The organism is Curtobacterium sp. AG1037, from assembly GCF_003349855.1.
In the GTDB taxonomy this organism is placed as follows: Bacteria; Actinomycetota; Actinomycetes; order Actinomycetales; family Microbacteriaceae; genus Curtobacterium; species Curtobacterium citreum.
Map to the genome: position 1 here is coordinate 111917 of NZ_QQAO01000007.1, position 55670 is coordinate 167586.

At 72.4% G+C, this 55670-nt stretch carries 55 protein-coding genes (1 of these 55 cut by a window edge); 33 read left to right on the top strand and 22 right to left on the bottom strand.

Translation table 11 applies throughout. From position 1 onward, the window contains the following. Window positions 1-57 precede the first annotated feature (57 nt). Window positions 58-456 carry a MarR family winged helix-turn-helix transcriptional regulator gene (locus tag DEU32_RS11730; RefSeq protein ID WP_114850695.1) on the bottom strand — a complete coding sequence of 133 codons (399 nt, stop codon included), beginning with the start codon at window positions 454-456 and terminating at the stop codon, window positions 58-60. A gap of 71 nt (window positions 457-527) precedes the next feature. Between DEU32_RS11730 and DEU32_RS11735 the strand changes: the two genes are divergently transcribed. The 5 genes from DEU32_RS11735 to DEU32_RS11755 all read left to right on the top strand — a co-directional run bounded on the left by DEU32_RS11735 (window position 528) and on the right by DEU32_RS11755 (window position 6430). Beyond that, entirely contained in the window at window positions 528-2663 is a 2136-nt protein-coding gene (locus DEU32_RS11735; protein ID WP_114850696.1) for an efflux RND transporter permease subunit, read from the top strand. A 12-nt stretch (window positions 2664-2675) separates the two neighbouring features. Beyond that, the gene (locus DEU32_RS11740) at window positions 2676-3326 is read left to right on the top strand and encodes a GntR family transcriptional regulator (protein WP_114850697.1); all 651 of its coding nucleotides are present in this window, start codon (window positions 2676-2678) and stop codon (window positions 3324-3326) included. Window positions 3327-3495: 169 nt separating this feature from the next. After that, a complete protein-coding gene (locus DEU32_RS11745) occupies window positions 3496-4986 on the top strand; it encodes an LCP family protein (protein WP_114850698.1) in 1491 nt (496 codons plus the stop codon). Window positions 4987-5044: 58 nt separating this feature from the next. Then, window positions 5045-5638, top strand: a complete 594-nt coding sequence (locus DEU32_RS11750) for a sigma-70 family RNA polymerase sigma factor (RefSeq protein ID WP_114850699.1) — start codon at window positions 5045-5047, stop codon at window positions 5636-5638. A 9-nt stretch (window positions 5639-5647) separates the two neighbouring features. Continuing rightward, the gene (locus DEU32_RS11755) at window positions 5648-6430 is read left to right on the top strand and encodes an endonuclease/exonuclease/phosphatase family protein (protein ID WP_114850700.1); all 783 of its coding nucleotides are present in this window, start codon (window positions 5648-5650) and stop codon (window positions 6428-6430) included. A 36-nt stretch (window positions 6431-6466) separates the two neighbouring features. On the opposite strand, the gene DEU32_RS11760 is transcribed toward DEU32_RS11755, so the two are convergent. Further along, complete coding sequence (locus DEU32_RS11760; protein WP_114850701.1) at window positions 6467-7264, bottom strand: hypothetical protein; 798 nt, start codon at window positions 7262-7264, stop codon at window positions 6467-6469. A 159-nt stretch (window positions 7265-7423) separates the two neighbouring features. Here DEU32_RS11760 and DEU32_RS11765 point away from each other — a divergent pair, with 159 nt between their 5' ends. Beyond that, window positions 7424-8350 (top strand): SDR family oxidoreductase, encoded by a 927-nt coding sequence (locus DEU32_RS11765; RefSeq protein WP_114850702.1) that lies wholly within the window; start codon window positions 7424-7426, stop codon window positions 8348-8350. 70 nt (window positions 8351-8420) lie between these two features. On the opposite strand, the gene DEU32_RS11770 is transcribed toward DEU32_RS11765, so the two are convergent. Beyond that, the gene (locus DEU32_RS11770; RefSeq protein WP_114850703.1) at window positions 8421-8738 is read right to left on the bottom strand and encodes a hypothetical protein; all 318 of its coding nucleotides are present in this window, start codon (window positions 8736-8738) and stop codon (window positions 8421-8423) included. Between the two features lie 160 nt (window positions 8739-8898). Between DEU32_RS11770 and DEU32_RS11775 the strand changes: the two genes are divergently transcribed. After that, window positions 8899-9579: a TetR/AcrR family transcriptional regulator gene (locus DEU32_RS11775; protein ID WP_058742617.1), complete on the top strand. Its 681-nt coding sequence runs from the start codon at window positions 8899-8901 to the stop codon at window positions 9577-9579. Between the two features lie 123 nt (window positions 9580-9702). Then, window positions 9703-9897, top strand: a complete 195-nt coding sequence (locus DEU32_RS11780; RefSeq protein WP_058742616.1) for a DUF2795 domain-containing protein — start codon at window positions 9703-9705, stop codon at window positions 9895-9897. A 114-nt stretch (window positions 9898-10011) separates the two neighbouring features. Here the strand turns inward: DEU32_RS11780 and DEU32_RS11785 are convergent, their stop codons facing one another. The 9 genes from DEU32_RS11785 to DEU32_RS11830 form a co-directional block, all read right to left on the bottom strand. After that, window positions 10012-11520, bottom strand: coding sequence for a threonine/serine exporter ThrE family protein (locus DEU32_RS11785; protein WP_114850704.1), 1509 nt, complete (start codon window positions 11518-11520; stop codon window positions 10012-10014). Between the two features lie 53 nt (window positions 11521-11573). After that, window positions 11574-11831: a hypothetical protein gene (locus DEU32_RS11790; RefSeq protein ID WP_114850705.1), complete on the bottom strand. Its 258-nt coding sequence runs from the start codon at window positions 11829-11831 to the stop codon at window positions 11574-11576. A 97-nt stretch (window positions 11832-11928) separates the two neighbouring features. Beyond that, the gene (locus DEU32_RS11795) at window positions 11929-12369 is read right to left on the bottom strand and encodes an OsmC family peroxiredoxin (RefSeq protein WP_058742613.1); all 441 of its coding nucleotides are present in this window, start codon (window positions 12367-12369) and stop codon (window positions 11929-11931) included. A 129-nt stretch (window positions 12370-12498) separates the two neighbouring features. After that, a complete protein-coding gene (locus DEU32_RS11800; RefSeq protein WP_229666918.1) occupies window positions 12499-13200 on the bottom strand; it encodes a GntR family transcriptional regulator in 702 nt (233 codons plus the stop codon). A gap of 391 nt (window positions 13201-13591) precedes the next feature. Then, window positions 13592-15256, bottom strand: coding sequence for an ABC transporter ATP-binding protein (locus tag DEU32_RS11810; protein WP_114850707.1), 1665 nt, complete (start codon window positions 15254-15256; stop codon window positions 13592-13594). Beyond that, window positions 15240-17159 carry a gamma-glutamyltransferase family protein gene (locus DEU32_RS11815; RefSeq protein ID WP_114850708.1) on the bottom strand — a complete coding sequence of 640 codons (1920 nt, stop codon included), beginning with the start codon at window positions 17157-17159 and terminating at the stop codon, window positions 15240-15242. The genes DEU32_RS11810 and DEU32_RS11815 overlap by 17 nt, the downstream gene beginning before the upstream one ends. A gap of 3 nt (window positions 17160-17162) precedes the next feature. Beyond that, the gene (locus DEU32_RS11820) at window positions 17163-18038 is read right to left on the bottom strand and encodes an ABC transporter permease (protein WP_114850709.1); all 876 of its coding nucleotides are present in this window, start codon (window positions 18036-18038) and stop codon (window positions 17163-17165) included. Next, the gene (locus tag DEU32_RS11825; RefSeq protein ID WP_114850710.1) at window positions 18035-18988 is read right to left on the bottom strand and encodes an ABC transporter permease; all 954 of its coding nucleotides are present in this window, start codon (window positions 18986-18988) and stop codon (window positions 18035-18037) included. The genes DEU32_RS11820 and DEU32_RS11825 overlap by 4 nt, the downstream gene beginning before the upstream one ends. After that, window positions 18985-20643 (bottom strand): ABC transporter substrate-binding protein, encoded by a 1659-nt coding sequence (locus DEU32_RS11830; protein WP_114850711.1) that lies wholly within the window; start codon window positions 20641-20643, stop codon window positions 18985-18987. The genes DEU32_RS11825 and DEU32_RS11830 overlap by 4 nt, the downstream gene beginning before the upstream one ends. 259 nt (window positions 20644-20902) lie before the next feature. Between DEU32_RS11830 and DEU32_RS11835 the strand changes: the two genes are divergently transcribed. From DEU32_RS11835 to DEU32_RS11845, 3 genes are all read left to right on the top strand, one after another. Then, on the top strand, window positions 20903-21997 hold the full coding sequence (locus tag DEU32_RS11835) for a type I restriction endonuclease (protein ID WP_114850712.1): 1095 nt from the start codon (window positions 20903-20905) through the stop codon (window positions 21995-21997). Window positions 21998-22160: 163 nt separating this feature from the next. After that, window positions 22161-22829 carry a hypothetical protein gene (locus DEU32_RS11840; RefSeq protein ID WP_147281457.1) on the top strand — a complete coding sequence of 223 codons (669 nt, stop codon included), beginning with the start codon at window positions 22161-22163 and terminating at the stop codon, window positions 22827-22829. Window positions 22830-22896: 67 nt separating this feature from the next. Continuing rightward, the gene (locus tag DEU32_RS11845) at window positions 22897-23520 is read left to right on the top strand and encodes a DNA alkylation repair protein (protein WP_174779116.1); all 624 of its coding nucleotides are present in this window, start codon (window positions 22897-22899) and stop codon (window positions 23518-23520) included. A 21-nt stretch (window positions 23521-23541) separates the two neighbouring features. Here the strand turns inward: DEU32_RS11845 and DEU32_RS11850 are convergent, their stop codons facing one another. Then, window positions 23542-24348, bottom strand: coding sequence for a polysaccharide deacetylase family protein (locus DEU32_RS11850; protein ID WP_114850715.1), 807 nt, complete (start codon window positions 24346-24348; stop codon window positions 23542-23544). Window positions 24349-24659: 311 nt separating this feature from the next. Between DEU32_RS11850 and DEU32_RS11855 the strand changes: the two genes are divergently transcribed. From DEU32_RS11855 to DEU32_RS11865, 3 genes are read left to right on the top strand one after another with little or no spacing between them, the layout of a single operon-like run. Next, window positions 24660-25856 (top strand): zinc-dependent alcohol dehydrogenase, encoded by a 1197-nt coding sequence (locus DEU32_RS11855; protein WP_114850716.1) that lies wholly within the window; start codon window positions 24660-24662, stop codon window positions 25854-25856. A gap of 16 nt (window positions 25857-25872) precedes the next feature. Beyond that, window positions 25873-26931, top strand: a complete 1059-nt coding sequence (locus tag DEU32_RS11860; protein ID WP_114850717.1) for an NAD-dependent epimerase/dehydratase family protein — start codon at window positions 25873-25875, stop codon at window positions 26929-26931. 20 nt (window positions 26932-26951) lie between these two features. Further along, window positions 26952-27359 carry a DUF6314 family protein gene (locus DEU32_RS11865; protein WP_114850718.1) on the top strand — a complete coding sequence of 136 codons (408 nt, stop codon included), beginning with the start codon at window positions 26952-26954 and terminating at the stop codon, window positions 27357-27359. 7 nt (window positions 27360-27366) lie between these two features. On the opposite strand, the gene DEU32_RS11870 is transcribed toward DEU32_RS11865, so the two are convergent. Next, window positions 27367-28215, bottom strand: coding sequence for a hypothetical protein (locus DEU32_RS11870; protein ID WP_141859910.1), 849 nt, complete (start codon window positions 28213-28215; stop codon window positions 27367-27369). 141 nt (window positions 28216-28356) lie between these two features. On the opposite strand from DEU32_RS11870, the gene DEU32_RS11875 reads away from it, so the two are divergent. After that, a complete protein-coding gene (locus tag DEU32_RS11875) occupies window positions 28357-29022 on the top strand; it encodes a pentapeptide repeat-containing protein (RefSeq protein WP_114850720.1) in 666 nt (221 codons plus the stop codon). Window positions 29023-29160: 138 nt separating this feature from the next. Here DEU32_RS11875 and DEU32_RS11880 read toward each other — a convergent pair whose 3' ends face one another. After that, window positions 29161-30162, bottom strand: a complete 1002-nt coding sequence (locus DEU32_RS11880; RefSeq protein WP_114850758.1) for an NAD(P)/FAD-dependent oxidoreductase — start codon at window positions 30160-30162, stop codon at window positions 29161-29163. Window positions 30163-30220: 58 nt separating this feature from the next. Between DEU32_RS11880 and DEU32_RS11885 the strand changes: the two genes are divergently transcribed. Next, window positions 30221-30847, top strand: a complete 627-nt coding sequence (locus DEU32_RS11885) for a helix-turn-helix domain-containing protein (RefSeq protein WP_395858327.1) — start codon at window positions 30221-30223, stop codon at window positions 30845-30847. Between the two features lie 59 nt (window positions 30848-30906). Here the strand turns inward: DEU32_RS11885 and DEU32_RS16935 are convergent, their stop codons facing one another. Next, a complete protein-coding gene (locus DEU32_RS16935) occupies window positions 30907-31590 on the bottom strand; it encodes a hypothetical protein (protein WP_147281458.1) in 684 nt (227 codons plus the stop codon). Between the two features lie 136 nt (window positions 31591-31726). Beyond that, window positions 31727-32713: a LacI family DNA-binding transcriptional regulator gene (locus tag DEU32_RS11900; protein WP_114850723.1), complete on the bottom strand. Its 987-nt coding sequence runs from the start codon at window positions 32711-32713 to the stop codon at window positions 31727-31729. 103 nt (window positions 32714-32816) lie between these two features. Here DEU32_RS11900 and DEU32_RS11905 point away from each other — a divergent pair, with 103 nt between their 5' ends. The 4 genes from DEU32_RS11905 to DEU32_RS11920 are packed head-to-tail and all read left to right on the top strand — an operon-like array spanning window position 32817 to window position 37988. Continuing rightward, complete coding sequence (locus DEU32_RS11905; protein ID WP_114850724.1) at window positions 32817-34073, top strand: extracellular solute-binding protein; 1257 nt, start codon at window positions 32817-32819, stop codon at window positions 34071-34073. A gap of 5 nt (window positions 34074-34078) precedes the next feature. After that, the gene (locus DEU32_RS11910) at window positions 34079-35119 is read left to right on the top strand and encodes a carbohydrate ABC transporter permease (protein ID WP_114850725.1); all 1041 of its coding nucleotides are present in this window, start codon (window positions 34079-34081) and stop codon (window positions 35117-35119) included. Further along, window positions 35116-36036 carry a carbohydrate ABC transporter permease gene (locus DEU32_RS11915; RefSeq protein ID WP_114850726.1) on the top strand — a complete coding sequence of 307 codons (921 nt, stop codon included), beginning with the start codon at window positions 35116-35118 and terminating at the stop codon, window positions 36034-36036. The genes DEU32_RS11910 and DEU32_RS11915 overlap by 4 nt, the downstream gene beginning before the upstream one ends. A gap of 2 nt (window positions 36037-36038) precedes the next feature. After that, complete coding sequence (locus tag DEU32_RS11920) at window positions 36039-37988, top strand: amylo-alpha-1,6-glucosidase (RefSeq protein ID WP_114850727.1); 1950 nt, start codon at window positions 36039-36041, stop codon at window positions 37986-37988. 13 nt (window positions 37989-38001) lie between these two features. On the opposite strand, the gene DEU32_RS11925 is transcribed toward DEU32_RS11920, so the two are convergent. Continuing rightward, entirely contained in the window at window positions 38002-38763 is a 762-nt protein-coding gene (locus DEU32_RS11925) for a glycosyltransferase family 2 protein (RefSeq protein ID WP_114850728.1), read from the bottom strand. A 165-nt stretch (window positions 38764-38928) separates the two neighbouring features. Here DEU32_RS11925 and DEU32_RS11930 point away from each other — a divergent pair, with 165 nt between their 5' ends. From DEU32_RS11930 to DEU32_RS11950, 5 genes are all read left to right on the top strand, one after another. Further along, window positions 38929-39570 carry an MBL fold metallo-hydrolase gene (locus DEU32_RS11930; protein ID WP_114850729.1) on the top strand — a complete coding sequence of 214 codons (642 nt, stop codon included), beginning with the start codon at window positions 38929-38931 and terminating at the stop codon, window positions 39568-39570. A gap of 65 nt (window positions 39571-39635) precedes the next feature. Beyond that, the gene (locus DEU32_RS11935; RefSeq protein WP_114850730.1) at window positions 39636-40316 is read left to right on the top strand and encodes an HAD family hydrolase; all 681 of its coding nucleotides are present in this window, start codon (window positions 39636-39638) and stop codon (window positions 40314-40316) included. Between the two features lie 67 nt (window positions 40317-40383). Next, window positions 40384-40866: a GNAT family N-acetyltransferase gene (locus DEU32_RS11940; protein WP_254631442.1), complete on the top strand. Its 483-nt coding sequence runs from the start codon at window positions 40384-40386 to the stop codon at window positions 40864-40866. 68 nt (window positions 40867-40934) lie between these two features. After that, window positions 40935-41558, top strand: coding sequence for a TetR/AcrR family transcriptional regulator (locus DEU32_RS11945; protein WP_220152780.1), 624 nt, complete (start codon window positions 40935-40937; stop codon window positions 41556-41558). After that, window positions 41555-43252, top strand: a complete 1698-nt coding sequence (locus DEU32_RS11950) for an MDR family MFS transporter (protein ID WP_114850731.1) — start codon at window positions 41555-41557, stop codon at window positions 43250-43252. Before DEU32_RS11945 ends, DEU32_RS11950 begins: the two co-directional genes overlap by 4 nt. 262 nt (window positions 43253-43514) lie before the next feature. Here DEU32_RS11950 and DEU32_RS11955 read toward each other — a convergent pair whose 3' ends face one another. Beyond that, window positions 43515-44522, bottom strand: a complete 1008-nt coding sequence (locus DEU32_RS11955; RefSeq protein WP_258554859.1) for a LacI family DNA-binding transcriptional regulator — start codon at window positions 44520-44522, stop codon at window positions 43515-43517. A gap of 177 nt (window positions 44523-44699) precedes the next feature. Between DEU32_RS11955 and DEU32_RS11960 the strand changes: the two genes are divergently transcribed. Genes DEU32_RS11960 through DEU32_RS11975 form a run of 4 tightly spaced genes read left to right on the top strand, consistent with a single transcriptional unit; the run spans window position 44700 to window position 48984 of the window. Beyond that, a complete protein-coding gene (locus tag DEU32_RS11960; RefSeq protein WP_114850732.1) occupies window positions 44700-45731 on the top strand; it encodes a nucleoside hydrolase in 1032 nt (343 codons plus the stop codon). Further along, entirely contained in the window at window positions 45728-47146 is a 1419-nt protein-coding gene (locus DEU32_RS11965) for an MFS transporter (protein WP_220152782.1), read from the top strand. Before DEU32_RS11960 ends, DEU32_RS11965 begins: the two co-directional genes overlap by 4 nt. Next, on the top strand, window positions 47143-48000 hold the full coding sequence (locus tag DEU32_RS11970; RefSeq protein ID WP_114850733.1) for a ribokinase: 858 nt from the start codon (window positions 47143-47145) through the stop codon (window positions 47998-48000). Before DEU32_RS11965 ends, DEU32_RS11970 begins: the two co-directional genes overlap by 4 nt. A 48-nt stretch (window positions 48001-48048) precedes the next feature. Next, window positions 48049-48984: a Ppx/GppA phosphatase family protein gene (locus DEU32_RS11975; protein ID WP_114850734.1), complete on the top strand. Its 936-nt coding sequence runs from the start codon at window positions 48049-48051 to the stop codon at window positions 48982-48984. A gap of 16 nt (window positions 48985-49000) precedes the next feature. On the opposite strand, the gene DEU32_RS11980 is transcribed toward DEU32_RS11975, so the two are convergent. Further along, entirely contained in the window at window positions 49001-49606 is a 606-nt protein-coding gene (locus DEU32_RS11980) for an antibiotic biosynthesis monooxygenase (RefSeq protein ID WP_114850735.1), read from the bottom strand. A gap of 57 nt (window positions 49607-49663) precedes the next feature. On the opposite strand from DEU32_RS11980, the gene DEU32_RS11985 reads away from it, so the two are divergent. Next, window positions 49664-50164 carry a DUF6328 family protein gene (locus tag DEU32_RS11985; RefSeq protein WP_114850736.1) on the top strand — a complete coding sequence of 167 codons (501 nt, stop codon included), beginning with the start codon at window positions 49664-49666 and terminating at the stop codon, window positions 50162-50164. On the opposite strand, the gene DEU32_RS11990 is transcribed toward DEU32_RS11985, so the two are convergent. Next, a complete protein-coding gene (locus tag DEU32_RS11990; RefSeq protein WP_114850737.1) occupies window positions 50161-51114 on the bottom strand; it encodes a Ku protein in 954 nt (317 codons plus the stop codon). The two genes, DEU32_RS11985 and DEU32_RS11990, sit on opposite strands and share 4 nt — an antisense overlap. 94 nt (window positions 51115-51208) lie before the next feature. Between DEU32_RS11990 and DEU32_RS11995 the strand changes: the two genes are divergently transcribed. The 3 genes from DEU32_RS11995 to DEU32_RS12005 all read left to right on the top strand — a co-directional run bounded on the left by DEU32_RS11995 (window position 51209) and on the right by DEU32_RS12005 (window position 55253). Next, window positions 51209-51763, top strand: a complete 555-nt coding sequence (locus DEU32_RS11995) for a hypothetical protein (RefSeq protein WP_114850738.1) — start codon at window positions 51209-51211, stop codon at window positions 51761-51763. Between the two features lie 104 nt (window positions 51764-51867). After that, window positions 51868-52758 carry an SDR family oxidoreductase gene (locus DEU32_RS12000; RefSeq protein WP_114850739.1) on the top strand — a complete coding sequence of 297 codons (891 nt, stop codon included), beginning with the start codon at window positions 51868-51870 and terminating at the stop codon, window positions 52756-52758. Further along, window positions 52755-55253 carry an ATP-dependent DNA ligase gene (locus tag DEU32_RS12005; protein WP_114850740.1) on the top strand — a complete coding sequence of 833 codons (2499 nt, stop codon included), beginning with the start codon at window positions 52755-52757 and terminating at the stop codon, window positions 55251-55253. The genes DEU32_RS12000 and DEU32_RS12005 overlap by 4 nt, the downstream gene beginning before the upstream one ends. A 317-nt stretch (window positions 55254-55570) precedes the next feature. Here the strand turns inward: DEU32_RS12005 and DEU32_RS12010 are convergent, their stop codons facing one another. Next, window positions 55571-55670 carry the 3' portion of a hypothetical protein gene (locus DEU32_RS12010; protein WP_114850741.1) on the bottom strand. Its footprint extends 80 nt past the window's final position, so the window shows 100 of its 180 coding nt (coding positions 81-180); its start codon lies beyond the right edge, outside the window; its stop codon occupies window positions 55571-55573.

Sequence of the window (55670 nt, forward strand, 5' to 3'; positions counted from 1 at the left end):
GGGTCGGGTCGACCCTGACGTCGACGACACCAGCATACCGCAGGTGATATGCGAATATCAGTCCGTGGACAGGATCCTCGTCAGTCGTTCCCGGAGTGCGTCGTCGTCGGGCAGCACCTCGCGCTCGATGTGCCGCGCTGTGTCCCACGCTGCGCGTCCGGCATCGGTGACCGAGACCACCCGGCGTCGACGGTCGTCGGGGTGCGGCGTCCGCTCGACGAGCCCGTCACGCTCGGCCCGCTCGAGCGTCAGGGACATCGTCTGCGGTCGGACGTGCGCCGTCCGTGCGAGGGTGTCGGCGCCGGTCGGCCCGGTGCGGATCAGGATGTCGATGGCGATGAGCGCTGCGTGGGTCAGCCCGATCGCCCGGAGCCGCTCGTCCCAGTCGCGCTCGACGGCCCGGGCTGCTGCGGAGAGCAGGCGGCCGAGGGGCCACTGCTCCGCCTGCTCGTGCATGACCGGAGTCTACGGCGCGCCCGGACGACCAAAGTGATCAGCATGCTGACGATCCGTGTACGCTCACCGTCGTGCCCCGCTTCCTCCGCATCGTGCTGCCCGCCGTCGTCATCGTGGTCTGGCTCGTCGTCGCCTCCGTCGGCGGTCCGGTCTTCGGCAAGATCTCCGACGTCGCGACCAACGACCAGACGTCCTTCCTGCCGGCCTCGGCCGACGCGACGAAGGTGCAGGAGCGCTCCTCGGCGTTCCGACAGGCGTCCGGGGCGCCCGCGATCGTCGTGCTCGACCGGGACGGCGGGCTCCGCGACGGCGACCGGACCGCGGCCGAGCAGCTCGCCGCGACGCTCGGCGACCGGAGCGACGTCCAGGGGGTGAGCCCGGTCATCCCGAGCGAGGACGGCGACGCGGTCGAGATCGTGGCGACGCTGACCCAGGACGCCGAGACCGGTGAGGCGGTGGCGTCGATCCGCGCCGACGTCGAGGACGCGCTGCCCGCCGGGCTCTCCGGGTACGTCACCGGTCCGGCGGGCTTCACGGCCGACCTGACCGAGGCGTTCGCGGGCATCGACGGCATCCTGCTCGGGGTCGCCCTCGCCGCGGTCTTCGTGATCCTCGTCGTCGTCTACCGTTCGCCGCTCCTGCCGGTGCTCGTGCTCGGTACCGCGACCTTCGCCCTCTGCGCCTCGATCCTCGTCGTGTACTGGCTCGCGGACGCCGGCATCGTCACCGTGAACGGCCAGGTGCAGGGCATCCTGTCGATCCTGGTGATCGGTGCCGCGACGGACTACGCGCTCCTGTACACCGCCCGGTACCGCGAGGCGCTGCGGGACCACCGGACCGGCTGGGGAGCGACGAAGGCGGCCCTGCGCGGCGCCGTCGAGCCGATCGTCGCCTCGGGCGGCACCGTCATCGTCGGCGTGCTGTGCCTGCTGTTCTCGGACCTCAACTCCAACAAGGCGCTCGGTCCGGTCGCGGCCATCGGCATCGCGTTCAGCCTGCTCGCCGCCCTCACCCTGCTGCCGGCGCTCCTGATGGCGTTCCGAAGGGCTGCGTTCTGGCCGCTGCGGCCGGCGTACGGCAGCGCGCACAAGGTGCTCACCGGGCCGGACGCCCGGGGGATCTGGGCGCGCGTCGGGCGGCTCGTGGCGCGTCGGACCCGCACGGTGTGGGTGGTCTGCACGGTGGCCCTGCTCGCGATGGGGGCCGGTATCGTCGGGCTCCGGGCGGACGGCGTCCCGCAGAGCGACCTCGTCATCGGGTCCTCGCAGGCCCGGGACGGCCAGGACGTCCTCGCCGACCACTTCCCCGGCGGCTCCGGGAGCCCCGCGCAGGTGATCGGCCCGGAGCGCGACCTCGACCGGCTCGTCACGGCGATCCGCTCGGTCGACGGGGTGGACGGCGTCGTCGCGGCGGCGAAGGACAGCCCGTCCGGGACCGCCCCCGTCGGCACCACGACGAAGGACGACACCGCTGCCCGGGGACCGGTCGCCGACCCGACGGTCTCGGACGGGGACGTCCTGCTCGAGGCCACGCTCACCGCACCCGCCGACTCGGAACGCGCCGAGCAGACCGTGCGGGACCTGCGGACCGCGGTGGAGCGGGTGTCGCCGGACGCGCTCGTCGGCGGGGTCACCGCCACCGCCCTCGACACGAACGACACCGGCATCCGCGACCGCACGGTGATCATCCCGATCGTGCTGGTGGTCATCCTGCTCATCCTGATGCTGCTGCTGCGGAGCGTCGTGGCGCCCCTGGTGCTCATCGGGAGCGTGATCGTGTCCTTCGTGGCCGCGCTCGGCGTCGGGGCGCTCGTCTTCGACCACGTCCTGCACCTGCCGGGCGCCGACCCCTCGGTCCCGCTGTTCTCGTTCGTGTTCCTCGTGGCGCTCGGGGTGGACTACAACATCTTCCTCATGACCCGGGTCCGCGAGGAGGCCCTGCGGCACGGACCGCGCGAGGGCGTGCTCCGCGGCCTCGGGGCGACGGGCGGCGTGATCACCTCGGCGGGCATCGTCCTCGCGGCGACGTTCGCGGCGCTCGGCGTCATCCCGATCCTGTTCCTCGTGCAGATCGCGTTCATCGTGGCGTTCGGCGTCCTGCTCGACACGATCGTGGTCCGCTCCCTGCTCGTGCCGGCGGTCGTGTACGACCTCGGACGCCGCGCGTGGTGGCCGTCGCGCCTCTCGCGCGCGACCCATCACATGTGACACGCTGGTCCCATGCCCGTACCCTCCACGCAGCCGGCCGCCGAGCGGAAGCTCCTCCGCGACACCGTGCAGGACAAGATCCGTGACGCGATCATGGACGGCACGCTCGAGCCCGGCGAACGTCTGAACGACGACGACCTCATCGCCTGGCTCGGCGTCTCCCGGACCCCCATCCGCGAGGCGCTGGCGGAGCTCGCCCGGGCCGGCCTCATCGAGATGGCGCCGAACCGCTACACACGGGTCGCCGCACCGTCGAAGGACGAGATGCTCGACGCACTCCGGACGCTCGGCGTGATCTACGGCGGAGTCGTCCGGCTCGCGGTGCCGCGGTTCACGGCGGCGGAGCGGAAGAAGATCGTCGCGATGCTCGACGACGTCGCGGCCCGGATGGACGCGCAGCACCAGGCCGAGGTCGTCCGCGAGGGCTCGGACCTGTACGGGATGTGGGCCGACGCCTGCGGGAACCCGTCGCTCGCGCAGCTCTGCCGCGCGACCACGGACGGCCTCGCGTTCAAGCTGCGCGTGCCGGAGTTCGCCGAGCTCGTCCCGAACGAGGTCGTCCGGCCCGAGCTCGACGACCTGAAGGCCGCCGTCCTCGCCGAGGACCCGATCGCCGCCGAGCTGGCGATGGAGGCCATCCACCTGCTCCCGACGCGCTCCTAGCGGAGCTGCCCCGCCACGCGGCTGCGGTCGCGGACGGGGTGCGGGACGGACGGGAGGCGCGTGGCGGCGCCGCCACGTGCCTCCCGTCCGGCCCGTCCCGGCCGTGCGCCGGGGGCGAGCATCCAGGACTCTCCCTGTCCGTTCCACGCTGTGCGGTTATGGTTTCCGGGTGAGCATCGAACCCGAGCAGACGACGCGCCGCGCCCGCCGCGGCCACGTGCCGCCACGCCACGGGCGCCAGAAGCGCGGGGGCGGGATCGTCCTGCCCGCCGTCGCGGGAGTGCTGGCGATGGGCCTGGTCCTCACCGGCGGGTACGCCGCGTTCGCGTACGCGAGCCTGTCCAACAACGTCACGAAGATCGACGCGATCGTCCCGAAGGCCAAGGGCGCGGACGACGTCGACGGCACCGCGCAGAACATCCTGCTCGTCGGTGACGACCACCGGCCGGACAACGCGACGCCGGAGGAGATGGCGGAGCTCAGCACCGAGTCCGACGGCGGCGCGACGAACACCGACACGATGATCGTGCTGCACATCAGTGCCGACGGGTCCCAGGCGACGATGATCTCGTTCCCGCGCGACTCGTACGTCGACATCCCGGGCGTCGGCAAGGGCAAGCTCAACAGCGCCTTCTACTACGGGACGCTCAACGGCGGTGGCGACACCGGCGGCGCGAAGCTCCTCATCCAGACGATCCAGGACCTCAGTGGCCTGACGATCGACCACTACGTGCGCGTCTCGCTGCTCGGCTTCTACCAGGTCGTCAAGGAACTCGGGCCGGTCGAGGTCTGCCTGAACCAGCCCGCCAAGGACCCGTACTCCGGGGTGGACCTGCCCGCGGGGACGTCGCAGCTCGACGCGAAGCAGGCGCTCTCCTTCGTGCGGCAGCGGCACGGACTGCCGAACGGCGACCTCGACCGCAACGTCCGCCAGCAGTACTTCCTGTCGCAGGAGGCCCGCAAGGTGCTCTCCGCCGGGACCCTGCTCAACCCCGTCAAGATGAACAACATCCTCAGCGCGGTGGGCGGCTCGGTGCAGACCGACACCGACCTCATCTCGCTCGCGACGCAGATGCGGAACCTGCGGCCGGGGAACATCCAGTCGGCGACGATCCCGACGCTCGGCACCCCCACGATCTACGTCGGCGGCTCCGCGCTGTCGATCGTCCAGGTCGACACCGTCGGGCTGCCCGCCTTCGTGCAGGGACTCGTCGGCGAGCCCGAGGAGTACACGAAGGCGACCGCGGCCGAACCCGCGGCGACGACCGTCACGGTGCTGAACGGCAGCGGGGTCACCGGTGCCGCGGCCGCCGCCGGCGAGACCCTCACCGCCCGGGGCTTCCAGGTCGGCACCCCGGGGTCCTCCGACGAGACGAAGACCACCCAGGTGCAGTACCCGGCGGGCCAGGAGGCGCAGGCGAAGGCCGTCGCCGCCGTCGTGCCCGGTGCCGTCGCGGTGCGCTCGACGAAGGTCACCGGCGTGACGCTCGTGCTCGGGTCCGACGGCAAGACCGTGTCCGCCCCGGCCGCCCCCGCGTCGCCGGACGCCGGCTCGTCCGAGCCCGCCGCCCCGGAGCCGTCGTCCTCGTCGTCGTCCGAGCCCTCGCCGTCGTCGACCGACGTGAAGACGTACGGCAAGGAAGGCGTCTGCATCAACTGAGCGCTGCCCGGCAGGGTCCTGTGACCCTGCCCGCCGATTGGCGTCAGCGTCGACCGGCATGTGGAATGTCACGGTGCGCGCGCAACTGCAGACGAACCAGGACGAAGAACGGGCGTGGCTGCTGGCCGCCGCTGCGGGAGACCGGCTCGCGTTCGGCCGGTTGTACGGCCGGCTCCGGCCGCTCGTCGAGCGGTGGGTGCGACTCGTGGTGGTCGACCCGTGGCAGTCCGAGGAGGTCGTGCAGGACGTCTTCCTCGAGGTGTGGCAGATCGCCGGACGGTACGACCCCCGGCACACTGCGGTCGCGTGGATCCGGACCATCGCCCAGCGGCGGGCGATCGACCGGGTGCGGTCGAGCCAGGCGGACCGGCAGCGTGACCTGCGCATCGGGGCGCGGCACCTCGAACTCGTCGACCACGCGTCGCTCGAGCGGGCCGAGGGGGTGCTCGACCGGGCGGCCCTCCGCGACGCCGTCCGGTCGCTGCCGGACCGGCAGCGCGAGGCCGTCGTGCTCCGCCACCTGGTCGAGCTGAGCGGGCCCGAGCTCGCCGACAGGCTCGGGGTCCCGCTCGGGACCGCGAAGAGCCGTGCGCGCGACGGCGTCTCGGCGCTCCGGCGTTCCCTGGCGCACCGGGCAGGACCCCCTCGGTAGGTTCGTGCCGTGACCTCCGCCGCGCGCCCGATCACCCTGATGACCTACAACGTGAAGAATCCGGACCCGGCCCACGACTGGCCGGCCCGACTGCCGCTCGTCCTCGAGGTCATCCGGCGCCACGACCCCGACGTGCTGTGCGTGCAGGAGGCGTTCGACCACCAGATGGACGACCTGCGAGCCGGGCTGCCGGACCACGGTGACGTCGGGCAGGGCCGCGAGGGCGGCACCGCGGGGGAGCACGCCGCCGTGTTCTTCCGCCGCGACCGACTCCGTCCGGTGGACGAGGGCACGTTCTGGCTGTCGGACACCCCCGACGAGCCGGTGTCGAACACGTGGGGCAGCCTGTACCCGCGTGTGGCGAACCACGCCCGGTTCCTCGACGTCGACGGGGCGTCCTTCACGCTCCTGACCTCGCACTTCGACCACGAGGAGAACGCGCACGGCGACGACGTCCGACGGCGGAGCGCCGCGCTGGTCGTGGAGCGGCTCCACGCCGTCGACGGACCGGTCGTGTTCGCGGGCGACTGCAACGAGCCGGCGGGCGGTGGCGCCGCATGGCAGGTCTTCGTCGACGCCGGGTACCGCGACGCCTGGCTCGACGCCGGGGACCCGGGCGACCGGACTGCGACGTACAACGACTGGCAGGCGCCGGTGGACTCGGGTGAGCGCATCGACTGGGTGTTCACACGCGGGGTGACCGGGGTGGACCGGGTCGTGATCGACCACGACGGGCCCGAGACCTGGACGGCGAGCGACCACTTCCCGGTGGTCGCGACGATCCGGGTCTGACCCGGGGCGATCAGCCCGGGGGCTGGCGCTCGGCGGTCAGCAGGAGCGCTGCGCGTGCACCGGCATCGGGGAGCCGAGCACGCTCACGACGGTGCCGTTCGTCAGGGCGGAGACCCCGTTCGAGCCCGCGTCGTCGGCATCACCGCTGGCCGCGGGGTCGTCGTCCGCTGCGGTCTCGTCGCCGGTGTCGGTGTCGGCGTCGTCGTCCGTCGTCGGTGCCCATCCGGGTTCGAGCAGGAGCTGCCAGGCACGGGAGTCGCCCGAGCCGAAGGACACCTTGTCGGAGCGCGGCGCAGCGCGGAGTTCGTCCCCGATGTCGTCACCGACCTGGACGCCGTCGGGGCCGGACAGGGCGACCGGGTCGCCGGACCGCGAGCGGACGGCGTCCTTGAGCACGCGGATCTCGACGGCGTTGCCCGCCTCGGCCGGGGTCGTCAAGGCCGCGACGCGCAGGGCGCCGCCCCACGTGTAGGTGGTCCCGGACGGGAAGCACGCGCCGCCCGAGCCGATCGCGGTCTGCGTCCGTGCGGGGGTGCCGAGCAGCCGGTTCAGCAGGTCCACCGTCGACCGCGAGTCGCGCATGGACACGTCGGCGACGGTCTTGTCCCCGCTGCGGAACACGAGGGACTCCGCATCGAGCTCGACGGCGTCGACGCGTCGGAGCTTGGCCGTGGAGACGTCGACGGACGGCGTCGTGGACGGTGCGCCGTCACCCGGGAGCTCCGCCGCGGCGGCGGTCGGCGCCCCGCCGAGCGCACTCGGGCCGACGCCCAGCGGACCCGCCGTGACGGCGAGCACGGCAGCGCCGAGCGCGAGCAGGGTCCGGAGAGTCACCAGTCGACCGTACGACGCCCGACCGGACAGAACGACAGGTGTTACCGAATCGCATCCTCGTCGTCATGCGTTCGTGACATTCGGGGATGTGTCACGGAACCGCCACGGGGGACACCCCGCTGGACGGACCGGGGTCCGGTCGTGCGTAGCGTCGGCCCCATGACGGAGCAGCAGGGCGGCCGGACGGGTCGCGACCAGTACACGATGCAGGACCCCACGAAGCTCTACGCCGACAAGAAGCCGGACGAGCAGTACCTCCCGGGCGCCGGGACCGACGAGGAGATGGCGCAGAACGTCCCCGCGGACCACGGCGAGGACACCTACCGCGGCTCCGGGCGGCTCGAGGGGCGCAAGGCGCTCGTCACCGGCGGCGACTCGGGGATCGGTGCGGCGGTCGCGATCGCCTTCGCCCGCGAGGGTGCGGACGTCGCGATCGTGTACCTGCCCGAGGAGCAGGAGGACGCCGACCGCATCGCCGGGCTCATCGAGGACGCCGGGCGCACGGCCGTGGCCATCCCGGGCGACATCACGGAACTGGCGTTCTGCGAGGAGCTCGTGCAGCGGGCCGTTGACGGCCTGGGCGGTCTCGACATCCTGGTGAACAACGCCGGCAAGCAGCAGAACGTCGACGACATCACGAAGATCTCGGACGAGGAGTTCGACGAGACCTTCAAGACGAACGCCTACGCCACGTTCCGCATCACCAAGGCCGCGGTGCCGCACCTGCAGCCCGGCTCCACGATCATCAACACGACGTCGATCCAGGCGTACGCCCCCTCGCCGCACCTCGTGCACTACGCCGCGACGAAGGCGACCGTGAACAACATGGCGAAGGGGCTCGCCGCACAGCTCGCGCCGAAGGGCATCCGTGTGAACGCGGTCGCTCCCGGGCCGATCTGGACCCCGCTGCAGCCCGCCGGTGGACAGCCGCCGGAGGCCCTGCCGTCCGCCGGTGAGCAGACGTACCTCGGCCGCTGGGGGCAGCCGGCCGAGCTCGCGCCGGCCTTCGTGTTCCTGGCGAGCGGCGAGTCGTCCTACGTCGTGGGCGAGACGCTGCACGTCGACGGTGGCATGCCCACGCCGTAGTCGCCGCCTGTGACGGAGTGGAGGCGCGGTGCCGGCCGGCACCGCGCCTCCACTCCGTCACAGGGTCGCGTCAGCAGGCGACGGAACGTGCCATCCGCTCGAGCAGCTCCCGCGCCGACATCGCCGCCGTGAGCTCGACCTCGACCGGGTTGATCCCGACCGCGCGCTCGAAGGCCCGTCGACGTGCCTGGTCGGCGATCGGGACCTCGGGGCGCTGCGGGAGCCGGGCGATGGCGTCGGCCGCCGCCGCGAACGCACCGGTCGGTGCACCGAGCTGCTGCCACATCGTCCGGACGTCGTGGGCCACCTGCTCGGCGTCGCTCCCGAACTCGAAGCCCGCCGACGCCATGGTCGCCAGTCCCTGTGCGACGGGGTCCTCCGGGGTCATCCCGGCATCGTCGCACGTCCCGTCCCCGAGCGCAGTGCACGTGGTGTAGGTCGATCCCTTGTCCCCCGACATGCCGACACCCGTTACGGGGATTCTGGTGGCCCCCGTGCAGGCGCTTGGATGGGGGTGCGGACAGGACGTCCGCGGCACGACGGAGGGCATGATGCTCGAACACACCAGTGCGGACACGCAGGCGGCTGCCGCTGCGGCCGCGACCCTGCACCTGCGGATCACGATCGTGGGTGCGACCGTCGACCTGCTCCGCGACGTCCCCTTCCACGAGGCGCACGTCGGGCTCGTCGCCGAGCGCCTCGACATCTCGGTCGCGGAGCTCCGACAGCACTTCCCGTCGTGGGACGGTCTCGTGCTCGCGGCGCTGGACCGCTGGAACGGCGCCCGGATGGACGAGGTCACGCGCGAGGTCGGGGACGGCTCGACCGTGGACCTGCTCCGCGCGATCGTCGCCTCGAACGCCGAGGACCCCGCGCTCATGCGACTCCTCGTCGCCCTGCTCTCCGTCGCGGGCAACCCCGCGCACCCGATGGCGACCTACCTGCGGTCCCGGTACCAGCTCTTCTACTCGCAGATCAAGCGGGGCCTGGAGCACGACGTCGCCGTGGGTCGGGCGCCGCACACGATGGACCCGCGCCGCGGAGCCGAGCAGCTGATCGCCCTGTACGAGGGACTGCAGCTCCAGGCGCTCCTCCGCGCCGAGCTCGACCTGGTCGCGGCGTTCGACCGGGCCGTCGCGCGGCTCGAGCGTGGCTGGATGGAGCGGTACGAGCCGGCGGCGGCTCAGCGCTTCTCGGCGTGGAGCGACGGCGGCAGCTGGGAGATCTGAGCCGCCGAGCGCGCCGCGGTGCGGGGCGTCGGTCCGCGCGCCTCGGCCGCTGGACGCACTGACCGGCAGGGCGCCGAGGGGCGGCCGGGTAGTCAGTGGGTCTCGCGAACGAAGGAGATCGACATGGCAGCACCGAACCCGATCCAGGTCCAGAAGTACCTCAGCGGCATCGACTACCCGGCCTCGAAGGACGACATCGTCTCGAAGGCCGAGCAGGAGGGTGCCGACGGCGACGTGCTCGAGGCGCTGCGGGGCATCCCGGACGGCGACTACGACGCCCCCACCGCGGTGTCGAAGGCCGTCTCGGACGCGGGCTGAGGCGCGCCGAGTCCCGGCGTGGGCGACGAGTCCCGCGGCCCCGTGCCCGGGACTCGTCGCCCAGCCCGAGGCTCGGGGCAGCGCAGCCGCCGGCAGCGACCGTCGCCGCGCGCATCAGCGCGGCCGCGACCCCCGCGGCACGCTCCCGTTGCCGGGGTCGTACCCGGTGTCCCGCAGGACCGGGATCGCCGTCGTGTCGTTGTGGACCGAGTGCACGGTCACCCGTCGGGCCCGCCGCAGTGCACGCCGTGCTCCCGGGGTCGCCACGAGTCCGCCGAGCACCAGGCCCGCGCCGATCCCGAGCGCGACCGACACCGCCGCCACGAAGTCGAGCGCGGCCCCGGACGAGCCGGACATGAAGTTGAGCAGCGCATTCGACACCGCGACACCGGGCAGCAGCGCCCCGCAGAACGCCGGCACGGCGATCGCCGCCACCGCTGTGCGCATCCTGGCCGCCGCGATCGTGGACAGGACGCCGAGCAGCACCGACGCGACGAACGTGGCGCCGAGGAGCGGCATCCCGAGGTGCCGGAGTTCCCACAGGAACGCCCCGGCGGCGACCGAGAACACCACCGCGACGGGGATCACCCGCGCGCTGGCCTGCTGCACGAAGCAGTTCGCCGCCGCGGACACCACCGTCAAGGACAGGGACGCCCAGAGCGGCAGCGGTCGGAGCACGATCCCGGACGGGTCGACCTCGATGCTCAGCCAGTGCAGCACCGCGATGCCGGCCGGCACCCCGACGACGATCGCGGCGATGACGAGCACGATGTAGAACGCCCGGGCGACGGCCATCGCCCGGAAGCCGGAGATGGCGTCCTGCGCCCAGGTGACGAGCGACACGTGCGGCAGGAGCAGCACGACGAGCGCGGCGACCATGGTGGCTGCCCCCGTCGGGGTGAGCACGTCGCCGAAGATCGCGAGGGTGCCGAGGGCCGAGGCGACGGCCGCCTGGGCACCGGAGACGAAGAACTGCGGGAAGCCCCGGCCGGTCAGCCAGCGACCGGACAGGATGATCCCGAGCATCAGGACGAAGGCGCCGAGGCCAGCTCGCCACCCACCGCCCGCCTGCATCGCGATCGAGGTCCCGAGGACCGACAGACCGACGTCCGCCAACCACGACGGCCACCGCGGCGCCAGGCGGAGCACCGCGACGAGGGCGCTCACCGCCGAGGTCATGTCCCGCTCGCCGTGCACGAGGTCGTCCACGATCTGGTTGGCGCGGGCCAGTCGGTCGAGGTCGGAGCCGTCCGACTGCACGGTCCGCACCTTCACCAGGGGCGGGTGTTCGGTCGGCGCGTACTGGATCGTCACCGAGCTGCCGGAGAAGTCGAGGTCGAGGGGTGCGAGGTTCCACTTCGTCGACACCGCGACGACGGCGGTCTCCACGCTGCGCGTGTCGGCCCCCGACGCGAGCATCACCTCGGCCAGGTCGAGGCAGAAGTCGACGATCTGGACCGGCGAGTACTGCTCGCGAGAGCGCGTGTCCGGCGTCACGTCCTCGTAGATGGTGCCGCGCAGCCGGGCGCGCGCGTCGCGGATGTCGTGCTGGGCGAGCTTGCGCACGCGGGGCCGCGGCGGACGCGGGGGCCGTGGGACACCGGGGAGGAACTGCTCGGCCATCCCGCCATGGTGCCAGCCGTCGGCCGCCGAGTCCGGACGTCGGCTGGACGCGGTCAGGGGCGGCGCTGTGCGCTCAGCCGGCCCACCACGAACGCGACGACCACCGCACCGACCGCGACGAGCGCCTGGCCGGCGCGTTCCTGCCACGGGTGCTGGTCCGGGACGAAGGTCGTGTCGGAGAGCGGCGCGTACGCGAACCAGCCGGCGGTCGGGTGCGGGGCCGTCGCGATCAGCAGGATCCCCACCAGGACGGCCGCCAGGCCGGCCCAGCCGGCGATGCGGGTGGGTGACGACACGAGACGACGGAGCACGCGACCCAGCGTATGCAGCAGACGGACGGGAGGCACGGTGCCAGCTGGCACCGTGCCTCCCGTCCGTCACTCGGTGACGTCCCGTGGGACGTGACCGCTACTGCTCGAAGGTCGCCTTGAGCTCGATGTCGACGCCGGTGAGCGCCTTGCTGACCGGGCAGGTCGCCTTGGCCTCGTCGGCGGCCTTGAGGAAGGCGGCCTCGTCGATGCCGGAGACCTCGCCGTTGACGGTCAGGACGATGCCGGTGAGCTTGAAGCCGCCGGCGCTGTCCGGGCCGAGCGAGACGTCGGCCTTGACGTCGAGGGCCTCGACGGTGCCGCCGGCCTCGCCGAGGATCGCGGAGAACTGCATCGCGTAGCAGGCGGAGTGCGCTGCGGCGATGAGCTCCTCGGGGCTGGTGGTGCCACCGGCCTCGTCCGCGGCGCGCTTCGGGAAGGAGACGTCGTAGGTGCCGACCTTGGAGCTGGAGAGCTCGACCTGACCGGAGCCGTCGTTCAGGCCGCCGTTCCAGGCGGTGCGTGCGGTGCGCGTGGGCATTCGCGTTCCTTTCGTGTGGGGGACGGACCCGACCGGGACCGCCGAAGCCGAGTCAATCGGAGAACGATCGTTCTCGCAACCGGCTCTCGGCAAGTGCGCAGGCGAACGCGCAGAACGGACCGGGGCCGTTCAGGCGACGGGCGGCACCGCACGCAGCGCGTCGGCCTGCGCCGGCGAGGTCCGCGCCGCGTACCCGATCCGGCTCTCGCGGACGTGCCACGCCATGCGCTCGGCGGCCTGGTCGACGTCTCCCGCGTCGATCGACGCCAGGATCCGGCGGTGGTCCGGCCACAGGCGCTTGCCACGGGACGAGGTGTCGAGCGCGTAGAGCCACTCGATCTTCCGGGACAGCTGGCGCAGGAGCGTCGCGAGCGTGCTGCTGCCGGACAGCTCGGCGACGAGCAGGTGGAAGCGCTCGTTCAGGTCGACGAGCAGGTCGAGCTCGTCGCGCGCCACGGCGGCGTCCCCGGCGTCGAGGACCTCGCCGAGCTCCCGGCGGACCCGCCACCAGTCCTCGGGCGGGGACGGTGCGTCGAACAGGGTGCGGGCGCGCGTGGCGGCGCGGCGGGCGGTGGCGGTCTCGAGGGACTCCCGGACGGCGAACAGGTCGTCGGCCTCGTCGAAGGGGATGTCGGCGATCCGGGAGCCCGCGTTCGGGCGGGACACCACGAAGCCCTCGCCCTCGAGGCCGCGCAGGGCCTCACGCACGGGCACCCGGGAGACGCCGTGGCGCTCCGCGAGGAACGCCTCGGTCACCCGGGTCCCGGGCTGCAGCGCACCGGACACGATGTCGTGGCGGATGGCGTCGATGACGCTCGTCCCGTTCAGCACGGGGCCGATCGTCTCACACGGCCGCCTCGGCGAGGCTCCGACGCCCGCGGACCGAGCATCGCGTCGAGCAGGTCCGTCACACGGCCGCTTCCGCGAGGCTCCGACGCCCGCGGACCGGGCATCGCGTCGAGCAGGTCCGTCACACGGCCGCCTCGGCGAGGCTCCGACGCCCGCGGACCGAGCATCGCGTCGAGCAGGTCCGTCACACGGCCGCCTCGGCGAGGCTCCGACGCCCGCGGACCGAGCATCGCGTCGAGCAGGTCCGTCACACGGCCGCCTCGGCGAGGCTCCGACGCCCGCGGACCGAGCATCGCGTCGAGCAGGTCCGTCACACGGCCGCCTCGGCGAGGCTCCGACGCCCGCGGACCGAGCATCGCGTCGAGCAGGTCCGTCACACGGCCGCCTCGGCGAGGCTCCGACCCGGGATCGCGTCGAGCAGGTCCCGCGTGTACTGCTCCTGCGGGTCGTCGAACACCGCGGCCACCGAGCCGCGTTCGACGACCTTCCCCCGTCGCATCACCACGACGTCGTCCGCGATCCGACGGACCACCCCGAGGTCGTGCGTGATGAACAGGTAGCTCAGCCCGAGCCGGTCCTGCAGGTCGTCGAGGAGCGTCAGGATCTGCTCCTGCACGAGCACGTCGAGCGCGGAGACCGCCTCGTCGAGGATGATCAGTTCCGGCTCGAGGGCCAGCGCCCGGGCGATCGCGACGCGCTGCCGCTGCCCGCCGGAGAGCTCGTTCGGTCGGAGCTGCGCGACCTCGCGGGGCAGGGCAACCTGGTCGAGGAGCGTCGCCACCCGCTCGGCCCGGGACGCCCGGTCCCCGACCCCGAACACGCGGAGGGGCTCGTCGATGATCCGCTCGATGGTCGACGTCGGGTCGAGCGACCCGTACGGGTCCTGGAACACCGGCTGCACGCGACGTCGGACTGCCCGACGCTCCCGCCCCCGGGCGGCGCCGATCGACAGGCCGTCGACGAGCGCCGTGCCGGACGTCGGGGTCTCGAGCCCGAGGACGATCCGCGCGACCGTGGTCTTGCCGGACCCGGACTCGCCGACCACCGCGGTGGTGGTGCCCCGGCGGACCGTGAACGACACCCCGTCGCTCGCCCGCAGGGTGCCGGCGCCACGGCCGCGCAGCCGGTACTCCTTCACCAGGTCGGACACGACGAGGATCGGTTCCCCCGGGGCGGTCGGCTCCGGCGCGACCCCCGACAGCGCCGGGGCGGCCGCGATGAGCCGCTTCGTGTACTCGTGCTGCGGGTCGCGGAGGATCGCCGCGGGGGCGCCCTGCTCGACGACCTCGCCGTCGAGCATCACCACGATGCGGTCGGTCCGGTCCGCCGCGACGCCGAGGTCGTGCGTCACGAACAGCAGCGTGGTGCCGTGCTGGTCCACCAGGGTCTGGAGGTGGTCGAGGATCTGCCGCTGCACCGTCACGTCGAGGGCGCTCGTCGGTTCGTCGGCGATGAGGAGCTCCGGCTGTCGGGCGAGCGCGACCGCGATGAGGATGCGCTGCCGCATGCCGCCGGAGAACTCGTGCGGGAACTGGTCCGCGCGGCGGGCGGCCTCGGGGATGCCGGCCTCGGTCATGAGCTCGACCACGCGGCGACGGACCGCGGCCCGTCCGCGCAGCCCGCCGGCACGGAGCGCGTCGGCGATCTGCGCACCGACCCGCATCGACGGGTTCAGGTTCGTCGACGGGTCCTGCGGCACCAGGCCGATCCGACCGCCGCGGATCCGTCGCATGAGCGGCTCGTCTGCGTGCGCGATGTCGTCGTCGCCGAGCGTGATCGCCCCGCCGGTGATGTGCCCGGCGCCCGGCAGCAACCGGAGGAGCGCCGCGATGAGCGTCGACTTGCCCGAGCCGGACTGTCCGACGATCGCGACGCGCTCGCCGCGGCGGACGTCGAGGTCGACGCCGTGCAGGACCTCGCGGTCCCCGAACGCGACGCGCAGGTCGCGCACGGAGAGCAGGTGGTCGGCTCCGGTTCCGGACGGGAGGCGCGGTGCGGCCCCGGTGGTCGTCGTCACGTTCTCAGCGTCCTGCGGCATAGCCCTGTGCTCCTCGGGGGTTGGCGGCGGCGCCCAGGACGCCGGTGTCGGGGTCGCGCGTGACGCACGACAGGCGGCCGAGCGACCAGTCGCCGGCGCGGGTGACGACGTGGCCGAGCTCCTCGAGCCCGGCGATCACCTCGTCGCCGAGACGGTCCTCGACGACCAGGCCGCCCGGGGTCCAGGTGCGCGGCCAGAACGAGCCCGGGAAGGACGTCGTGTGCAGCGCGGGGGCGTCGATCGCCTGCTGCGGGGACCACCCGCCGACGATCGTGCGGAGCAGGAACAGCAGCTGCCACTGGTCCTGCTGGTCGCCGCCGGGGGAGCCCATCGCCACGACCGGCTCGCCGTCCCGGAGCACGAGTGTCGGGGTGAGCGTCGTGCGGGGTCGGGCACCGGGGGTCAGCGTGGACGCCGTGCCCTCCTCGAGCCAGGTCATCTGCAGGCGGGTGCCGAGGCAGAACCCCAGGCCGGGGATCGTCGGGGACGACTGCAGCCAGCCGCCGGACGGTGTCGCGCTGACGATGTTGCCCCAGCGGTCGACGACGTCGATGTGGCACGTGTCGCCGCGTGTCTCGCCGGTCGCCATCACGATCGGTTCGCCGCGGTCCTCGTGCACCGGGTCCTCCTCGGCCGGGGCCGCGACCGGAGTCTCGACCGGGGCCTCGCCGCGGGCGCCCGGGACGGTGGGCTCACCGACGCCGGCGACCGGCTCGCCACGCGGCGTGTAGGTCTCGCGGAGCGGGGGCACGGTGCCGCCGGGGACCGACACGGCACCCGGTCGGAAGGCGTGCGAGGCGCGATCGCCGATCAGGGCCCGGCGCTCGTCGGAGTAGGCGTCGGAGAGCAGCTCGGCCATCGGGACGTCGCGCTCGCCGTAGTGCACCTCGCGGTCGGCCAGCGCGAGCTTCTGCGCCTCGACGATGGTGTGCGCGCCGAGCACGGTGGACGGGTCGAGGCGTTCGTCGTCGAGCGGCTCGAGCAGGCGCAGGGTCTGCAGGAGCGCCGGGCCCTGCCCCCAGGGTCCGGTCTTCGCGATCGTGTGCCCGCGGAACTCGGCGGTGGTCGCCGGCTCGGTGGACGCCCGGAAGGCCGCCATGTCGGCGGCGGTGATGACGCCGGCGTGGTCCGTCCCGGACGCGTGCCGGTGCGGGGTGCGGACGAACGCGTCGACCGCCTGCGCGACGACGCCCTCGGCCCACTCGGTGCGCGCCGCCTCGATCCGCGCGACGCGTGCGTCGCCCGCCGCGTCGGTGTCGACACCGGACCCGGCCTGCACGAGCCGGTCCAGGACGCCGGCCCATGCCTCGTTGCGCACGACGGTCCCGGGGACCGGCACCGTGCCTCCCGGCAGCCACTGCGTGGCGGAGGTGGGCCAGTGGTCCCGGAACAGGTCCTGCACCGTCGCGATCGTGGCGACCACCCGCGGGGCGACCGGGTGGCCGTCGCGGGCGTAGCCGACGGCGGGGGCGAGCACGTCGGCGAGCTCCCACGTGCCGTGCTCGGCGAGGAGCAGCAGCCACGCGTCGACGGCACCGGGGACGGCGGCCGCGAGGGCCCCCGATCCCGGCACCAGGTCGAGTCCCTCGGAACGGAGGTGCTCGGGCGTCGCGCCGGCGGGGGCCGGTCCCTGGCCCATCAGCACCGTCGGGATCTTGTCGGACGCGGTGGCGAAGACGGCGGTGACGTCACCGCCGGGGCCGTTCAGGTGCGGCTCGACGACGTGCAGGACGAACGCGCCGGCGACGGCCGCGTCGAAGGCGTTGCCGCCGCGTTCCAGGACCGACTGGGCCGTCGCGGTCGCGATCCAGTGCGTCGCGGCGGCCATGCCGAACGTGCCCTGCAGGTCCGGCCGGGTGGTCTCGGTCGGCGGTGCGGTGAAGGCGGGGTTGGTGGTGCGCATGCGTTACTTCCGGTCCGAGGCGGTGGGGTCGAGGGCGTCGCGCAGGGCGTCGCCGAACAGGTTGAAGCCGAGGCAGACGACGGCGATCGCGACGCCCGGCACGACCGCGGCCCACGGCGCCTGGCCGAGGTACTGCTGCGCGTCCGAGAGCATGATGCCGAGGCTCGGGGTGGGCGGCTGGATGCCGAGGCCGAGGAAGGACAGCAGGGCCTCGCCGATGACCGCGACCGGCATGATCACCGTGGCCTGCACGATGATCGCCGAGACGCAGTTCGGCAGGACGTGCTGCAGGATGATCCGCGCGCCGCCCGCGTCGAGCGTCTTCGCGCTCGTCACGAAGTCGGCACTCGTGATCCGGAGCGTCTCGCCGCGGACGATGCGGATCATCGCAGGGACGTGCGAGATGCCGATGGCGACCACCGCGTTCGTCAGGCTCGGTCCGCTGATCGCGGCCAGGCCGACCGCGATGATGAGGAACGGGAAGGCGAGTGCGACGTCCGTCAGACGGCTGATGATCGCGTCGAGCCAGCGCCAGTACCCGGCGAGCAGCCCGAGCGGGGTGCCGACGACGACCGCGAGCAGGACCGACAGGACGCCCACGACGAGCGAGACCTGGATGCCGTACAGCGTGCGGGACAGGATGTCGCGCCCGAGGTCGTCGGTGCCCAGGCCGAAGCCGACGGTGAACGGCACCTGGAACGGCAGGTCGAAGTGCGTCGTGGTGGGGTCGTACGGGGCGACGAGCGGGGCGGTGACCCCGGCGAGGACGACGACGGCGAGCATGATGCCGCCGGCCATGCCGAGGCGGTTCGCCCGGACCTGCTTCCAGACGCGACCGCGGCTCGACCCGAGGTCGAACGGCGCTGTGATGGTGGTCATGCGGTGCCCCCCACGCGGATCTTCGGGTTGATGACGGAGTACAGGACGTCCACGGCGAAGTTGATGAGGACGTAGCCGAGGGTGATCACGAGGACGACCGCCTGGATGACCGGGTAGTCGCGGGTGAATACGGCGTCGAGCGTGAGCTTGCCGAAGCCCGGCAGCGCGAAGATGCGCTCCGTGACGACCGCGCCCGAGATGAGCCCGCCGAGCTGCAGGCCGACGATCGTCACCACGACGATCATCGAGTTGCGCAGGCCGTACCGGAACAGCACGCGCGGGCGGCTGAGGCCCTTCGCGCGGGCGGTCCGGACGAAGTCGGTCTTCATCGTCTCGATCATCGACGCGCGGGTCTGCCGCATGATCACGGCGGCGAGCGAGGTCCCGAGGATCAGGGCCGGCAGCGTCAGGTGGTGCAGGGCGCCGAGGGGGTCGCTCGTCACCGGGACGTAGCCGGACGCCGGGAACCAGCCGAGCCCCGCGGCGAGCCACACGATCGCCAGGATCCCGAGCCAGAAGTTCGGGACGCTCAGGCCGACGAGCGCGGCGGCGTTCGCCATCCACTCGGGCCAACGGCCGCGGTACCGCTCGGCGAGGGTGCCGAGGGCGACCCCGACGACGACCGCCACGACGATCGCGTACAGCGCGAGCCACAGCGTGACCGGCAGGGTCGAGCCGAGCAGCTCGGTGACGGGCGTCCCCGTGCGCGTCGACTGGCCGAGGTCGCCCTGCAGCGCGTTGACCACGAAGCGCCAGTACTGCACGAGCAGGGAGTCGTCGAGTCCGAGGTCCGCGCGTACCGCCGCGAGCCGCTCGGGACTGGCCTCTTCACCGGCGAGGGCCAGGGCGGGGTCGCCCGGCAGCTGCCGGACCCCGAAGAACACGACAACCGAGGCGAGGACGAGCGTGAGCGCCGCCTGCCAGAGTCGGGTCACGACGTACCGGATCACTTGCTGCCGCCTTCCACGAACGCCGCCTGGCTGAGTCGGACCACGCCGTCGGCGTAGGTGGAGACCCCGGCGACGTCCTTGCTGACGCCCGTGATGCTCCGGGTCCGGTAGAGGTAGATGATCGGGTCGTCCTGCTGCACCTTCGTCACGAGCTGCCCGTACAGGTCGGCGCGCTCCTGCTGGTCGGTGGCCTGGGCCGCACGGCTGATCAGGTCGTCGACGTCGGGGTCGCTGTACCCGGGGTAGTTGTTGCCGCCCCCGGTGCCCAGGAACGAGCCGATGTTGCCGTGCGGGTCCACCCGGCCGGACCAGCCGAGCTGGAGCGCCTGGAAGTCGCCGCGGGTCTGGTCGTCGAGCAGGGTCGTGTACTCGACCGGCGTGATCGTGATCGCGAAGCCGCCGGCACGGGCCTGGGCCTGCAGTGCCTGGGCGAACCGCACGGTGTCGGGGGTGTTCGTCACCTCCATCTCGATCGGGAACGGTTGCTCGACGCCGGCCTGCTCGAGGAGCTGCTTCGCCCGCTCGGGGTCGTACTCCGGGCACGTCTTGCTCGCGTCCGTCGCGAACACGCTCGAGTCCGGGATCGGCGAGCACGCGACGTCTGCCCACCCGCGGAACACGCTCTGCACGAGTTCGGCACGGTTGATCGACATCGACAGGGCCTGCCGGACCGTCCGCTGCGTGGCGAGCGGGGTGTCGAGCGGCTTCGGGTCCGTGCCGACGCCGTCCTGGTTGGCCAGGTTGATCGTGATGCCCTGGTAGCCGAGCGACCCGGTGCGCAGGACGCTGAGGTCCTTCCGCCGCATGAGCTCGTCGACGTCCTGGGTCGAGATCGAGTCGGCCACCTGCACGTCGCCGGACTTCAGGTTCTGCGCGCGGATGCTCGCGTCCGTGATGATCCGGTAGGTGATCCGGTCGAAGTGCGCGCTCGCCGGGTCGTGGTACTGCGGGTCGCGCTCGACCGTGATGGACGTCTGCGGGACGCGCTCGACGAACTTGTACGGGCCGATGCAGACCGGGTGGTCGCCGAACCCGTCGCCCTCCTGTTCCAGCGCGGTCGGCGACATCACCATGCCCGCACGGTCCGCGAGCGCGGCGGTGATCGGGGCGAAGGGCGTCGCGTAGCGGATCCGGACGGTGTGGTCGTCGACCGCGTCGATGCTCGACACCGGACCCATCTCGCTCTTCCGGCTCGAGTCGTCCTTCGTCAGGTTGCGCTCGAGCGTCGTCACGACGGCGTCCGCGTCGAACGGGGTGCCGTCGGCGAAGCGGTACCCGGTGTGCACCGGGAACGTCACGGTCTTCCCGCCGTCGGAGACCGTCGGGAGCTCGGTCGCGAGCATCGGGACGACGGTGCCCTCGGCGTCGATGTCGTACAGCTTCTGGCACATCGTCTCCATGACGTACCGGGTGTACAGCGACGACGACGTGGTCGGGTCGAGTCGGTCCGGCTCGGCGGAGAGCGCCATCACGAGGTCACCGCCCTCGCGGACCTGCTGGTCGCCGATCGGGACGGTCGTGACGGTGCCGGCGGTCGCGCCGCCGGCCTTCGAGCGTTGGACCGGGACGCAGGCGGTGAGGGCGAGCGTGGCGGCCAGGGCGACGACGGGCACGGCGAGCAGTGTCCGGCGGCGTCGGGGGGAGGTCTGGGACATCGTGTTCCTGGAGCTGCGGTGTGCGTGGCGACTCTTGTGGAGTCACGCTCAGGAGTGCGGTGATTGCATACAATCACGGATCGTCGCTCGCTTTTGTATACGTGACGTTTCGAGCTTGTAACGCTGCGCCCATACCGCTTGGACTCGTCCTCCGGCACCTCGCTCCGAGGTCTGCGGTGTCCCTCGCTCTGGGGCTCGGTGAGAACCCCTCGAGTTGACGACCGGTCACTTATCCTGAGTGTGAGGACAGGAGTGAACGATGGAGTTCGAAGAGCGTCTCGCTGCGTTGGCCACGAAGGTGCACAACCAACGCCAGGCGATCCAGACCGAGGAGGCCACGAAGAACGCGTTCGTGATGCCCTTCATCTCGACGATCCTCGGGTACGACGTGTTCAACCCCCTCGAAGTCGTTCCGGAGTTCACGGCGGACGTCGGCGTGAAGCGTGGGGAGAAGGTCGACTACGCGATCATGCGCGACGGTGAGGTGCAGATCCTCATCGAGTGCAAGAAGTCCACGGAGCCGCTCAAGATCGAGCATGCATCCCAGCTCTTCCGGTACTTCTCCGTCACGAACGCACGCATCGCCGTGTTGACCAACGGCGAGGTCTACAACTTCTACACGGATCTCGACGCACCGAACAAGATGGACGACCGACCGTTCCTCGTGCTCGACCTAGCCGACATCGACGAGACACTCCTGCCGGAGCTCAGCAAGCTCACGAAGGACGTGTTCGACCTCGATTCGGTGATCAGCGCGGCCGAGGAACTCAAGTACGTCGGCGCGCTGAAGCGTGCCATCGCCGTACAGTTCCGGGAGCCCGAGGAGGACTTCGTCCGACTCTTCGCGTCGCGTGTCTACGAGGGGCGCTTCACCCAGGAGGCGCGCAGCCAGTTCACGACGCTCGTCGCCAAGGCCTCGAAGCAATTCCTCAACGAACAGGTCAACGACCGCTTGAAGACGGCACTCGGTGCCTCCTACACGGCGCCGATCGAGCAAGCTGCTTCCGTCGAGGCGCTCTCGAGCGAGCTGGTGGTGGAAGAGGACATAGATCGAGACACCGAGATCGAGACTACGCCCGAGGAACTCGAAGGCTATCAGATCGTCAAGGCCATCGCCTGCAGCGAGGTCAAGCCCGAGCGCATCGTGCACCGGGATCAGAAGTCGTACTTCGCCATTCTGCTCGACAACAACAACCGTAAGCCGATCGCGCGCCTCTGGTTCAACGGGAAGAAGCAGAAGTACATCGGGTTGTTCGACGAGGACAAAGTCGAGACGCGGCATCCCATCGACTCGCTCGAGGACATCTACCTGCACGCGGATGCCCTGCGGGCGTCCGTGTCACGATTGCGCTGAAGTGAAGGCGGTTCACGAACCCTCCGGCCGGGTGTTCTCCCCCGACGAGGTGGGAGACGAGCTCCGGGGAGGTCCCTGGCGTTGCGCCTGGGCCGGTTGCGGCGCACGACTCTTCCATTCGAGGAGCACTGTTCGAAAGCTGGCGTCAGGTGGCGCAGTGCCCGTGGCGGCCAAGTTCTCGTGCTTCTCCGGCTCCGTCCACGCGCTCGTGCCGCATGGTGCGCCGCGCAGATCGACGGACAGCTCCGCACCTGTGGCGGGCGTGTATGAGCACATCCATCGTTTGACGGGTGTCCCGGTGCCCGAGTCGCGACGGTCGGCCGTCGACTCCGCTCCGACCGGACAGTCGCGAACGCAGTACGCCTACGGCGCTCCTGTGGGCGGTGTCGTCGGCCTTCGTGCTTTCGCTTTGCAGGTCGGTGCCGACGAGGACTTCGGCCGTCGCGAGAAGATCCGGTTCGGCGGCATCGATTACTGGTGGCATGAGCTGGCCTTCGCTCCCACCGGGAACACGTTCAGTGCGCTGACGGCATCCATCGAGACTCAGGTCACGAAGCACCGCGCGTACTACGTGGAGGGGCTGGCGAAGTACCACGCGTACCCGGTGGCTGAAGGAAAACGCTTGGAGCTGACGCTTCTGGACGCGTCCGGACGAAGCGACGATGCGATCAGCGTGTTCATGCCGAACTCGCACCACCTGGGAGCGCTCACGTCGGCTGTGGCGGCTGGCACACCATTTGCGCTGTTCTCGTCCGAGACATTCGTGAAGAACACCGGACGTGCGGCACTCAGCTTGGCGGATGACTCCCAGCTGCTGCCCCTGTCCGGCTGATCTGCGCCTGACGGACCCGGCCGTTTCTCGTGTCGAACGATCCATGGCGACGAGTACCGTGGCGGTGATGCAGACACGCGACGCCGAGGCGGTCCTCGCCGCCCTCGCGCGCACCTCCGGCGATCTCCACGGCGCCCGGAGGGTCGCCCGGCAGTTCGCCGACCTCGACGCGGGGGAGCGGTCCGCCCTGCTCTGGAGCGAGGACCCCGGCGCGCGGCTCGTCGCGGTGGTGCTCCTCGTGCAGGCGATGCGGGCGCGGCCGGACCCCGAGCTGACGGACGAGTACCTCGCCGCGGCAAAGGCGGAGCGTTTCGGGGACACCACGCTCGTCGACTTCGCGGCGGAGGAGCTCGTCGGCGCCCCGCTCGTGGGCGGGTCGACCGGGCCGCTGTTCGCGCTCGTGAAGTCCGACGTGGCGATGGTGCGCCGGATCGCGGTCGTGGCGACCCTGGCGTTCGCGAAGCAGGGCGACGCCGAAGTCCCGCTCGGGATCGTCGGGCGGCTCGTCCGCGAGCGCAGCGACACCGTGCAGTCGGCGCTCGGGTGGGTCCTGCGCGAGACCGGCAAGCGGGCGTCCGAGCCGGCGCTCGTGGCGTTCCTCGAGCGGCACGGGCGGTTCCTGACCCCGGCGGCACGGGCGACCGCGACCGAGCACCTGCCCCCAACCGAGCGCGACCGGCTGCGCGCCTGACCTGTTCGCGCGGGGCCGGGGTCAGTGGGAGAACACGTCGTCGAGCGTGTAGGTCGCCAGGCCGCGCTGCTCGAGCAGGGCGTGGAGCCGCGGCAGCGCCCCGATGGTGCCGGAGTGGTTCGCGTGTCCGATGACGATGTGCGCCGGCTGGAACCACTGCTCCGCGAAGCTGAGGATCTGGTCCGAGGTGATGTCCCCGGAGTCCGCGAGCGTCCCGTACCAGAGCAGCGGGGTCGTGTAGCCGACGGCTGCAGCCGCCCGGTCGACCCGGGCGTCGTGGTAGCCGAACGGCGGCCGGAAGTACGGCTTCGCGTCCACGCCGTAGGTGTCCTGGATGAAGGCGTGGTTCCGCGTCAGCTGGTCCTGGACCGCCTGGTCGCCGAGCTTCGTCAGGGCGGGGTGGTCCCACGTGTGGTTCCCGAGCTGCACCTGCCCGGAGGCGACGAGGGGCCGCAGCAGGTCGGCGTGCTCGGTCCACGCGGGCCGGGCGCCGTTGACGAAGAAGGTCAGGCGTGTGCCGGTCTCGGCGGCGAACCGGGCGTAGGCGGCGACGACGTCCGACGAGGCCCCGTCGTCCACCGTCCACGCGATCCCGGGCGTCCCTGCCGGTAGACCGGTCACCGTCCCCCGGGGCAGCGGCACCTTCGTCAGTGCCGGACGGGTCGGCGTCGGCGTCGGGGTGGGTGTGGGTGTCCGGCTGGCTGACGGCGTCGGGGTCGCGCTCGGTGCCCGCCGGGGCGGCTGGGAGGAACACGCGGCGAGCGCCCCGGCGGCGAGGAGCGCTCCGGCTCCCGTGAGCAGGCTGCGGCGCTTGGTGCGGTGGTCCATCGGAGCCAGCGTGGCGGGTGTGCGGCTCCGAGCGCATCGGCGGACGGGCGGAGACCGACTGGCCGATCGGCCACGTTCGAGCCCATCGCGCCTGTGATCGGAGGCGGATCCGCGCGTCGGGTGGCGGAAGGAACGGCTTCCGACGCGCGGATCGGTCTCCCACGCCCGGATCGGCCTGCGACGCGCGGATCGGTGGAACAGCAGGGCGTGCGGGCGGGGCTGGGAACGCGCCACGGGGCGGGCGGGTACCGACGAGGGGGAGAGAGCCGTGCCTCCCGGCCGGCCCGACGCGACCACGAGAGGAACGCGACGTGCGCGCACTGACCTGGCAGGGCACCGAGAAGGTGTCCGTCGAGACCGTCCCCGACCCGACCATCCAGGAGCCGACCGACGCGATCGTGCGGATCACGTCGACCGCCATCTGCGGCTCCGACCTGCACCTGTACCGCGTGCTCGGCCCGTACATCGACAAGGGCGACGTCCTCGGGCACGAGCCCATGGGCATCGTCGAGGAGGTCGGCTCCGCCGTCACGAACCTGAAGGTCGGCGACCGGGTCGTCGTCCCGTTCAACATCTCGTGCGGCCACTGCTGGATGTGCCGCCACGGCTTCCAGTCGCAGTGCGAGACGACGCAGGTGAAGGAGTACGGCACCGGCGCCTCGCTCTTCGGCTACACGAAGATGTACGGCCAGGTCCCCGGCGGGCAGGCCGAGTACCTGCGCGTCCCGCACGCCGATTACGGCCCGATCAAGGTGCCGGACACCGGCGCGGACGACCAGTGGCTGTTCATGAGCGACATCATCCCGACCGCCTGGCAGGCCGTGCAGTACGCGGACGTGCCCGAGGGCGGGACGCTCGCGGTGCTCGGCCTCGGCCCCGTGGGGCAGTTCGCCGCGCGGATCGGCAAGCACCTCGGCTACCGGGTGCTCGCCGTCGACCCCGAGCAGGTCCGCCGCGACCTCGGGGCGAAGCACGGCATCGAGGTGTTCGACCTGTCCGACGACGTCGTGCCGCAGCTCGTCGACCTCACCGACGGCCGCGGGCCGGACGGCGTGGTCGACGCGGTCGGCATGGAGGCGCACGGCAACCCCGTCGCCGGGTTCGCCCAGCGCGCAGCCGGCCTGCTGCCGGACAAGCTCGCGCAGAAGGCGATCGAGACCGCTGGCGTCGACCGGCTGGCGGCGGTGCACGCGGCCATCGACCTCGTCCGACGTGGTGGCACGGTGTCGCTCTCCGGCGTGTACGGCGGGATGGCCGACCCGATGCCGATGATGACGCTGTTCGACAAGCAGATCACGATCCGCGAGGGACAGTGCAACGTCCGCCGCTGGGTCGACGACCTGATGCCGCTCGTGTCCGACCCCTCGGACCCGCTCGGCACGCTCGACCTGACCACGCACCGGGTGTCGCTCGAGGACGCCCCGCACATGTACGCGGTCTTCCAGAAGAAGGAGGACGGCTGCATCAAGGTCGTCCTCGACCCGTCGCTCGCACCCGCGGCGGCGTGACGGTCGGGCACCGCTGATGCGCGTCGTCGTGGTCGGGGCGACCGGGAACGTCGGGACCGCCGTGCTGCGGCGGCTCGCGGCGGCCCGGCTCGCCGGTGACGGCCGGGCCGGCTCCGACGAGGGGCTGCAGGTCGTCGGGGTCGCCCGGCGGCTGCCCGACGCCCGGGTCGCACCGTACGACGTCGCGGTCTGGCACACCGTCGACGTCGGCGGCGACGGTGCCGTCGAGGAGCTCGCCGCCGTGTTCCGCGGCGCCGACGCCGTCGTGCACCTGGCGTGGGCGCTCCAGCCGACGCACGACATCCCCGCGCAGCACCGGACCAACGTCCGGGGCACGGCGAACGTGCTCGCCGCCGTGGCCCGGGCCGGGGTCCAGCAGGTCGTCGTGGCCTCCTCGGTCGGGGCGTACCGCGGGGTCGACGTGGACGGCAAGCGGACCCCGGTGGACGAGTCCTTCCCGGCGACCGGCATCCCGACGGCGACGTACTCGGTGCACAAGGCCGAGAACGAACGGGCACTGGACACGTTCGAGCGCGAGCACCCGGACGTGGTCGTGACCCGGCTCCGGCCCGGGCTGGTGTTCCAGCGGTCGGTGGCCGCGGAGCTCCGGGGCCTGTTCCTCGGGCACCTCGTCCCGATGTCGGTCGTGCGTGCGGCCCGGTTCGCGGTCCTGCCGTTGCCGCTGCCGTTCGTGTTCCAGGCCGTGCACGCCGACGACCTCGCCGACGCGTTCTGGCGGGCGATCGACCGGCGGGCCGCCGGCGCGTTCAACATCGCGGCGTCGCCGGTGCTCACCCCGCCGCGGATGGCCCGGGCCGCCGGGATGCTCGGCGCGGTGCGGATCCCGCTCCGCCTGCTGCGCGGGGTCGTCACGCTGACCTGGCGGCTCCGGCTCCAGCCGACGGACGCCGGGTGGCTCGACATCGCAGCCGGCGTGCCGGTCATGCAGACCGACCGCGCCCGGAACGAGCTCGGGTGGGCGCCGCAGCACACGGCGGAGGACGCCCTGCGGGAACTCGTCGGCGGCTTCGCCGACGGCGCCCGTGTGCCCGCGTCCGGACCCCTGCGCGGGTGAGCGCCGCGTAGCCTGAGGGGGTGCTGCTGCCGACGGACTTGCTCGGGGACTGGGACCTCGCACGGACCGTGGACGACCGCGCCGCCGGTGTCCGCGGCATCGTCACCGGCCGCACCACGCTCTCGCTCACCGGTCCGGACGAGGTGCGCTGGGACGAGTCCGGCGTGATGCGGTTCGGCGGTCGGGAGACCCCGGTGTCCCGGACGCTGCTCGTCCGCCGCGGCGCCGACGCGCACTGGAGCGTGCACTTCATCGACGGCCGGGTCTTCCACGACTGGGTGTGGGGCGCGGCGGTCGAGCACGCCTGCGCGCCGGACGACTACACCGGCGTGCTCACGGGCGACGCCCGACGGTGGACGGTGCGCTGGCAGGCCCGGGGTCCCGCGAAGGACTACCGGCTCGACAGCGTGCTGACCCCGGCGGCGTGACCCGGGCTCACCGGACCTGGACGTTCCGGCAGCCGAAGTCGATGGTGCTCGACCCCCAGTACGGATCACTCGCTGTCAGACACAGGCGGTGCGTCCCGGCGCTCATCGCGACCGTCCCGGCGAAGCCGCGGTTCCCGCTGACGTGCAGGGCACGGTTCACGTCCGCGCGTCGAACGGTGGTCGTGAAGCGGTCCGTGTAGACGCCGTCGACCTGGGCCGTCACGGTCATCGGGTCGGCCAGCCGCTCGAGTTCCACGACCCAGCCCGCGACCTGGACCCCACCGGACACCGGCAGCACCCGGTCGAGGTTGCCGCGCACGGGGACCAGCGTCGTGCCGCTGTACCGCGCGTTCCATGGCGCGTCGGGATCGGACTTCCCGCGCACGACGGTGAACCCCCAACCCGTGAACCCGGACATGGACGAGGCGAAGTGCTGGCGGGCGGTCGTCGTCATGGTGACGCTCTGGCCGGGACGCAGCGCGCCGGTCACGCAGGTGCCGGTCCGCTTCTGGGTGGACAACGAGCAGGTGCCGCTCGTCGACGTCACCTTCGCCTGGTCCCACGCCGACAGGATCGCCGCGTCCGGCGGGTTCGACCCCTGGTTGTACTGGAACGCCATCGTGACCGGTCCGGCGGTGGCACGGGTCCCGGTGTTCGTCACCGTGAACGACCACGTGGCGGTGTTGCCGTACGCGACCTCCGTCGAGGTCGCCGTGTCCACCTGCAGTCCGGCAGGGTCGTCGGCAGCCCACGCCGGGGTCCCGGTCACCACTCCGCCGACGAGTCCTGCGAGGACGACGAACACGGCGATGCGTGGCGCTGACCGACGGCTGATCGCCTGCTCTCCAGTTGTCATCTGCCGAAGCTACTGCCCGACGTGCTCGCCGGACCGGAGTCCCGTGTACCCCGCGGGGCCGCGTGCTCGAGCGTCGCACCGGACCGGCACAGCGTCGATCCGGCCTGACGCGGCGTCGGCCCGGACCGGCAGACTGAGCGCATGGCACGTTCGACCGGCACCGACGCCCCGCGGATCACCCTGACCGAGCCGACCGACCTGCAGGACTGGTCACCGGCACCCGGCGACCTGCTCACCGGCGACCGGATCGAGGCGAAGCGCATCGCGATGCTCGACGTCGCCGGGGAGCGGCTGCCCGACCTCGAGCTCGAGGAGTGTGTCGTCGGGACCCTCCGCGCCGACGGCACCGATCTGCGCGGCCTGCGCGTCCGCGACTCGGTCGTCGAGACGCTCGACGCCCCGGTGTTCCGCGCCTCGAGCAGCGCCTGGCGCGAGGTCCGGGTCGCCGGCGGCCGGGTCGGGTCGGCCGACCTGTACGACGCGACGCTGAACGGGGTCGAGTTCGTCGGCATGAAGCTCGGGTTCGTGAACCTCCGCGGGTCGACGCTCACCGACGTGGTGTTCCGCGATTGCGTGCTCGACGAACTCGACATCGCCGACGCCCGACTGCTCCGCGTGTCCTTCGAGGGCACACGCATCCGCTCCGCCGAGGGTTCGAACACCCGCATCGACCACGTCGACCTGCGGGCCGCCGACCTGGACCGGGTGGAGCGGCTCGAGGGGTTCCGCGGGGCGACGATCGGTGCCGACCAGCTGTTCGCCCTCGCGCCGCTCCTGGCCGCGCAGGCTGGTTACCGCGTGGACTGACGCGCGCCGCCGGCCACCCCCGCCAGTCGGCCGCCGCCGGCTCGCCCGGTCCGCTGGCGGGCGGGGAGTTCATGCGCCGGGCGACAACTCACGGGCCGCGGACGGCGTGAACTGTCGCTCAGCCCGAAACCTCCGCGCTCAGCCAGCGGCCGCAGCGGCCGCGGTCCCCGCCCTCGCCGCCCCCCCCGCCATCGCCGCTGCCAGGTCCGCCTGCACCAGGTCGCCGTGCACCGCCGCCCCCGCCTGCGTCCCCGCCGCGGCCGACGCGATCACGGTCGCCATCGGCGCCGTCACGTTCCCCGCCGCGTACACCCCGCGCACGCCCGTCTGCCCCGCGGCGTCGACCACGAGCGCGCTCCCGAACCGGGAGCCGTCCACGACGACGTCCTCCGCCACCAGGCCCAGCCCGGCCAGGACGTCGACGCGGGCCTCGGCGGTGCTGGCGGCGGCGAGGGCGTCGAGCGGGACGACCTCGCCCGACCCCGTCTCCACCCCGGTCAGCACGTCGCCCGAAGACACCACGCGGGCAACCGGACCCGTGATCACCCCGATGCCACGAGCCGTGAGACCTGCCATGGCGGTGTCGTCGACGAGCGCCGGGTCGGTCACGAACGCCGTCACCCGGTCGCTCAACGCCCGGAACATGAGCGCGTGGTGCACCCCGTTCGGTGTCGTCACCAGGATCCCGATGCGCTGGTCGCGGATCTCCCACCCGTGGCAGAACGGGCAGTGCACGACCCCGCGCCCCCACTGCTCGGCGAGCCCCGGGACCTCCGGCAGCACGTCGACGGCGCCGGAGGCGACGACGAGTCGCCGCGCGGTGACGACCGCGCCGGAGTCGAGCGTGACCGAGAAAGCGACCGGGTCGGTCCCGTCACCGTCCGTGGCGGACGTGGCCACGATCCTCCCGGCCGTGACCTGCACGCCGTAGGCGGCGACCTCCTGACGTCCGATGCGGGTCAACTCGGCGGGGGCGACCCCCTCGCGCCCGAGGTAGTTGTGCGCACCGGCCGCGGGCGCGTTGCGGGGCTCACCCGCGTCGACGACGAGGACGGAGCGACGGGACCGCCCCAGGATCAGGGCGGCGGACAGGCCGGCGGCCGAGCCGCCGATGACGATGACGTCGAAGTGATCGGACATGACCACAGCGTGCGGCGCGCTCGACCGGATCAGCAACGAATCTTGCCGGTCTGGCAACATGGTCGGCATGGCACACGGCCGGGAGGATCGGATCACCCCACGCACGACGGCCCAGGTCGTCGACGCGGTGGGTCCGCGCCTGCGCGCGCTCCGCGAACGGCGTGACGTCACGCTCGCGGCGCTCGCCGCGGAGACCGGCATCTCGGTGTCGACGCTCTCGCGGCTGGAGTCCGGCCAGCGGCGACCGACCCTCGAACTGCTGCTGCCGCTGGCCCGGGCGTACCAGGTGCCGCTCGACGACCTCGTCGGGGCGCCGCAGACGGGGGATCCGCGCGTCCACCTGCGCCCCGAGCGGCACGGCGGGCGGGTGGTGATCCCGCTCACGAAGCGGACCGGGGGCGTGCGCTCGTTCAAGCAGCTCATCCCGCCGGAACCCGCGAACATCGATCGGACACTGAAGACCCACGAGGGCTACGAGTGGCTCTACGTCCTGTCCGGGCGGCTGCGGCTGCTGCTCGGTGACCGGGAGTTCGACCTGGGGCCCGGCGAGGTCGTCGAGTTCGACACGCACACGCCGCACTGGGTGGGCAACACCACGGACGAGGTCACCGAGGTGCTCTGCCTGTACGGGCCCCAGGGCGAGCGGGCGCACGTGCGGTCGCGACCGGCGGCCCGGGCGGACTGAGCCGGGCGCTTCGCTCGCCGGGCGGATCAGCCGGCCGGCGGGGCAGCCGGTCGGTGGGGTCAGCCGAAGACGTGCGCCGTCACGTCGTCGAGCAGGCCGTCCGTCGGGGTGTTCGACTGGCTGATGCGGATGCCGATGTCGCCGCGGGTGAAGTACGTGTCGCCGTCGATGACCGGGTACTGCGAGTTCTGCGAGACCTTCTGGCAGCGGTACCCCTCGGCGACGTGTGCGCAGTCGTAGCCCTTCGCGGGCAGCGCCTGCAGTGCACCGAACGCGCGGGACGAGTCGACCACCACCACGTCGATCACCAGGTTCGAGATGTCCGCCCGTGGATCCCGCCAGACGCACGACAGGTGCTTGCCGTCGGCCTGCAGGACCGGCGTGAAGGCGTCCTTCGGGCGGGACCACGAGTCGCCGACGACCTTCGGGTCGTTCAGCGGAGCCTCGGTGAACTTCCACTTGCCGGCCGTGATCAAGTCGGAGCACGCGGACGGCACCGTGCCCCCGTCGTGGTCGACGCCGGGGACCGGGGTGATGGCGGACGTCGGTCGCGGGGTGCTCGACGGAGCCGGCGCGGCCGCGGCACTCGGGGTGCTCGTCGCCGACGCCGTGGTCGACGTCGTCGGCGTGGACGAGGCCGTCGGCGTGGTCACGACGTCCGGTCCCTCGGTGCAGGCGCTCAGGACGAGCGCGGCGCCGATCCCGATCGTCGCGAGCAGTGTCGTGGCGCGTGCGGTGCGCATGAGGTCCCCTGGTCTCGGCGGCTCGGACGTTCTCGTGCCGCGGTGCTGCCGACGCTACCGACGGTGCTGAGCCGCTGGAGTCGCCGGTGCCGAACCGTTGCCGGTCCGAGACGGGATCGTGACCGTAGGGTCCGGGTCAGGGGCGCCAGACGACCGTCGGTTCGAGCAGACGGTGCCCGGTCGGTGCGGGCAGGACCGACCTGCCGGTGCCCATCAGCAGGTCCAGCGCCGCCGCGGCCGCGTCGCCGAGGGGCTGCTCGACGCTCGAGATCCCCAGGGCCTCGGCCACCGGGGTGTCGTCGTACCCGACCACCGGGACGTCCGGGCCGAGGGCGAACCGCGCCCCGAGCGCCAGCGTGTCCGACGCGCAGACGACCGCGTCGACGGCGGCCCCGTCCGCGACCGCCCGGGTGACGACCTCGGTCGCCGCGGAGACGTCGTCCTCGCAGACGAGCTGCACCTGGTCGGGCAGGCCCGCTGCGGCGAGGGCGTCCTGCCAGCCGTGGCGCCGCTCGTCGCCCTGCCCCGAGGGGCTCGGCCACCCGAGGAACCCGATGCGTCGGTGCCCTGCCTCGAGCAGGTGCGCGGTCGCGGCCCGGAGACCGGCCCGACCGTCGACGTCCACCCACGGCAGCACCTCGGCGCGCTCGGCGGACTGCCCCCACGGGCGTCCGAACAGCACGAACGGGACGTCCCGGTCGGCGAGCCACCCGGGCCGAGGATCGCCGTGGAACGTCGAGGTGAGCACGAAGCCGTCGACGTCGGACCCCTCGACGAGCCGCTCGATGTGCGTCAGCTCGTCGTCGACGTCCCGCGCGGTGAAGAGCAGGATCCGCATGCCCCGCGCGTCCGCGTGCTCGACCAGGGCGTGCAGGAAGCGGTCGAGCACCGCGCCGGAGATGCCGTGCACGGGTTCGAGCCGGACGCCCAGGGTCGAGCTCTGCCGGGTCCGCAGCCGCCGTGCCGAGGCGTGCGGGCGGTACCCGAGGGTCTCGATCGCCGAGCGCACCCGGTCCAGGGTGTCCGGACGGACGACCTCCGGCCGGTTCAGCGCGTTCGACACGGTCTGCCGGGAGACACCGGCGACCGCGGCGACGTCGGCGACGGTGGCGGGCTGCGACATGGGGTTCACCGTAGCGCCTCGTCGGTGTATCGTGATGGCGTTTGATCGATCAAATTGAACGGTCCAACACCCACTCGACGAGGAGTACCCGATGCAACGACCGATGTCACGACGCACAGCTCGCGCGCTGACCGCAGGGGCGATCGCCCTGACCGCAGCGCTGTCCCTCTCCGCCTGCGGCTCCGGCTTCAGCGGCTCCGGTTCGGACTCGGGGTCCGGGGGGCTCACCTCGAGCGACAAGTCCCTCTCCGTGCTCATCGGCTCCTCCGGTGACGCCGAGACCGCCGCGGTCAAGAGCGCGGCCGCCGCCTGGTCGAAGTCCTCCGGGACCGGCGTGAGCGTCCAGGCCGCCAACAACCTCGACCAGCAGCTCGCGCAGGGGTTCGCCTCCGGCAAGCCCGCCGACGTGTTCTACGTCAGCACGTCGTCGCTCGCCGGGTACGCGGCGAACGGCTCGCTCCTGGCCTACGGCGACCAGCTGCAGGACCAGGGCGACTTCTACCCGACCCTGACGAAGTCGTTCACCGTGGACGGGAAGCTGTACTGCGCGCCGAAGGACTTCTCGACCCTGGGGCTGTTCATCAACAAGGCGGACTGGAAGGCGGCCGGACTGACCGACGCCGACGTCCCGACGACGTGGGACCAGCTGAAGACGGTGTCCGAGAAGCTCACCCGGGACGGTCGCGTCGGACTCTCGACCAGCCCGCAGGTCGAGCGCCTCGGGGCGTTCATGGCCCAGGCCGGCGGCGCCCTGACGAACGCCGACCAGACGAAGGCGACCGTCGACTCCGCCGCCAACGTCCAGGCGCTCGACTACGTGAAGGGCCTGCTCGACGACGGCTCGATGAAGTTCTCGAGCGACCTCGGCGAGAGCTGGGGCGGCGACGCGTTCGGGAAGAACAAGGCCGCGATGACCATCGAGGGCAACTGGCTCACCGGCGCGATGTCCTCGAGCTACCCGAGCGTCGACTACCAGGTCGTCGCACTGCCGAAGGGTCCGGAGGGCGCCGGCACCCTGCAGTTCACGAACTGCTGGGGCATCGCGAAGGACTCCCCGAACCAGAAGGCGGCGCTGTCGTTCGTCGAGAAGATGACGAGCACCGACCAGCAGCTCACCTTCGCGAAGGACTTCGGCGTGATGCCGAGTGTCGAGTCCGCTGCGAGCACCTGGAAGCGCGACTACCCGCAGTACGCGGCGTTCCTCGACCAGGCCGACGTCGCCCAGGGGCTGCCGAACAAGGCCGGCACGTCGGACGTGGTCGCCGACTTCGACTCGAAGCTCGGCTCTCTGCAGAAGACCGACGTGCAGACCCTGCTCGAAGGCGTCCAGAAGAACATGGCCGCTGCGCTGAAGGGCTGACCGCGATGTCCCGGAAGAACCGCCGCGAAGCCGTCTCGGGCTGGTTGTTCACCGCCCCGACGGTGATCGTCCTCGGCCTGTTCCTGCTCGTGCCCGTCCTCATGGCCGCATGGGTGAGCGTGTCGAACTGGCGCGGGGTCGGCAGTCCGTTCTCGTCCGACGTGTCCTTCGTCGGCGGCGAGAACTACGCGAAGATCCTCGGCGGGGGCGGGCTCGACGAGCAGAACTTCGGCACGGCCCTGCGGAACAACCTCTGGTACGTCGTGTTCGTCGTGCCGCTGCAGACCGCCGTCGCCCTCGGCCTGGCCGTCCTCGTGAACGGACGGGCGCTCAAGGGGCGGGGGTTCTTCCGGACCGCGTTCTACTTCCCGTCCGTCACGAGCTCGGTCGCGATCACCGTGCTCTGGCTGTTCCTGTTCTCGTCTTCCGGTGCGGTGAACACGATCATCGGGTGGATCGGGGTGCGCGGACCGAACTGGTTCAACGAGCCGACCGGCATCTTCCACCTCGGGGCGGGGCAGCCTCCGGCCTTCCTCGCCGACCACACGATGCTCGGCATCTCGTGGTGGGAGTGGACCGCGGGGCCGTCGGTCGCGATGAGCGCGTTCATCCTGCTCGCCGTGTTCACCACGAGCGGCACGTTCATGCTGCTCTTCATCGCGGCGCTGCAGAACCTGTCCGCCGACGTCGACGAGGCCGCGATGATCGACGGCGCGGGCGCCTGGACGCGCTTCTGGCGCGTGACGCTCCCGCAGCTGCGCCCGACGCTCTTCACGGTGCTCACCCTCGGGCTGATCGGGACGTGGCAGGTCTTCGACCAGATCTACACCGGCACGAAGGGCGCCCCGGCGAACACCACGCTCACCCCGGCGTACCTGTCGTACACGTCCGCGTTCCAGAGCCAGCAGTGGGGTGTCGGTGCGGCGATCGCCTTCATCCTGTTCGGGATCATCGTCGTCTTCACGCTGCTGCAGCGCTGGGCACTGCGGGACCGCCCCGTCTCACGACGGCGGATGCGCTGGATCGAACAGGGAGAGTCACGATGACCGCCGCACCCACCTCGGCACGGACGGGAGGCACGGTGCCGGACCTCCGCGCCGCCACCGTCGCACAGGCGCCCGGCCCGGGCCGGGGGCCCCGCCGCCTCACCGGTCGCGGGATCGTCCTGCTGGTCGTCGGCGTGGTCATCGCGGTCGTCTACCTGCTGCCGTTCTACGTGGCGATCGTCAACTCCTTCAAGACGGACGAGGACGCCTCGCTCCACCCGCTCGCCCTCCCCACCACCTGGACGGGCGCCGCGTTCCGGACGCTCTTCGAGAACTCCGACTTCGGCGTCTGGACGATGAACTCGGTGATCGTCGCCGTGGTCGTCACGCTCGGTCGGATCTTCTTCGACTCGCTCGCCGGCTACGCGCTCGCGCGCATCCGGTTCCCCGGACGCCAGACCGTCTTCGCGCTCATCGTCGCGGTGATGGCCGTGCCCGCCGTGGTGCTGCTCATCCCGAAGTTCCTCGTGATCAACCAGCTCGGCATGTACGACTCGTACTCGGGCATGATCATCCCGCTGCTCGTCGACGCCGCCGGGGTGTTCATCATGAAGAACTTCTTCGAGTCGATCCCGGTCAGCGTCGAGGAGCAGGCGAAGATCGACGGCGCCGGGGTGTTCCGCACCTTCTGGTCGATCGTGCTGCCGATGGCCCGCCCGGCCGTCGTGACGATCACGATCCTGTCGTTCCAGGGGTCGTGGAACGAGCTCCCGCACTTCATCGTGTCGGCGTCCTCGCCCGGACTGACGACCCTGACCAAGGGCGTCGCCTCGCTGGCCTCCGGCGCCCTGAGCGCCGGGAACCAGTTCCCGATCAAGCTCGCCGCCGCCTTCGTGATGACGATCCCCGTCGCCGTCGCGTTCTTCGTGTTCCAGCGGCGCATCATGAACACCAGCGACGGGGCGGTCAAGGAGTGACCATGACGACGACCACCACGCCGCCCGACGCCGCCGAGCAGGCCGCCCACGCGGTGCCGCGGCAACCCCTGCTCCACGACGAGGTCGTCGTGCTCGCCGCGCCGACCCAGGCGTGGTCCGACCGGCACGGCGACGTCGGCACGAACCCCGTGCACGGTTACTGGACGGGCGACCAGCGCGTCGTCTCGGCGATGACGCTGACCGTCGCCGGGTCGTCGGTGGAGCCCGTGGCGACGGTGCCGGCCGGCGCCCGCGAGGTCGTGTTCACCGGACTCCTGCGTGGGCTCGACGGCCCCGGAGCGGACCCGGACGTGCGGCTCGACCGGATCCGGACGGTCCGCGTCGACGGCGTCCACGAACGCCTGCGCATCACGGACCGGCTCGCCCCCGGGCAGCCCGCGGCCGAGCACTCCGGACACACCGGACGGACCGTGACGGTCCGGATCGTGCCGGACGCGAGCGGGATGGACGCCGTCAAGGCCGGCGCACCGCCGGTGCCGGTCCCGGCCGTGCTCGCGGCCGACGGCGGCGGGACGGACGCGGGCCGTGCCTCCTGGACGGCGGGATCGGTGTCCGTGACCCTGCGTGCCGACGGCGCCACGGTCACCACCGACGGCGACGCCGTCGTCCTGACCTGGAGCCTGCCGCACGCGCGGACCGTCGAGGTCGCGTGGGACTGCCGCGTCACGGCCCCGGACGCCGTGGCCGTCGGCGCCACCACGCCGCGGACGTTCCACGCGCCGCAGGGCGTTCAGGACGACCGGCTCCGCCGATGGCTCGACCGCGCCGTCGAGGACCTCGACGCGCTGCGGCTGCGCCGCCCGGAGGGGGAGTTCCTCGCCGCCGGGGCACCGTGGTTCTTCACGCTATTCGGGCGCGACTCGCTCTGGGCCGCCCGGTTCCTGCTGCCGGTCGACATCACGGTGGCCGGCAGCACGCTCCGGGTGCTCGCCGCGCTGCAGGGCACGCGCGACGACCCCGCCACCGCCGAGCAGCCCGGGAAGATCCCGCACGAGCTCCGGCAGGCATCGCTGCCGGTCGACAACGACGAGATCTCGCTGCCGCCGCTGTACTACGGCACCGTCGACGCGACCCCGCTGTGGATCTGCACCCTGCACGACGCCTGGCGGGCCGGCCTGCCGGAGGACCAGGTCCGGGCGCTCCTGCCCGCCCTCGGGCGCGCCCTGGCGTGGATGCGGGACTCCGGCGACGCCGACGGGGACGGCTTGCTCGAGTACGTCGACGAGTCCGGCCGCGGGCTGGCCAACCAGGGGTGGAAGGACTCCGGCGACAGTGTGCAGTGGCGCGACGGACGGCTCGCCGACGGCCCGATCGCGCTCTGCGAGGTGCAGGGGTACGCGCACGAGGCGGCCGTGCACGGCGCCGACCTGCTCGACGCGTTCGGGCTGCCGGGGGGACCGGAGTGGCGGGCGTGGGCGGCGCGCCTGGCCGACCGCTTCCGTGCGACGTTCTGGGTGACGGACGCGGTCGGGCCGCACCCGGCGATCGCCCTCGACGCCCGGAAGCACGCCGTCGACTCGGCGACGAGCAACATCGGCCACCTGCTCGGCACGGGACTCCTGGACGAGCGCGAGGAGGCCGTCGTGGCCGCCCGGGTCGTCGCACCGGACATGGCGAGCGGCTTCGGTCTGCGGACCCTGTCCACGACGGCCTCGGGCTACTGGCCGCTGAGCTACCACGGCGGCTCGGTGTGGGCGCACGACACCGCGGTGGTCGTCGCCGGGCTCACCCGTTCGGGCTTCCGGGACGAGGCGCGGGCGCTCGCCGAGCAGCTGCTCGCGGCGGCGGTCGCCTTCGACTTCCGGATGCCCGAGCTGCACGCGGGAGACGCCGCCGCCGAGGTGTCCCGACCGGCGCCCTACCCGGCGGCGTGCCGACCTCAGGCGTGGAGTGCGGCGGCGGTGTTCCCGGTGTGGGTCGCGCTGCGGTGAGGGCGTCGGGCGCTCAGCGCTGCGCCCACGCGCTCCGCAGCCGCGCCCGCAGTGCGACCCGGAAGCGACGGGCCCAGCGCCGGGGCGGGTTCGCCCGGCGGCCGTTGACCCGGAAGGTGTGGAACGCGCGGCGGGTCCGGCGGACCACCGACCCGAAGCCCGAGAACGGTCGCGAGGACACCTGCACGAGCAGCCGCCGCGACGCGACCACCCGGAGCGCCGGGTCGATCGCCATCGACAGGTCGACGTCGTCGTGCACCTCGGGGTCGTCGCGGTGCACGCGGGAGCGCGCGGCGGTCCACGTCGCGCGGTGCATCGCGGTCGCGGAGCCGAACAGCGGCGGTCGCCCGAGCGCCGCCCACATCAGCACGAAGTACGGGCGCATGTAGAGCACGTCCCACACCTGCTGGACGAGCACGCTGCCGTCGTGCGGCCGGCCGGGCCCGGTGACCGCGACGACGCCGGGACGGCCGAGCAGCCGGAGCGCCTCGGCGATCCAGCGGGGCGGCGGCACCGAGTCCGCGTCGAGCCGGACGAGGACGTCGCCGGTCGCCGCGTCGTAGCCCCGTGCCGAGGCACGGGCGATGCCACGCACCGGCTCGACGAGCACGCGGGCGCCGGCGGCACGGGCCACCGCGGCGCTGTCGTCCCGGCTGCCGTTGTCCACGACGATCACCTCGGCGGCGGGATGGCTCTGCGCGGCGAGCGCCTGCAGGCAGCGCTGCAGCAGGAGGGCGTCGTCGAGCACGGGGACGACGACGGAGACACGCTGCACCCCTGTGATCCTGCCGGAGACGCGCTGGACGCACGCGCGGTCGGACGGAAGGATCGTGGCGGCGCCGCCACGATCCTCCCGTCCGTCCACCGGCCACGTCGGGACTGAGCGTGCCCTCAGCCCGTCTCGGGACGACCGTCCGCGCGACGGGCGTTGACTGGGGGCATGCAGTTGACGAAGTACAACCACGCCACGGTCGTCCTCGAGCGGGACGGCGCCACCCTCGTCGTCGACCCCGGTGCGTTCACCCCGGAGGCCGCCGACCTCGTCCGCTCGGCCACGGCCGTGCTCGTCACCCACGAGCACTTCGACCACCTCGACGTCGACGCCGTCCGCGCCGGACTCGAGGCGAACCCGGACCTGGTCGTCCGCGGCCCGCAGCCCGTCGTCGACCAGCTCGGCGCACACGACGGACGCGTCGGAGCGGTCGCCGCGGGCGACGCCTTCACGGTCGGCCCCTTCGCGGTCCGGGTCTTCGGCGAGCAGCACGCCGTGATCCACCCGGACGTGCCGGTCATCCCGAACGTCGGCTACCTGGTCGACGACGCCGTGTTCCACCCGGGCGACTCGTACCTGGTCCCCGGTGTGCCGGTGCCGACCCTGCTCATGCCGACGAGCGGGCCGTGGACGCACATGGTCGAGGCGGTCGACTACGTCCGCGCGGTCGCGCCGGACCGGATCGTGCAGATCCACGAGGCGATGCTCAGCGACCTCGGGCAGCAGTCCACCGCGCGGTTCCTCGGGCCGGAGGTGCTCGGCAGCGTCCCGGTGACGATCCTGCCCGCGGGGGAGAGCATCACGGTCTGAGCCGCGCCGGTCCCGGTCGCGTCGGGCTGAGTCGCCGCTCCCGCTCGGGGGTGCACGCTGGACGGATGGCTGATGCTCCCTCGACCGCGGTCCTGTTCGACATCGACGGGACCCTCGCCGACTCCAACTACGCGCACGTCGATGCCTGGTGGCGGGCGTTCCGCGCCGCGGGGGAGTCCGTCGACGCGTGGCGCATCCACCGTGCCATCGGGATGGACTCCGGACGGCTGCTCGACGAGCTGCTCCAGGAGGCCGGCGACGACGTCCGCGACCAGGCGGAGCAGTTCCACACCGCGTACTACGCCGAGCACGTGCCGCAGCTCCGCCTGCTGCCGGGGGCCCGCGAGCTGCTCGAGGATGTCGCCCGCCGCGGACACGCCGTCGTCCTCGCCACGAGCGCGCCTGAGCACGAGCTGGCCGCGCTGCGGGAGCTGCTCGACGCGGCCGCGTGGGTGACCGCCGAGACGAGCTCGGAGGACGTCGACGAGGCGAAGCCCGCGCCCGGCATCGTGCAGGTGGCGCTCGACAGGGTCGGGGTCGACGCGGAGCACGCCGTGATGGTCGGCGACGCGATGTGGGACGTCGAGGCGTCGGGGAAGGTCGGGCTGCCGTGCGTCGCGGTGATGACCGGTGGCATCGGCGGCGACGAGCTCCGGCGAGCGGGAGCGGCGGCCGTGTACGACGACGCCGCGGCGGTGCTGCGGGCGCTCCGCGACGGCGAGGGGCCGATCGCCGCGCTGGCCTGAGCGGGCGGATGCTGGTGCGGCGGTCGCCGGGCCGCCGCGGGTCCCGCCCGTGGGAGGATGGTCGATCGTGATCACGATCGAGCGCGTCGCCTGGGAGGACCCGCGTGGTGTGGCCCTCCGCGCCACCATGGACGAGGAGATGCACGAGCGCTACGGCGCCGGGCACCGGGACGAGGACCCCGCCGTCACCGCCGAGCGCGACCGCGTGCTGACGGTCGACCCGGCCACCGTGATCACCTCGCTCCTCGCCGTCGACGAGGACGGCACGCCCCTCGGGCACATCGCGGTCCGGTGGCTCGGTGACGAGGTCGAGCTGAAGCGCCTCATCGTCCTCGCCGCCGCCCGGGGCAAGGGTGCCGCGACCGCCCTGCTGTCCGAGGGTGAGCAGGTCGCGCGCGAGGCCGGTGCCGCCCGGGTCATCCTGCAGACCGGGGACAAGCAGCCCGAGGCCGTCGCGCTCTACCGGAAGACCGGCTGGCAGCAGATCGACGTGTACGAGCCCTACGCCGCCACGATGCCCTGGTCCTACTGCTTCGCGAAGGCGCTGTGACCGGGCGGTAGCCCAGCTGTCCCCGGCCTTTCGTTGCACTTTCAGTAGCAGAGTGCAATTCTTGCTCGGTGAGCACCACCGAACGCACCCGCGCGCTGCGCCGACGCATGGTCGTCGAAGCACGCCGGGCGACCATCGAGCACGGGCTGCACGGCTTCACGATCGAGCAGCTCTGCGAGACGGTCGGGGTCTCCCGTCGCACGTTCTTCAACCACTTCGCCTCGAAGGACGACGCCGTGCTCGGCATCGAGCAGGGTGCGACGGAGGAGCTCCTCGCGGCGTACGCGTCCCGGTCCCTGATCCCGACCGAGGTCGACCCGCTCGGGTCGATCGTCGCGCTCGCGATCGAGCAGATGCACGTCGTCGGGCTCGACCGTGCCGACGAGGCCCTGGTCCGCCGCGTGTTCGAGCGGGAGCCGGTGATGGTGGCGAAGTTCCTCGCCGCCGCCGACGTCCAGCTCGCCGCGGTCGGTCGGGCCGTCCGGCAGCGGTTCGGCTGGACCGACCCGGGCGACCGGCGCGCCCAGCTCGTCGCCGAGGCCGCCGCGGGCCTCCTCAAGGTCACCGCCGGCACCTACTTCGACGACGCGTTCGACGAGTCCACGGGCCCGACGTTCGACGCGTTGCTCACCGAGAACCTCCGCCAGTTCAGGGCGGCCGTCACCACCACCGGACAGGACCACACCGCATGAGCGCGACCGCGCAGGGCACGAAGCGTGCCCGACCCGGATCCGACGGGCCGCTGCTGCTGACGCAGCGCCGCATCTGGATCATCTTCTCCGCCCTGATCGCCGGGATGCTGCTGTCGAGCCTCGACCAGACCATCGTCTCCACGGCGATGCCGACCATCGTCGGGGAGCTCGGCGGCGTCGCGCACCAGGCCTGGCTGACGACGGGTTACCTGCTCGCCTCGACCATCGTGATGCCGATCTACGGCAAGTTCGGCGACGTCCTCGGCCGCCGCAACCTGTTCCTCGTCGCGATCGCGCTGTTCACGATCGCGTCGGCCGGGTGCGCCTTCGCGGGCGACTTCACGCAGCTCGTGGTGTTCCGCGCGATGCAGGGCCTGGGCGGCGGCGGGCTGATGATCCTGTCGCAGGCGATCATCGCCGACATCGTGCCGGCCTCGGAGCGCGGCAAGTACCTCGGGCCGCTCGGTGCGATCTTCGGGCTCTCGGCGATCGGCGGCCCGCTGCTCGGCGGCTTCTTCGTCGACCACCTCACGTGGAACTGGGCGTTCTACATCAACATCCCCGTCGGCATCGCCGCGTTCTTCGTCGCCTGGTTCGCGCTGACCCTGCCGACCAAGAAGGCCGAGAAGAAGATCGACGTCCTCGGCGTCGTGCTCATGTCCGCCGCGACGACCTGCCTGGTGTTCTTCTCGGAGTTCGGCGGCAGCAAGGACCACGGGTGGGACGCCCTCGAGACGTGGGCCTGGTTCGCCGGCCTCGTGGTGGCGGCCGCGCTGCTCGTCCTCGTCGAGTCGCGCGTCGAGGACCCGGTGCTCCCGATGTCGTTCTTCCGCAACCGCACGTTCCTGCTCGCGACCGGCATCGGCCTCGTGCTCGGGATCGGCATGTTCGCCGCGATCGGCTTCGTGCCGACGTTCCTGCAGATGGCGTCGGGCACCTCGGCCGCGGTCTCCGGCCTGCTCATGCTGCCGATGATGGTCGGCCTGATCGGGACCTCGATCGCGTCCGGCAACCTCATCACGAAGACCGGCCGCTACCGGCTGTTCCCGATCGCGGGCACGGTGCTCGTCGCCCTCGCGATGCTCGCCATGACGCAGCTCGCCGCGGACACCCCGATCTGGCTGATCTGCACGTACCTGTTCGTGTTCGGCGCGGGCCTCGGCCTGATCATGCAGGTCGTCGTCCTCGTCGCACAGAACGCCGTCCCCGCCGAGCAGGTCGGCACCGCGACCTCGACGAACAACTACTTCCGCGAGGTCGGCGCCTCCCTCGGCACGGCCGTCTTCGGTGCGCTGTTCACCGCCCGGCTCACCACGTCGCTCACCGACGTCTTCCGGGGTGCCGGGGGTTCGGCGACCGACGCGGCGTCCTCGGCCGGGAGCATCGACCCGGCCACGGTCGCGAAGCTGCCCGAGGCCGTGCAGGACGGCATCGTGAACGCCTACGCCGACTCCCTGGCGCCGGTGTTCTGGTACCTGCTGCCGTTCATCGCGATCGCGTTCCTGCTCGCGCTGTTCCTGCCGCAGATCACGCTGTCCGACACGGCCGGCATGGTGGCCCGCGGTGAGGCCGTCGGCGGCGCCGAGGCCGACGAGCTCGAGCGGGCCCAGCGGGCCGGCCGGGCGGCGGGTGTGGACTCGAACGTGGATGCCGACGCCGGCGCGGACTCCGCCGGGTCGCCGAGACGCCGCTGAGTCACCGAGACGCCCCCGTTCCCGGGGGTGTCTCGCCGTTCCGGGGGCGTCTCGCCCCGACGGGGCCGTCTCGCGCCGGTCGCCGGATCGGCACCCCACCGGACGGGAGGCGCGTGGCGGGCCCGCCACGTGCCTCCCGTCCGTCCGCGCCCCCACCCGAACGGCCCGAGACGCGCGCTGGCGGACGCGACTTGCGCCCGCGGACGCGAGTCGTGTCCGCTGAGCCGAGTCTCGGCCCTGCCGGGCGCGCGGTGCGCGCCGTTCAGCCGCCGGTGCTCGCCCGCCGCACCAGGCGCGTCGGGAGCGCGACCGGCTCGGCCGCCGTGCCGTCGACCGCCGCGAGCAGCCGGAGGGCTGCGGCGCGTCCGAGTTCCGCTCCCGGCAGTGCGACGCTCGTCAGGGCCGGCGCGGTGACGGAGGACGAGGGCAGGTCGTCGAAGCCCGCGACCGCAAGGTCCTCCGGGACCCGCAGCCCGGTCGCGGCGGCGACGCGGAGCACGCCGTACGCCAGGGTGTCGGCGGCGGCGACGACCGCGGTGACGCCGTCCTCGTGCCAGGCCTCGAGTGCGTGCTCCGTCGCGGCTGCGGCGGCGTCCACCGTCAGGTCCGCCCGGGCGCCGAGCTCGGACACGGTGATGCCGGCGGCTTCGCAGGCCTCCTGGAACAGACGGTGCCGGACGCCGAAGGTGGCGACCCGTGCCGTACCGTCGAGGTACGCGACCCGCTCGTGCCCGCGCTCCCGCAGGTGCGCGACGAGTTCCGCGACGCCGGAACTGAGGTCGTAGTCGACCGCGACGGCGCCGGCCGGGGCGTCCGGGGCGTCGAGCAGCACGACGGGGACGGCGGCGTCGAGCGACTCACCGGCGGCCGGGGCGTCGACCAGGATGCCCGCCGGCCGGAGCCGCTCGAAGCGCCGGAGGTCGCTCGTGGCCGGCTGCGCGCCGCGCTCGGTGACGGAGAGCACGAGCTGGTACCGGTCGCCCAGGGTGTCCCGGACGCCCCGGATGACCTCGGCGAAGAAGGGGTTCGACAGATCGGGGGCGATGAGCACCACGAGGTCGCCCGTGCCCCTCGCCAGGGAACTCGCCGCGTGGTCGACCACGTACCCGAGCTCGTCCACGGCGTCGCGCACCCGCGCCGCGATCGGAGCGGAGACCCGGCCACGGTCCTTGCCGTTCACGACGAGGGACACCGTGGCGATGCTCGTGCCGGCGCGTTCGGCCACCATCGCCGCGGTCACACGGCGGGCCGGGACGGCGGAGGATGGCACCCGTCGAGCCTAGCGACGCACGCGGCCCGGCAAGCCGAGAACCGCTCGGGGAGTTGACGTCAAACGCTTGACGTGTTTCCATGTCAAACGCTTGACGCGCCGCGCCGGAGTTGGTTCCTCCACGACGCGGACCCCACCGCGTCAAGCACAGACCTCCCGGTCGTCCAGCACCCCCCGATGAAGTGGAGCCCCACGGTGTCCGATGCGACGAAGCAGAAGATCATCCTCGACTGCGACCCCGGCCACGACGACGCCGTCGCCATGATCCTGGCGCACGGCAGTCCGGCGATCGAACTGCTCGCCGTGACGACCGTCGTCGGCAACCAGACCCTGCCGAAGGTCACCCGCAACGCCCTCGCGGTCGCACGCATCGCCGGGATCACCGGGGTGCCCTTCGCCGCCGGCAGCCCGCGCCCGCTGCTCCGCGAGATCGAGGTCGCCCCGGAGATCCACGGCGAGAGCGGCCTCGACGGCCCGATGCTGCCCGAGCCGGCCTTCGCGCTCGACGAGCGGCACGCGGTCGACCTGATCATCGACACGGTCATGGCGCACGAGCCCGGCACCGTCACGATCGTGCCGACCGCCGGCCTGACGAACATCGCCCTCGCCGTCCGCAAGGAGCCGCGCATCGTCGAGCGCGTCAAGCAGGTCGTGCTCATGGGCGGCGGCGTGCACGTCGGCAACTGGAGCGCGGTCGCCGAGTTCAACATCGTCATCGACCCCGAGGCCGCGGACATCGTCTTCCGCGCCGGCTGGGACGTCGTCATGGTCGGCCTCGACCTCACGCACCAGGCGCTCGCCACCCCCGAGGTCGCCGCGCGCATCGCCGCCGTCGGCACCGGCCCGGCCGCGTTCGTCGGGGAGCTGCTCGACTTCTTCGGCAAGGCCTACGAGGACGCGCAGGGCTTCGACTCGCCGCCCGTGCACGACCCCTGCGCCGTGGCGTACGTCATCGACCCGACGATCGTGCGCGCCGTGAAGATGCCGATCGCGATCGAGACCACGGGCACGCACACGCTCGGCATGACGGTCGCCGACCTCCGTGCACCGGCGCCCGAGGACTGCCGCACGAGCGCCGCGATGGAGCTCGACCACGAGCGGTTCTGGGACCTGGTCGTCGACGCCCTCGAGCGGATCGGCGAGACGCCGGACACCGGGTGGACGCCCCGTGCCGGCGCCGACGCCGAGACCGTCGCCACGGAGGCCTGAGCACCGTGACGACCACCTCGACGAAGAAGTCGACCGTCGCCCTCACCGCCGCCCTGCTCGCGGCGTGCATCGCGTTCCAGCTCAACGCGAGCATGCTCAGTCCGGCCCTGGTCACGATGGCGCGCGATCTGCGTACCGACGACGCCACGATCGGCCTGTCCCAGACGCTGTTCTTCACGCTCGCCGCACTGTTCTCGCTGTTCCTGCCCCGTCTGTCCGACATCGTCGGGCGGAAGCGCGTGCTCCTCGGCATGCTCGCGGTCATGCTCGTCGGCAGCGTCGTCGCCGCACTCGCCGTGAACGTCCCGATGCTCTTCGCCGGCCGCATGATCCAGGGCGTCAGCGGCCCGGTCGTGCCGATCGGGCTGCTCATCCTGCGGAACGAGATCGCCGACCCGAAGCGGTACGGCGCGGCCCTCGGGCTGCTGACCGCGGTGAACGGCGGCATCGCGGGCGTCGACGCGCTCGCCGGCGGGTGGATCGCCACGAACTTCGGCTTCCGCGGCATCTTCTGGGTGATCGCCGTCGTCACCGTGGTCGCGACCGTGATGGTCGCCGCGTGGGGCGTCGAGTCGAAGCCCTCGGCCGGCACCCGGATGGACTGGTGGGGCGTGCTGCCGCTGGTCGTCAGCGTCGGTGCCCTCCTGACCGCGTTCAACGAGGCCGGCAAGCTCGCGGCCGCGGACTGGGCACTCGTGGTCGGCGCGGTCGTGCTCGCCCTCGTCGCGTTCTGCGTGTTCTGGGCCGTCGAGTCCCGTGTCCGCGAACCCCTGGTCGAGACGCGGTTCCTCAGGCGTCGGGCGACCTGGGCGCTCCTCGTGACGACCCTGCTCACGATGACCGGCGTCTTCGCGGTCGTGAACGGCCTCGTGACGAGCCTCGCGCAGAACCCCGAGGTCGGCTTCGGCATGGAGCCGGACCTCGCCTCGCTCGCGTTCCTGACGCCCTACGCGCTCGTCGGCTGGGTGGTCGGACCCTTCGCGGGACGGCTCGCGCCGACCCTCGGCTACCGTGCCGTGCTCCGCGTGGGCCTGGTCGGCAGCATCGTCGCCACGGTCGTGATGGCGATCGTCGGCGTGCACTCGCTGCCGGTGCTCGTGGCGGCGACGGTCCTGATCGGCATCACCTACGCGGGCATCGCGAACATCATCCTGAACGGCCTCGGCATCGTGCTCTCGCCGGACTCGAACCCCGGGTTCCTGCCCGGTCTCAACGCCGGTGCGTTCAACCTCGGCGCCGGCATCAGCTTCGCGGTCCTGCCGGCGCTGCAGATCGCCCTCGGGACCGGAGGGTCCGCCGGGACCTCCGGGTACTCGGGTGGCATGCTCCTCGGAGCCGTGATCACCTGCGCGGCCCTCGCCACGTCCTTCCTCATCCCGCGCCCGGCCTCGGCCGAGACAGGAGCCACCGCATGAGCGGCATCGTCGTCGTCGGGAGCCTCAACGCGGACCTGGTGGTCCGCACCGAGCGCTTCCCCCAGCCCGGTGAGACCCTGCACGGGTCCGACCTCGCCACCCTGCCCGGCGGCAAGTCCGCCAACCAGGCGGTCGCAGCCGGGAGGCTCGGGGGCACCGTGCGCATGATCGGTGCGGTCGGCGACGACGGGAACGGTCGACTGCTCCGCGACTCCGTCGCGGCTGCCGGGGTCGACACCACGCACGTCGCCGTCCGTGAGGGCGTGCCGACCGGCACCGCCGTCATCACGGTCGACGCCGCCGGCGAGAACACCATCGTGGTCTCCGGCGGCGCGAACGCCACGCTCACGCCGGACGACCTGCCCGCCGACGCCTTCGACGGCACCGGGGTGCTCGGCCTCTGCCTCGAGGTCTCGATCGACGTCGTGCTCGCGGCCGCCCGCGCCGGACGTGCCGCGGGCGCCACCGTGCTGACGAACCTGTCGCCCTTCGGTGCCGTGCCGCAGGAGCTCCTCGACCTGACCGACGTGCTCCTCGTCAACGAGCACGAGTCGGTCGCGCTCGGAGACCACGGTGTCGCCCGGTCGATCGTGACGCGGGGTGGCGACGGCTGCGTGGTGCACGACGGGGACGCCGAGTCGGTCGTGGTCGAGGCCGTTCGGGTCGATCCGGTGGACACCACGGGCTGCGGCGACGCGTTCATGGGGGCCGTGGCGCTCCGACTCGACGCGGGGGACTCCCTCGTCGACGCGGCCCGGTTCGCCGTCGGCGTCGGGGCGTACGCCGCGACGGAGCCGGGCGCCCAGGCGTCCTACCCGACCCCCGCCGAGCTGGAGCGCTTCCTGCGGTCCTGACCCGCGCCTCCCGTCCGCCCTCCCCGCCCCTCCCACTAGCGTGGTGGCATGCGCGTGGGAGTCCTCGACATCGGGTCCAACACCGGCCACCTGCTCGTGGTGGACGCCCACGGCGGGGCGGCGCCGCTGCCCGCGTCGTCGTACAAGCAACCGCTGCGCCTCGCCGAGCACCTCGACGAGACCGGCGCGGTGACGCCCACCGGGGTCGACGCCCTCACCGCGTTCGTCGCCGCGTCCGTCCGCGTCGCCGAGGACCGCGGGTGCGAGGACATGCTCGCGTTCGCGACCTCGGCCGTCCGCGACGCCGTGAACTCCGACGCGGTGCTCGCACACGTCGAACGGGAGACCGGCGTCGAGCTCGCAGTGCTGTCCGGCGGCGACGAGGCCCGGTTGACCTTCCTGGCCGTCCGCCGCTGGTTCGGCTGGTCCGCCGGACGCCTCGCGGTGTTCGACATCGGCGGAGGTTCGCTCGAGATCGCCGGCGGCGCGGACGAGGCACCCGACGTCGCGTGGTCGATGCCGATCGGGGCCGCCCGACTCGCCCGCTCGTACTTCGCAGCGGGCACGCCCTCCGACGACGACGTCCGCCGCATCCGACACGAGATCCGCGTCGCGATCGCCCGCGACGCCGGGCTGCTGCTGCGCGCCGGGCGGCCGGACCGTGCCGTCGCGACGTCGAAGACCTTCCGCTCGATCGCCCGGATCTGCGGGGCCGCGCCGTCCGGGGACGGGCCACTCGTGCCACGGGCGCTCGACGGCGCCGAGCTGCGGCGGTTGCTGCCGTCGCTCCTGACCAAGTCGGTGACCGAGCTCGCCGCGCTGCCGGGGGTCTCGCCGAGCCGGGCGCACCAGGTCGTCCCGGGAGCGCTCGTCGCCGAGGCGTGCCTGGACATCTTCGACCTGCCGGCGCTCGAGATCTGCCCGTGGGCCCTGCGCGAGGGCGTGATCCTGGAGCGCCTCGACCAGCTGTCGGTGCTCGGCTGAGGGTGCTCGGCTCGCGCTACCGCTCGCGCGGCGGGGCGAGGAGCCACGGGCGGATGAGCTTCGTCACTGACGGGAGCACCCAGAAGGTCATGATCGGCGTGAGCACGAGCGTCGTGATCAACACGCGGGGCAGCACGGCCAGGTGCCCGAACGCCGGCACGAGCCAGCCGACCAGGTAGGTGAAGGCCAGGTTCACCGGGAAGAAGCCGAGCCAGATGCTCACGGCCTGCTTCCACCGCGGTGGGGCGCTCGAGGCGGGTGCGTCCTGCGGGGCGTCGAACCAGCCCTCGATGCCGGTCCGCTTCTCGACCCGGGACTCCACGACGAGGTCCCGGCCGCGGTCGAGCCACCGGAGCCGGTCGTCGGAGTTCTCCCACGTGGCGAGTTGCTCGTGGTCGGCGAACCGGTAGAGCATGTGCCACTCGTGGCTCGTGGCGTGCGACCGGACCCACCCGGAGCCGAGGAAGCCGGGGTAGCGGTTCGCCAGGTTCACCCCGGACTGCACCCAGGCGGTGGCGTCGGGGATGCGGTCGGGTTCGACGAGGCGGGTGATGGACACGGTGACGGGCGGGCCGGCGGTCACGGATGACGACTGCGGGCTCCAAGGCTCTTGTGGAGTCATGTGGACAGTGTCGCGGAGTCGTGTTTCGGGTGCGTGACGCCGCAGTAGGTTCTGGGCATGAGCGACGTCAGCGGTGGAGCCCGGGACACCGAGCGCGGACGGCACGAGACCCCGACCGAACGCTGGGACCGGAACTGGTCGGACATCCAGCAGGAGCTCCGGATCGTGCAGACGGGGACGCAGATCCTCGCCGGGTTCCTGCTGACGCTGCCGTTCCAGCAGCGGTTCACGATGCTCAGTCCGAGCGAGGAGGTCGTCTACCTCGTGCTGGTGGCGCTCGCGGTGGTCATCACCGTCGTCGCGCTCTCCGCCGTCTCCGCGCACCGGCTGGTGTTCCGGCAGCGGCAGAAGCACGACCTGGTGCGCGCCGGGAACGCGCTGCTCATCGCGGCGCTCGCGGCGAGTGCCCTGCTGTTCTCCGGCACGGTGCTGTTCGTGTTCGACGTCGTGATCGGGGACGTCGGCGGCGTGGTCGGGGGTGTCGTGGTGTTCGTCGGGACGGCGGCGCTGTGGGTCTCGATCCCGCTCGCGCTGCGGAGGACGAGCCGGGACGGCTAGCTGGCCTGCTTCTTCGCCGCCGGCTTCTTCGCGGCGGTCTTCTTCGCGGCCGGCTGCTTCGCCGGCGCCTTCTCTGCGGTCGCGGTCGCAGTCGCCTTCTTCGTGGTGGACCCGCCGCCCGCCTTCCGCGAGCCGGACGACGGACGCGACCCCGATCCTCCCGACCGCTTCTTGTCGACGGACGCCCGCAGGGCGGCCATCAGGTCGATGACGTCGCCACCCTCGTCGTCGTCGGAGGACGCCTGCTCGCCGAACGTCTCGGCGGTGTCGACGTCGTCACCGGCCTCGAGCTTCGCGTCGATGAGCTGCTGCAGTTCCTCCTGGTAGGCGTCGGTGTAGCGGTCGGGGTCGAAGTCGGTGGACATGCTGTCGACGAGCGAGGACGACATCTTCAGCTCGTTCGCGCTGACCTTGACCGATGCGTCGAGCGACGGGAACTCGGCCGCCCGGACCTCGTCGCCCCACAGCAGCCCCTGCAGCAGGACGACGTCGTCGTGCACACGGAGCACGCCGAGCCGGGTCTTCTGCCGGAGCGTGAACTGCACGATCGCGAGACGATCGGTCTTCGCCAGCGTCTCCCGGAGCAGCACGTACGCCTTCGGGGAGCGGGAGTCCGGCTCCAGGTAGTACGACTTCTCGAACATCATCGGGTCGACCTGGTCGACGGGCACGAACTCGAGGACCTCGATCTCGTGCGACTGCTCCTGCGGCAGCTGCTTGAAGTCGTCGGCGGTGAGCACCACGGTCTTGTCGCCGTCGTCGTAGGCGCGCTGGATGTCGGCGTACTCGACCTCGTGGCCGAACTCGCACGCGCGCTTGTACCGGATGCGGCCCTTGTCCTCGTCGTGGACCTGGTGCAGGGAGACGTCGTGGGTCTCGGTCGCCGCGTACACCTTGATGGGCACGTTGACGAGCCCGAACGCGATGGAGCCCTTCCAGATCGACCTCATGCGCAACATGATGCCCGCGGGGGTGCGGACGGGTCCTCAGTTCCGAGCGGATCGGCAGGTGTGGACGGGCGGCCGAGGGCGTAGGGTCGCGGGCATGACGGGGGACCAAGCGACGACGCAGCGGACCGACGGCTCGCGGACGGTGGACGACGACCGCATCGACGCCGTGGGGTGGTGGCAGCTGGTCGGGCTGGCGATGGCGGGCGCGGTCGTGCCGGGGATCGTCCTCGCGACGCTGCGTGGCCCGATGCCGTGGACGGCCGCGATCGTGCTCGGGCTCGCCCTGGCGGTCGCACTGCCCGCGTCGCTGGTGTGGAACTGGTCGCGCCGTGGTGGCCGGGCCGCGGTGGCGACGACCCGGCGGTGGGTCCGGGGCGGCAGCGTGCCGTCGGACGTCCCCGACGCGGTGTGGCGGCCCCGCGTGCAGCGGTGGCTGAGCGAACTCGGGCGCCGGCGGGTGAGCGGCTGGTTCGCGATCGTGGCCGCCGTCCTGTGGGCGCTCACCGCGCTGGCCGGATCGACCGACAACTGGGGGCTCGTGCTGGTGTGGGCCCTCATCGCCGCGGTCGGGCTCCTGGGGGACCGGGGCGACCGCGCTGCAGCGGAACGCCTGCTCGCTGCGCCGGCCCGCACGCCCGATCGGGCCTGAGACCCGCGCCCTCCCGCGTGCCCGATCGGGCCTGAGACCCGCGCCCTCCCGCACGCCCGATCGGCGCTGAGACCCGTTCCCGCCCGCGCGAGCACCATGGGCCCATGAGCCAGCTCGACAAGCAGGACCCGCGTTCGCAGTTCCCCCGACCGCCGTTCCCGCCGCAGACCCAGCAGGGGTCCGGGCTGGCGAGCGCGATGGACCCGCAGCCCGACCACGGCGAGACGAGCTACCTCGGCACGGGACGGATGCCCGGCTACCGCGTGCTCGTCACCGGCGCCGACTCCGGCATCGGCCGGGCGGCGGCGATCGCGATGGCGAAGGAGGGCGCCGACGTCGCCCTGAACGCCCTGCCCGAGGAGCGCGAGGACCTCGAACAGGTCCGCGACGTGATCGGCGACCTCGGGCGGAAGGCCGTGCTGCTGCCGGGTGACCTGACCGACGAGGAGTTCTGCGGCTCGCTGGTCCGGGACGCCGTCAGCGAGCTCGGCGGGCTGGACGCCTTGGTGCTCGTCGCAGGGCACCAGCAGGTGCACGAGGACGTCACCGAGCAGTCCACCGAGGACTTCGACCGGACGATGAAGGTCAACCTGTACTCGCTCTTCTGGCTCGTCCGCGCGGCCGTCCCGCACATGGCGCCGGGGAGCGCGATCGTCACGACGAGCTCGGTGTCGGCGTACCAGCCGCAGGACCGGATGATCGACTACGCCGCGACGAAGTCCGCCATCATCACGTACACGAACGGTCTCGCCCGGCAGCTCGCGGCGCGGGGGATCCGCGCGAACACGGTCGTCCCCGGACCGGTGTGGACGCCGCTCCAGCCGGTCAGCTACCCGGGCGACGAGATCGCGGCCTACGGGCAGGACACCCCGTTCGGGCGCCCGGCGCAGCCCGTCGAGCTCGGCGGCGCGTACGTGTACCTGGCGGGCCCGGAGTCGTCGTACACGTCCGGCAGCACCCTCACGGTGGCGGGAGCAACCGGAGTCGCGCTGTGAGCCCCGTCTCCCGGCGCACGACGGTCCAGGTCGGGGACCGCCGCATCGCGCTGTCCAACACCGACAAGGTCCTGTACCCGGAGAGCGGGACGACCAAGGGGCAGGTGATCGCCTACTACGAGCGGGTCGCGCCGTGGATGATCCCGCACGTCAAGGACCGTCCGGTGACGCGGAAGCGCTGGGCGAACGGCGTCGACGGCAAGGTGTTCTTCGAGAAGAACCTGCCGGACTCCGCGCCCGACTGGATCCGGCACCACACCATCGCGCACAAGGAGCACGACACCGAGTACCCGGTCGTCGACGACCTGCCGACGCTCGTGTGGATGGCCCAGCAGGCCGCGCTCGAGCTGCACGTGCCGCAGTGGCGGTTCGGTCCGCGCGGTGGCCAGCAGCACCCGGATCGGCTCGTGCTCGACCTGGATCCGGGTGAGGGGGTCGGCCTGCCCGAGTGCGTCGAGGTCGCGGTCGCCGCCCGTGAGCTCCTGCAGGGCATGGGCCTCGACCCGTACCCGGTGACGTCCGGCTCGAAGGGCATCCACCTGTACGCGGCGCTGGACGGCCGGTCCACCGCGCAGCACGTCTCGGAGGTCGCGCACGAGCTCGCGAGGGCGCTCGAGCAGGACCTGCCCGACCTGGTGCTGTCGTCGATGAGCCGCGCGGAGCGCGCCGACAAGGTCTTCGTCGACTGGTCGCAGAACAACGGCAACAAGACGACGATCGCGCCGTACTCGCTGCGCGGCCGGGACCGGCCGACGGTCGCCGCACCGCGCACCTGGGACGAGCTCACGTCGCGCGGACTCGCCCAGCTCACCCTGGACGAGGTGCTCGACCGCCTGGAGGAGCGTGGGGACCGCCTGCACCCGGTCGCGTCCGCCTCGCTGTCGGTCGGGAGGCCCGACTCGGGTCACTGGGACGGCGACCGGACCCAGCGTGCGAACGACGCGGAGCAGCCGGGTCGCGACCGTCTCGCCGCGTACCGCGCGAAACGGGACGCCTCGAAGACACCGGAGCCGGTCCCCGAGGACGCACCGACGGTCCGGAAGGACGGCACACCGACGTTCGTGGTCCAGGAGCACCACGCGACCCGGGACCACTACGACTTCCGGCTCGAGCACGACGGGGTGCTCGTCAGCTGGGCGCTCCCGAAGGGCGAGCCGACCGACCCGGGGAAGAACCACCTCGCGGTGCAGACCGAGGACCACCCGCTCGAGTACGGCGGCTTCGAGGGCACGATCCCGCACGGCGAGTACGGCGCCGGCACGGTCACGATCTGGGACGACGGCACCTACGAGCTCGAGAAGTGGCGGGAGGGCGAGGAGGTCATCGTCACCCTGCACGGGCGGACGAACGGGAACCGGCGACTCGCGCTCCTGCACACCCGTGGCCGCGGTCGCGGGAAGGACGGCGACGAGAAGAACTGGTTGATCCACCGGACGAAGGAGCAGCCGTCGCGGACGCCCGACGAGGGCGGGGCCGCACCGAGCAGGGGCTCGGGCTCAGCGTCGGACGGGGCTGGGGCGACCACGCCGACCGAGCGGCGCCCGATGCTCGCGTCGCCGGTGTCGGGCACGCCGTCGTTCGACCCCGACGCGTGGGCGTTCGAGATGAAGTGGGACGGCGTCCGGGCGCTCGCCACCGTGCGGGACGGCGCCGTGACGCTCCGGAGCCGGAACGGCAACGACCTGACCGCGCAGTACCCCGAACTCCAGGAACTCGCCGACCGAGCAGGGGTCGACGGGGTGTTCGACGGCGAGGTCGTGGCGCTCGACGACGCTGGCCGCCCGTCGTTCCAGCGGCTGCAGGACCGGATGGGACTGACGCGGAAGCGCGAGGTCGACGCGGCGCAGGCGACCGCGCCCGTGCGTTTCCTGCTCTTCGACGTCCTCGAGGCCGACGGTCACGACCTCGTCCGGCTCGGCTACGACGCCCGTCGGGACGCCCTGACGACGGTCGTCGATCCCGGCGGTGCGATCGAGGTGCCGCCGGCGTTCGACGGGGACTTCGACGCGGCCGTCGCGGAGTCCGCCCGGCTGCGGCTCGAGGGGGTCGTGGCCAAGAAGCGGCGCTCCCGGTACACCGAGGGGGGCCGGTCCGAGTCGTGGGTGAAGGTCAAGCACCTCGCCGCGCAGGAGGTCGTCGTCGGCGGCTGGAAGCCCGGGGCCGGTCGCCGCGCGGGTGGGATCGGCTCGCTGCTGCTCGGGGTCCCCGGGCCGGACGGACTCGAGTACGTCGGCAAGGTGGGGACCGGGTTCCGCGACCGCGACCTCGACGAGATCGCGGACGTGCTCCGCTCCCGGGTCCGGAAGACCTCCCCGTTCGTCGACGTCCCCCGACCGGACGCCCGGGACGCGCACTGGGTCCGCGCCGACCGGGTCGGCGAGGTCGTGTTCGCCGAGTGGACGGCGGACGGGCGGCTGCGCCAGCCGTCGTGGCGGGGGTGGCGGCCGGACAAGGACCCGGACGACGTCGTCCGCGAGGCCGGACCCGACACGTGAGGAGACGACCCGTGCGCCGGATCAGGGAACGCACGGGCCGCCGTCGAGGCACCGCGACCGGGACTTCAGGGAAGCCCGGCCACGGTGCGTCCGAGGCCCGGGTCACCCACGATCCCGGACCGCCGGGACCCCCACGGTCCCGGAACACACTGCTGTGACGAGTCGAGTCGCCGGATCGTCACACCCGATCGGAAGTTCTTTCCGCGGCATCGTCCCGCACACGGACGGACCGCCCGGGAGCAGGTGCTCCCGGGCGGTCCGTCGATGTCGTGCGGTCCGACCGTCAGTGCCGGTCGTCCGTCAGTGCCGGTCGTCCGTCAGGCGGCGGGGGCGGGACCGTCCGCCGGGGCGGCGTCGTCCGCCGCGGGCAGGTCCTCGTCGATGAGTTCCTCCTGCTCGGGCAGGTCGACCTCGGCT

Bases quoted from the DNA above. Each gene is read 5' to 3' on its own strand.
- DEU32_RS11730 (WP_114850695.1), bottom strand. From the start codon at position 456: ATGCACGAGCAGGCGGAGCAGTGGCCCCTCGGCCGCCTGCTCTCCGCA.
- DEU32_RS11740 (WP_114850697.1), top strand. From the start codon at position 2,676: ATGCCCGTACCCTCCACGCAGCCGGCCGCCGAGCGGAAGCTCCTCCGC.
- DEU32_RS11750 (WP_114850699.1), top strand. From the start codon at position 5,045: ATGTGGAATGTCACGGTGCGCGCGCAACTGCAGACGAACCAGGACGAA.
- DEU32_RS11765 (WP_114850702.1), top strand. From the start codon at position 7,424: ATGACGGAGCAGCAGGGCGGCCGGACGGGTCGCGACCAGTACACGATG.
- DEU32_RS11770 (WP_114850703.1), bottom strand. From the start codon at position 8,738: ATGACCCCGGAGGACCCCGTCGCACAGGGACTGGCGACCATGGCGTCG.
- DEU32_RS11775 (WP_058742617.1), top strand. From the start codon at position 8,899: ATGATGCTCGAACACACCAGTGCGGACACGCAGGCGGCTGCCGCTGCG.
- DEU32_RS11780 (WP_058742616.1), top strand. From the start codon at position 9,703: ATGGCAGCACCGAACCCGATCCAGGTCCAGAAGTACCTCAGCGGCATC.
- DEU32_RS11785 (WP_114850704.1), bottom strand. From the start codon at position 11,520: ATGGCCGAGCAGTTCCTCCCCGGTGTCCCACGGCCCCCGCGTCCGCCG.
- DEU32_RS11795 (WP_058742613.1), bottom strand. From the start codon at position 12,369: ATGCCCACGCGCACCGCACGCACCGCCTGGAACGGCGGCCTGAACGAC.
- DEU32_RS11810 (WP_114850707.1), bottom strand. From the start codon at position 15,256: ATGCCGCAGGACGCTGAGAACGTGACGACGACCACCGGGGCCGCACCG.
- DEU32_RS11815 (WP_114850708.1), bottom strand. From the start codon at position 17,159: ATGCGCACCACCAACCCCGCCTTCACCGCACCGCCGACCGAGACCACC.
- DEU32_RS11820 (WP_114850709.1), bottom strand. From the start codon at position 18,038: ATGACCACCATCACAGCGCCGTTCGACCTCGGGTCGAGCCGCGGTCGC.
- DEU32_RS11830 (WP_114850711.1), bottom strand. From the start codon at position 20,643: ATGTCCCAGACCTCCCCCCGACGCCGCCGGACACTGCTCGCCGTGCCC.
- DEU32_RS11835 (WP_114850712.1), top strand. From the start codon at position 20,903: ATGGAGTTCGAAGAGCGTCTCGCTGCGTTGGCCACGAAGGTGCACAAC.
- DEU32_RS11845 (WP_174779116.1), top strand. From the start codon at position 22,897: ATGCAGACACGCGACGCCGAGGCGGTCCTCGCCGCCCTCGCGCGCACC.
- DEU32_RS11850 (WP_114850715.1), bottom strand. From the start codon at position 24,348: ATGGACCACCGCACCAAGCGCCGCAGCCTGCTCACGGGAGCCGGAGCG.
- DEU32_RS11860 (WP_114850717.1), top strand. From the start codon at position 25,873: ATGCGCGTCGTCGTGGTCGGGGCGACCGGGAACGTCGGGACCGCCGTG.
- DEU32_RS11870 (WP_141859910.1), bottom strand. From the start codon at position 28,215: ATGACAACTGGAGAGCAGGCGATCAGCCGTCGGTCAGCGCCACGCATC.
- DEU32_RS11875 (WP_114850720.1), top strand. From the start codon at position 28,357: ATGGCACGTTCGACCGGCACCGACGCCCCGCGGATCACCCTGACCGAG.
- DEU32_RS11880 (WP_114850758.1), bottom strand. From the start codon at position 30,162: ATGTCCGATCACTTCGACGTCATCGTCATCGGCGGCTCGGCCGCCGGC.
- DEU32_RS11885 (WP_395858327.1), top strand. From the start codon at position 30,221: ATGGTCGGCATGGCACACGGCCGGGAGGATCGGATCACCCCACGCACG.
- DEU32_RS16935 (WP_147281458.1), bottom strand. From the start codon at position 31,590: ATGCGCACCGCACGCGCCACGACACTGCTCGCGACGATCGGGATCGGC.
- DEU32_RS11900 (WP_114850723.1), bottom strand. From the start codon at position 32,713: ATGTCGCAGCCCGCCACCGTCGCCGACGTCGCCGCGGTCGCCGGTGTC.
- DEU32_RS11905 (WP_114850724.1), top strand. From the start codon at position 32,817: ATGTCACGACGCACAGCTCGCGCGCTGACCGCAGGGGCGATCGCCCTG.
- DEU32_RS11910 (WP_114850725.1), top strand. From the start codon at position 34,079: ATGTCCCGGAAGAACCGCCGCGAAGCCGTCTCGGGCTGGTTGTTCACC.
- DEU32_RS11915 (WP_114850726.1), top strand. From the start codon at position 35,116: ATGACCGCCGCACCCACCTCGGCACGGACGGGAGGCACGGTGCCGGAC.
- DEU32_RS11920 (WP_114850727.1), top strand. From the start codon at position 36,039: ATGACGACGACCACCACGCCGCCCGACGCCGCCGAGCAGGCCGCCCAC.
- DEU32_RS11930 (WP_114850729.1), top strand. From the start codon at position 38,929: ATGCAGTTGACGAAGTACAACCACGCCACGGTCGTCCTCGAGCGGGAC.
- DEU32_RS11935 (WP_114850730.1), top strand. From the start codon at position 39,636: ATGGCTGATGCTCCCTCGACCGCGGTCCTGTTCGACATCGACGGGACC.
- DEU32_RS11950 (WP_114850731.1), top strand. From the start codon at position 41,555: ATGAGCGCGACCGCGCAGGGCACGAAGCGTGCCCGACCCGGATCCGAC.
- DEU32_RS11960 (WP_114850732.1), top strand. From the start codon at position 44,700: ATGAAGTGGAGCCCCACGGTGTCCGATGCGACGAAGCAGAAGATCATC.
- DEU32_RS11970 (WP_114850733.1), top strand. From the start codon at position 47,143: ATGAGCGGCATCGTCGTCGTCGGGAGCCTCAACGCGGACCTGGTGGTC.
- DEU32_RS11975 (WP_114850734.1), top strand. From the start codon at position 48,049: ATGCGCGTGGGAGTCCTCGACATCGGGTCCAACACCGGCCACCTGCTC.
- DEU32_RS11980 (WP_114850735.1), bottom strand. From the start codon at position 49,606: ATGACTCCACAAGAGCCTTGGAGCCCGCAGTCGTCATCCGTGACCGCC.
- DEU32_RS11985 (WP_114850736.1), top strand. From the start codon at position 49,664: ATGAGCGACGTCAGCGGTGGAGCCCGGGACACCGAGCGCGGACGGCAC.
- DEU32_RS11990 (WP_114850737.1), bottom strand. From the start codon at position 51,114: ATGAGGTCGATCTGGAAGGGCTCCATCGCGTTCGGGCTCGTCAACGTG.
- DEU32_RS11995 (WP_114850738.1), top strand. From the start codon at position 51,209: ATGACGGGGGACCAAGCGACGACGCAGCGGACCGACGGCTCGCGGACG.
- DEU32_RS12000 (WP_114850739.1), top strand. From the start codon at position 51,868: ATGAGCCAGCTCGACAAGCAGGACCCGCGTTCGCAGTTCCCCCGACCG.